Source organism: Kitasatospora sp. NPDC001527 (genome assembly GCF_040298605.1).
GTDB lineage: Bacteria > Actinomycetota > Actinomycetes > Streptomycetales > Streptomycetaceae > Kitasatospora.
The window spans coordinates 1-56,754 of record NZ_JBEPAM010000045.1; the positions used below are offsets into that span (position 1 = coordinate 1).

Consider the following 56,754-nt stretch of genomic DNA (forward strand, 5'->3'; position numbering starts at 1 on the left):
CCCGGACCGGGGTCCGGGGCGCACGACCGGGGCTCCTCGCGCGGGCGGGGGCGCCGCCCGCGCGAGGAGGAGACCTGTCCGGGTCAGGACACGGGGGAAGTCAGGACACCGGGGAAGGGGCGCCGCACCAGCGGGTGGCGAGGACGGCGTAGGTGCGGGCCGCGAGCCAGACCTCGTCGAGGTCGACGTACTCGTCGTTGCCGTGGGCGACGCGCAGGTCGCCGGGGCCGAAGACGACGGACGGCACGCCGGTCCGGGTGAACACGGTCGCGTCGCACACGCCGTAGAGCCCGGTGTAGGAAGGCTGGTCGGAGAAGGCGGTGCCCTGGGCCGCGGTCCGGTACGCGCCGGCGACGGACTGGCTGATGCTGTCGTCGGGCGAGGTGACGAACGGGTCCCAGTTGAGCTTCCACTCACAGCGCGGGCGGTGGTCGCGGAGCCACGGATCGGCGTCCGCCGCACGGTCGATGACGGCCTGGATCTCGGCCCTCACGTCCTCGGGCGAGCGCTCGGGGTGATACATGACCCCGTACTCGATGGTGGCCGTGTCGGACAGGGCGAACGGGACGGTCAGTTCACCGGGGCCGCCGCGCATGGCACCGGGCAGCAGGGAGAAGTGGCCGTTGTACCAGAGGTCGTGCCGCTGGGTGCGGGCCCATTCGTCCTCCAGCGCGCGCAGCGCGCGGTAGACGAGGAAGACCTTGTCGATGGCGTTCACACCGATCGAGTCGCCGGACTGGGTGGGGTGGACGGTGGCGCCCCGCATGGAGCCGTGCACCTTCTTGCCCTCGACCGTGACCGAGAACCACAGCAGTCCGGGGCTGGCGACCACGATCGACAGCGGTGTGGGCGGCGCGCTCGGCTCCGAGACGACCGCGGCGTCCGCGACGTACCCGCGCTCGACCACCGCGCCCGTCCCGCAGGCGTGGTCACCGGTCTCCTCTCCGACCACGCACTGCAGTTGCAGCTCTCCACCGAGCTCGATCCCGGCCTCGCGCAGGGCGATCGCGGCATAGGCCTGTGCGACGAGCCCGGACTTCTGGTCGGTGGTCCCGCGGCCGTACATCCGGGAACCGATCACCGCGCCGGCGAACGGCGGGGCCTTGGCCCACCCGGCCGGATCTCCGCCGGGGACGACGTCCACATGACCGTTGAAGATCAGCGAGCTTCCCCCGCCCTTGCCGCCGATCCGGCCGACGGCGTTGTCGCGTCCCTCCTCCACGGCGAAGACGTCCACGGACGCCCCGGCGCGGCGGTAGAGGTCGGCGAGCAGCGCGGTCGCCTCACCTTCCCGGCCGACGTGTTCCTTGTACTCGACTCCTGGATATTTCGGGCTCACGGACGGGATCCGGACGAGTTCTTGCAGGCTCGCCGTCATCTCGTCGCGCAGTCCGTCGACGACGGACATCAGGCGGTTCAGCCGGGAAGTTTCTTCGGGGGAGCTCATGACGCCTCCAGTGGCGCGCTCGGGAGATGCGGCGCCCGCGACCGTCTCGGTGCCGGGCCTCGCCGCTTGGCCAGAATGAAACAGGCGGTAGGTTTCGCGTGTCAATAGCCAATTCCGAAACGGATGTTACATTCACGGGCCGTCAAGGACCGTGCGCGCGGCGTCGTTCGGGGTCGGCCCCATGTCTCTGACCATCCGCGATGGCCAAGGGTGTCCTCTCGGTCGCGCTCGGCGCACGACACGCCCACCTGCCACCCCGGCGCGCCCCTTGAATGAAACGAATATTTCATGTTAGCTGCCGTCCATATCACGTGAATCCACAGTTTCGACCGCTCGCGTATCGGCGGTCGGGAAGGCGAGCCGGGATGAACCAGAACGACGAGGGGCGCGGGAGCATGGGCGACGCGAGGCGGACGGCCGCGCCGGCCCCGTCACGGACGGCGCGGGAACACATCGAGCAGACGGAGCGCTTCGCCGCGCACAACTACCATCCCCTGCCCGTCGTCCTCGCCTCCGGCGACGGCGCGTGGGTGACCGACGTGGACGGGCGCCGCTATCTCGACTGCCTGGCGGGCTACTCCGCCCTGAACTTCGGTCACCGCCCGGAGCGTCTGCTCCGACGCGCCCATGAGCAGCTCGACCGGCTGGCCCTGACCAGCCGCGCCTTCTACAACGACCAGCTCGGCCCGTTCGCCGAGGCGCTCGCCCGGCTCACCGGAAAGGAGCGCGTCCTGCCGATGAACAGCGGCGCCGAGGCGGTGGAGACGGCCGTCAAGGTGAGCCGCAAGTGGGGCTACGTCGTGAAGGGCGTGGAGGCGGACCGGGCCACCGTCATCACGATGAGCGGCAACTTCCACGGGCGGACGACCACGGTCGTCAGCTTCTCCGACGACCCGGTCGCCACCGACCACTACGGGCCGTTCACGCCCGGCTTCGTGCGGGTGCCGTACGGCGACGTCCGGGCGGTCGCCGACGCGATCGACGACACGGTGGTCGCGGTCCTCTTCGAGCCCGTGCAGGGGGAGGGCGGTGTGGTCGTCCCGCCGCCCGGATTCCTGAGGGAACTGCGTGAACTCTGCACGCGGCGCGGCGTGCTGATGGTGGCCGACGAGATCCAGTCCGGCCTGGCCCGCACCGGCCGCACCTTCGCCTGCGACCACGAGGACGTCGTGCCGGACGTCTACGTGCTCGGCAAGGCCCTGGGCGGCGGTCTCTACCCGGTGTCCGCCGTGGCCGCCGACGACGACGTGCTCGGCGTCATCACTCCCGGGACCCACGGCTCGACGTTCGGCGGGAACCCCCTGGCGGCCGCGATCGGCCGCGAGGTGGCCGCCATGCTGTCGACGGGCGAGTACCAGGAGCGCGCCCGGGTCCTGGGCGAGCGGCTGGAATCCCGCCTGCGGGAGCTGGTCGGCGCCGGCGTGCTGGCGGTGCGGGTCAGGGGGCTGTGGGCCGGAGTCGACATCGACCCCGGGCTGATGACCGGCCGCGAGGCGTGCGAGGGCCTCCTGCGGCGCGGCGTCCTGGCCAAGGACACCCACGGATCGACCGTGCGGTTCGCCCCTCCGCTGGTGGCGACCGAGGACGAGATCGATCTGCTCGTGGACGCCCTGGCCGGCGTCCTTGAGGAGGCGCGGAGCTGACGGCGCGTCGACGAGGAGTCCCGCGCGCGGGGCGGTCGTCTCATCGTGGGCCCGGGGGCACGGCAACGCGCCCCGCGGGCCCGCGTCCGTCCCAGGGGGCGTCGCCGTGGGGAGGCCCCGGGCGCCACCCCGGTCCTGGCGCGAGCGGATGTAACGAACGTTTCAGTGCGCCCTTCCTTGGTAGTCTTGAAAGATGGAGACGATACCGGGGGGTCACGCGTCGGTGCGGAAGCTGCTGCTCTCCGCCATGGACGGACTCAGCAACGGCGAACGCAAGGTCGCCCGCGCGGTGCTGGCCCAGTACCCGACGGCCGGCCTCACCACCGTCGCGGACCTGGCCGCCGGTGCCGGCGTGAGTTCGGCGACGGTGGTCCGTTTCGTCACCCGGCTCGGCTTCGCCGGATTCCCGGCCTTCCAGCGCGCCCTGGTCCACGAGTTGAACGGGGAACTGGGCTCCCCGCTGAAGCAGTACGCCGAGAAGGCGTCGGTCTCCGCGAAGGGGGTGCTGCCGGAGACGCACCGGGCCTTCGCGCAGTTGCTGGAGGCCACCTACGCGGAGCTTCCGGAGTCGGAGTTCGCCACCCTCGTCAGGCTTCTCGGTGACCCGGCCCGGAGCGTGCGCGTGACCGGGGGCCGGTTCAGCCGGCTGCTCGCCGAGTACCTGGTCATCCACCTGTGGCAACTGCGCGAGGACGTCGACGTGATCGGCGAGGAGGAGATGGAGCGTCGCAGGGCACTCGCCGACGCCGACGCCAACACGGTTCTCCTCGTCCTCGACTACCGCCGCTACAGCGAGTCCAGCCTCCGTTTCAGCGAGGGAATGGCCGCCCGGGGCGCCACCGTGTGCCTGATGACGGACAACTGGCTCTCCCCCATCGCCAAGCTGGCCAAGGTCGTCCTCCCGGCGCGGGTGGAGTCCGCCTCGCCGTTCGACTCCCTGGTGGCCGCGATGGCACTGAGCGAGAGCCTGGTGGCAGCGGTGACGGACGCCGTGGGCGCGGCGGGCAGGGAACGCATGGAACGGTTCGAGTCGGCGATCGAGCACGCCTGAACGGCCCGGGGCCGGGCCGCCTCCGCTGCGGGCGGCCCGGCCCCGGGCCGTAGGACGGGTGGGTCGCTATCCGGCCGCTGCTCCCGGGGCGCCGGCGTGCTCCTCCAGGGTGGCGGCCGTTCCGAGGTACGCCGCCATCAGAGCGGTGGCGAGCGCGTGGACGTCCGCGTCGTCGGGCAGGAAGCGCGAGGAGTGCAGCGGCTCGGACGTCCTGGTGCCGACGAACAGCATGGCCGAGGGCACGCGTTCGCAGAAGTACGAGAAGTCGTCCGAGCCCAGGGAGCGCAGGTTCCCGGCGACCGGGAGCCCCCGGCGGTCCAGTTGGTGCGTGATGCTCCGCACCAGAGCCGGATCGTTGTCGAGCACGGGTTCCCCGTGGGTGATGGTCACCGACGCGGTGCAGGCGTGTGCCCGCGCGACGAATTCGGCGACCTCCGTGATCCGTCGGTGGATCAGTTCCCGGGTCGAGGACGCCAGCGCCCGGACGGTGCCGGTCGCCCGCGCCGTGCCGGCGATCACGTTCGCGGCGTTGCCCGCCGAGAACGACGACACTCCCACGACGGCGGGAGCCATCGGGTCGACGGACCGGCTCACCACGCTCTGGAGCGCGACGACGATCTCGGACATCGCCAGCAGCGCGTCGTTCGTCAGATGGGGATACGCGGCGTGTCCGGGTCTGCCCCGCACGACGATCTCGAACTCGTCGGCCGAACCGTTGACGCCCCCCGCCGTGCACGCCACCTCGCCCCGGGCCAGCAGGGGCTGGACGTGGACGCCCACCATGGCGGCGCACCGCTCGGAGTCGAGCACGCCGCTGGTGGTGATGTCCCGGGCCCCGGACGGGTAGGTCTCCTCGCGCGGCTGCAACACGGCGAGCAGGGGAACCGGAGGCCCGGTCTCGGCCAGGGCGCCCGCCACGGCGACGAGTGCGGCGAGATGGGTGTCATGACCGCACGCGTGCATGACCCCCGGCCGCGCCGACGCCCAGGCGACACCGGTCTCCTCGGTGACGGGCAGCGCGTCCATCTCCCCGCGCACACCGATCGCCGGTCCCGGCCCGCCGATGCGCAGCACGGCGCCGGTCCCGGCCGTCCTCACCGCCGCACCGGCCCCCGGCAGCGCGGCCAGCACCATGTCCCGGGTCGCTGCCTCGTCACCCGACAGATCGGGCTCGCGGTGCAGCCGGCGCCTCAGGTCGAGCGCCGCGGGGAGGTGCCGCTCCAGGGCGGACCACAGGGCTTCGTACGCGTCCGGGTCAGGCATGGGGCAGTCCGTAGAGGCGCTGTGCGTTGGTGCGTCCGATCATCGTCGCCACGCGGACGGCGTCGGCCTCGGACCACTCGCCCTCCTCGACCCAGTCCCCGAGCGCCCGGGACATGCCGCGCCGCCAGAGGACGGAGCCCAGGTGGTGGAGTTCGGGCGGCCCCCAGGCGTCGGAGGAGTACAGCACCTTGGTGAAGGGGGCCAGTTCGAGGCTCTCGGCGACGACGGCGGTGGAGGCGGCGCCCGTGTAGTTCACCCCCAGACCGACATCGAAGTAGACGTGGGGAAACACCTGGGCGAGGAACCCCGCGTTGCGGTGGAACGGGTAGCAGTGCAACAGCACGACATCGGTTCCGGCGCCGTCGATCTCCTTGAGCCAGGGCATCAGCAGCAGCGGGTCGCACCGTCGCAGATCCAGGTCGGGATCGCCGTACCCGGCGTGCAGCTGCAGGGGCAGGCCGGTGTCCACGCCCGTCCACAGGGCCATGCGCAGCAGCACCGGGTCGGCCACCCGGAGGGGGGCGCCCGCCTCCAGCTCGCGCAGCCAGGCGCCGGCCGCCCGTTCCACCTCCTGGGCGGTGGGGCGGGCGGGCGCGAAGTCGAAGCCGTAGCGGTAGGCGATGATCGACTTCAGGCCGACCGCCGATGCGGTGGCCCCGGCGAGCGCCGTTCGGAAGTCGTCGGCGAGGCGCGCGGCGCCGCTCGTCGGAGCGACGCCCTCAAGGACGGTCTCCAGGCGCACGATCTCGGAGAACCGGGAGGGCAGGCGCTCGGCGAGCGTGCCGGGCGACAGCAGTTCGTCGCTCTTGAAGCCGGTGTCCAGCAACCAGTCGGAGACGCCGGCCGCGGCGAGGAAGAGGTCCGACAGCTCTTCCGGGGTCCGCTCGGACCGCGCGGCCCAGTACGCGTCCGCCGACGCGTGCGGGGGCAGACCGAGCAGCGGCGCGCAGTGGCGGCGGATCGCGAACCCGATCTGGGAGTCGAACTGGGTGACCCCGGCCGGGATGGGGCGGTCGGATTCGGTGATCAGCGTCTCGAACTGCCCCCGGGTCACCGGCGAGGCGAGCGACGCGTGGACGTGGTGGTCGACCAACGGCAGCGCGGCGATGTGGCGGCGCAGTCCAGCGGACACCGGCTCGGTGGACATCGGCTCAGTAGACATCGGCTCAGTAGACATCGGCGACCCGCCCGCACACGCCCCGCTCGTCCAGGCCCGAGACCGCGGCCAGCTCCGACCGCTTCACGGAGCGGTGGGTCTCCAGCAGTTCGGCGGAGAACCAGCCGGACACCACGTCGTCCTTGTCGAGTTCGAGGAGGGCCTCCTCCAGGCCGCCGGGCAGGCAGGGGACGTCCGCGAGATCCGCTTCCCCGGCCTCCTCGGGCCAGACCCGCGGCTGCGCGTAGTCCGCCTCCACCCCTCTCAGTCCGGCCCGCACCAGTACTCCGAGGACCAGCCACGGGTTGGCGGTCGCGTCCGCGGCCCGGTACTCCAGGTTGAACTGGTCGGCGACGACTCCGCCGCCCAGGCTGCTCGTCGGGCAGATCCGCAGCAGGGCCTCCCGGTTGCGCTCGGCCAGGAACACTCCGGCGGAGCTCCAGCGGTGGGGCGTCAGGCGCAGGTACGAACTGGGGCTGCCCGCCGTGAACGAGAGCAGCGCCCGGGCGTGCCGGAGGATCCCCGCACTGAACCGCCCGCCCAGCTCGGAGAGCCCGCCGGGACGGGAGGCGTCGTACAGGACCGGCCGTCCGGTCGCCGCGTCGCGCAGGGAGAGATGGACGTGCACGCCGTTGCCGCTGCCGTCGGGGTGCAGCAGCGGCGCGAACGTGGCCCGGTGTCCGTGCTGGGACGCCAGGTCGCGGACCACTTCCCGCAGGACGACCGCGCGGTCCGCGGCGGTCATGCCGTCGCAGGGGCGCAGGGTGATCTCGAACTGGTCGGTGCCGAATTCCGGCAGCCACGTCTCCGGTTCGAGTCCCATCCGGTCCAGCAGTGACACCAGTTCACTGCCGAACGGCTCGGCGGACCGGAACCGGGTGAAGGAGAACGGGGCGCCGCTGTCGAGTCCGGGGATCATGAACTCGTGCTCGAAGGTGGCCACCACGTCCAGCCCGGTGGCACGCCGGAAGTCGTCGAGGGCCCTGCGGGCGAAGGTGCGCGGGCAGTTCTCCCACGGGGTGCCGTCCGGCAGCACCTGGTCGGCGAGATACAGGCGGACACCCGGCAGATCGCCACGGGCGGGGATGTCCACGCCGGTGGACTCGGCCGGCAGCAGCTTCAGGTCGCCCGCCGAGCCGAACGGATTCGGCGCGAGCTCCCCGAAGGCCGTCACCGCGAGATCGGCCGGGACCCATCCCAGCCCGCGGCGCAGCACACCGTCGGCCGCGTTGCCCGGTGCGGCACGCCCGCGGGTGAATCCGGACAGGTCGTTGGTCGCCACGAACACCGTGGTTGAAGAACTCATGTCTACCTCTTCGATCGGGCCGCGTCGCCGCGCTGCGGGTCGGGCAGGGGCGCGGGCGGGCCGCGGGAACATCGAGAGTTACAAATATTTCAAGCTTGGTCAAGAGTGCCATCTACGGAATCTTCATTTCATCGGTGCCCGGCGCTCCCGTGCCCAGGACCAGCGGTGCGGCGCGCCTACGGCGCCCCGGGCAGGCCCCCGGGAGCGGATCCGGTTCTTGCCCGGTTCAGGGTGCGTGCGGCTCCGGCCCGCCACCACTCCGGGAGGATCCCGCGCACCTGATCGACCCTCTGATCAGCGCGTCGGCGATGGTCGTCGCCGCGCAGGCTGCCCGCCGCGGCCGGTTCCCGCCCACGTCCGCGCGGAACACCCAGCACGACCTGCCGCTCGACCCCCGCCCGCGCCCGGTGCCCGCAGCGCGCAAGGCCATCGAGCTCCAGGACCGTCGTACGGCGCAGCCCCGCACCGCGGGCGAGCCGGACAGCGTCCGACGGGCCGGGTGCGCCTGCGGGGCCTGCGCCCCTCGCCGACTGTCCGGCTGTTGACATGACATCAGCCGCACGGGGCAGGCGCCGGAGGCTGACGCCGTCCCGACGTCCTTGGAGGCACGCGTGATCGTGTTCATGGTGCTCTTGCTCGTTCCGCCGGCGCTCGCGATGGTTCTGGTCGCGACCGGGCCCTCGTTCGTGCGTCCACGCCGCCGGCCGACGGCCGCCGTCATCCGGCCCGACCGGGTCCGGCAGCCGCGTCACGCCCGTGTGCCGCGCTGAACCGACCGGGCACCGGCGGCGCGTGACCGACACCAGGCCGGGACCGGCCCGCAGCACGGCCGCCTTCAGCGCGAAGCGGCGGGCGCCGCCTGGGAGAGGACCCACCGGGGCCCGCCGTCCGGGCTGTTCAGCCACGCGAACTGCCGCTCGGGGGTGACCGTGATGCCGTACTCGTACGGATCCGGCCGGCCGTGCTCCTCCCACCGCTCCCAGGCGAGCATCAGCTCCTCGCCGATCCGCCGCCCGCCGCCCTGGAACAGCACGCTCCCGCCGGTGCCGGTGGCGGAGAACATCGCCCACGCCGCCACGCCGTCATGGACCCACGCGCTGACACCGTCCTCGTCACGGCCGGTGAAGACCACCGCGTCCGGCACCGCCACCCGCAGCGCGAACCTGAGGTCCCAGTCCGATTCGAGCGAGGCGAGGTCACGGCCGACCGGCCTCTGCGCATCCGCCGGCCCCTCGCCGCGCACTGCCCGGTACCCGCCCGCCCCGGCGACCGGCGGCACCGCGGCGGTGCGGTCCGCCATGAACTGCCCCAGACCCTGTACCCAGCCGCTCGCGCTGCGGCCGTCGGCGGCGACGGTGAGGGCGACGTGACCCAGCCGGCCCCACGGGTAGACGATCCGCCCGCCGGGCCCGGCCGCCTCGATCCAGGTCCACGGCACCTGCTCGACCGCGTAGGTGGCGATCACCCGGTCGAACCGCCCGCCACCGGGGGCGGCGGTGGTGGCGTCCGCGGTGAGCGTCTCCACCTCCAGGCCGGCGGCCGCCAGCCGCTCCCGGGCGAACGCCGCGAGGTCCGGGTCGATCTCGGTGGACACCACCCGGCCCGGCCCCGCCCGCCAGGCCGCGAGGGCCGCGTTCCAGCCCTGCCCGCCGCCGACGTCCCACACCCGGTGGCCGGGTTCCAGACGCAGCGAGTCCAGCATGCCCACCACCACGCCCTGCGCGGAGAGGCTGGAGGACGGCAGCCCGCCCGACACCTGGGTGACGGCGGCCGCGTCCGGGCCCGCGTACAGCTCGCCGCTCCAGCCGTCCGGATCGGCCTGCCGGTCGACGGGCACATACGCGTGTCCGTCCCACCGCCAGAGCCTCTCCGGGGCGAACCGGTCCCGGGGCAGCGCGGCCACGGCCTCACGCAGCCACGGCGAGCGCTCCGGCCAGTCCCCGCGCGCCTGCATCGCCGCGTCGAGAGCGGCCCGCCGCTTCAGCAGATCCACGACTCAGCCCTTCGGCTTGCGGTGCTTCCCGTCACTGCCCGGGTCCGGCTTCGGCACCTGCCCGTCGGCGTTCCCGGGCGGCGGATCGCCCTGGCCCGGGTCCGCCGGCGGCCGCTCGTGCGCGCCTCGCTGCGGCTGCGTCATCGCAACACGCCCTCTCGTGCGTACGGACAACAACCCGGACATCCTGGCCAACCGGTCGGAGCGGCGGTAGGGGGTGCAGGGGCGCGTACGGAGCGTGCCCGGGCCCGCGTGCGCCCGCTCCGGCGGAGCAGACGGGCAGCGGCGCGACGGGGTCCGCGCCGTTCGGCGGGCCCGTCCGCGGAGGCCGGCAGGACCGACGCTCCGACACGGGCGAAGGTCTCTCGACGTCATCCTCGTCCCGTGCTCTTCTCCCGGTTCTCGTGGGCAGGCGTTGTGCGGCGGCACGCGGGCCCACGACGAACACGGGCCGCACGGGAACGGGAGGGGGCCCTCCTGGGAAGAGCGCCGCCCCGGGGCACCGCCGCCTGAACCACCCTGCCTCCGGGGTCGGGCACGGAATGTCCGTGCCGTGGAACGATCCGGTCAGAGCCGGGCAACGCCCCACTCTTGCCGTGCCGTCCCGCTTACGGTGGTCGTAAGGCCGCAGAGGGGGGACGGGGACGGGGCCGGGGGGGCTGCGTGCGGTACCCCTGCCGGTGTTCGACGGAGAGGGGCGGAATTGCTGCGGATCCACTTCACCCACGACGACCTGACCAGGGTTCGGATCGCGCGGGCACCCGACCCGCTCGCCGAGTCGATCCTGAGCCTGTCGCTGGTGCAGACCCGCGAGGTTGGCGGCGTGGCGTTGGAGGGGTGGCGCAGTCGGACCCGCGAGAGCATCCGCCCCGAACTGCGGGTGCTGTTCGACCTGGCGACGCCCCTCGGGGCGGCGGAGGCCGCCGAAGCGTTCCTGCATGCCGGCAGCCACACCCTGCCGGAGAGTCTGGAGCAGACCTGGTCACTGCCCGGCCGACGGTGGAGCGCCGACCTGCGGGCCCTCAGCAGGACACGCCCCCGGGCGCCCCGGTGGGTCTACGAACTGCACCGGGGCGACCGTGAGTGGCGCGAACTGGTCGACCGCCGGCTGCGCGAGTACCACGCCTTCGCCGTCGCGCCGTACTGGTCGCAGCTGCTGGCCGCCGCGCACACCGACCGCGCCCGGCGGGCCACCCTCGCCGCCGACCGCGGCCTGGACGGGCTGTTCGGCAGCCTCCACCCCGACATCCGGTGGCAGTCACCGGTGCTGACGCTGCCCTTCCCCGTCGACGCCGACCTGCGGCTGCGCGGCGCCGGCGTCATGCTCGTCCCCACCTTCTTCTGGCCCGACCCGATGGCCCTGACCGACAACCGCGGCCTCGACCACCCGCTCGTCCTGCACTACCCGCTCGCCCCCGACCTCACCACCTACCGCGCCATCTGGTCCCCGGCCGCCGAGGACGGGCCGGACGGCGCGCTCGTCGCCCTGCTCGGCACCACCCGCGCCCGCACCCTGCACGCGGCGGCCGACCCGGCGGGCACCGCCGAACTCGCCCGCCGCACCGGCTGTTCACCCGCCACCGCGAGCCACCACGCCACCGTCCTGCGCGCCGCCGGCCTCCTCACCACCGAACGCACCGGCCCCGGCGTGCGCCACACCCTCACCCCCCTCGGCCAGGCCCTCCTCGACGACCGCGTGACCGACCGCCCATAACCGTCCGCGCCACCGCCGACCGCGAGCTCTGGGCCGAACTCACCGCCCGGGCACCGCACCACTACGACGCGCACTGGCAGGCCCTCCAGTACTGGTGTGCCAAGTGGCACGGCTCCGACCGCGCGATGATGCGCTTCACCCGCCGCGCGATGCGCAACGCGCCCGCGGGCAGCCCGCTGGCCGGCCTGATCCTGCAAGCGCTGTACGAACGGGGGAAGTCCAGCCCCCTGGAGGAACCGGTCAGGGCCCTGTTCGAACGCCGGCGCCTGAAGACCGCCGTGAACGCGCTCGCGCTGGTGCCCGAGCACGACCCCCACCTCCTGCCGCTGCGGCACCTGCTGGCCCATCACCTGGTCCGGGCGAGGATAGCGACAGAGCATGGTCCGGTGACACGCCACTGCGCGGAGGGAGCAGCGTCGCATGACGGACCGGGAGGCAACGTGGACGGGCATTGCCGCAGCTCCGTTCGGTCGACCGCGGGGGAGCGTCACGGGACCGCTCTCCGTTGACCTCCTGACCGCCGGACACCTTGCGGGCCCACCCGCGCCGGAGGGAGCAACGGCTCCACCAGCGCTCACTGTTCGTCCGTCAGATCCGACGGATACCCACCCCGACACCGCGCACGACGAGCTCGGATGTCGCCTCCGCAACGGGACACGGCAGATCTCGAACACGGGCTGGGCGTTCAGTCGGCCCCTCGGCGTTTTACTGGGTTCGGCTGAGCGCGACGGTTGGCCCGGGCGGTTCTCCCGTTACTCCACAGCGTGGCCGATGAGTTTGTGACTCCCGGCCGGTCCAAGCTCGTGACACCCCAGGAAAGGACAGCGCCATGTCGGAGCTTCTCGTCGACTTCATCACCTCCCTCGACGGCTACGCATCGGGGGAGGGGTGGCCCGGTTTCTGGGGCATGGAGGGCCCGGAGTACCTCGCATGGCTCGGCGAGCAGCCCAAGGTCACCTACCTGATGGGAGCGAACACCTACCGCCTGATGTCGGGCTTCGCCGCAGGCGAGGTCCCGAACGGCCAGGACGGGTTCCGGCCCGAGGAGGAGGCGTCCGTCGACGAGCTCACGCAAGCTTCCAAGGTGGTGTTCTCCTCCTCTCTCAAGGAGCCACTGACATGGGTCAACTCCACGCTCGTCCGCGACGACGCCGTCGAGGCGGTCCGCGCCATGAAGGCGAGCGGCTCGGGACTCCTCAGCACGATCGGCAGCCTCAGCCTGTGCCGGTCCCTGCTGCGAGCCGGACTCGTCGACCGCTTCCGGGTCGTGATGTTCCCGGTGATCACCGGGGCCACGGGTGAAGAACGCATCTACGACGGCTATCCGGACGTCGCCCTTGAGATGATCGGGCACCGCACCTTCGACGGCCGCATCCAGCTGGTCGAGTACAAGCCCCGCGTGCTCGAACACCCGCCGCTCGGCGCCCCTGCGTGACCGCGCCCCGTCCGCCGGTCCGGACGTGCGCCGGGCCGGCCGACGCCGGCGGGCGGCCCGGCGTCGGCATCCGGAATCCCTCGACGGGGGAGACCCACCTGCGGGTGGACAACGGCACCATCGCCACGCTCCCCTGGGCCAGCCGCAGCACAGCTGACCCGCGGGGTGGGACCGCGGTTGTCGGACGGCGGCAAGACGGTCGGCCACTCGGCAGGAGCAGGGACGTGCACCCGGAGCCGCCACGAGCACGATCACAGCCAGTGCTTCAGTGCTCCAGTGCCCCAGTGCCGCCAAGCCGACGCCGGCCCGCGCCCTGGGGCCGTAGAGGAACCTCCGGCACCAACCGCTCGACGATACCCACCATGGCCGGCAGCCCACCGAACCAGCCGAAGGGGATGACCTCGGTCGGCCGGCCCAGGACGAACGGGTCAGCTCGCGCCGTCCCGTTCGTCCTGGGCCGAGAACCGCAGACGGGTGGCAGCCGCGGCGCCGAGGGCCAGCAGTACGACGGAGATCCACAGGCCGGCCAGGTGGTTGCCGGTGCTCTCCTCGGCCCAGCCCATGACGTAGGGGCCGACGAAGCCGCCGGTGATGCCGACCGTGTTGAGCAGCGCCAGGCCGCCGGCGAGTGTCCTGCCTTCCAGGCGGGTGCCGGGGAAGTTGAACAGGAGCGGCTGGACGACGAAGAACGCCAGGCCGGTGAAGCAGAAGCCGAGCAGCGCGATCACCGGGCCGGCGACGGTGGCGACGACGAGTCCGACGAACATCATCAGCAGGCCGGTCACCACGAAGTTGCGGGAGCGGCGGGGGGTGGTGGCGCGCGGTGGCACCACGACGGCACCGATCGCGGCCGTCACCCAGGGCAGGCTGGTCAGCAGCCCGATGGTGAACGGTGACAGGTGTCCCCAGCCGCCGATGATGCCGGGCAGGAAGTAGACGACGGAGTAGAGCGCCACCTGATGCGTCCAGTTGGCGAAGATCGCGATGAGCATCTGCTTGTCGCGCAGCACCGTCAGCAGGGAACCGGAGCTTGTCCCGGCGGCCTTGGCGCCCTCCTCCTGCTCGCGGGTCACCGCCTCGCTGACCAGCGCCGCCTCCTTGGCGGCCAGCCACGGGGCCGTGGCCGGGCCGTCCGGGAGGTAGCGGAGGACGACGAAGGCCAGGAGGACGCAGGGAAGGCCCTCGATGACGAACATCCACTGCCAGCCGTGCCAGCCGCCGATCCCGTCCATCTCCAGCAGCAGACCGCCCAGCGGGTTGCCGAGCACGCTGGCGATCGAAGCCCCGAGCAGCAGCAGACCGATGGCCCGGCCCCGGGTGCCGGAGCGGAACCAGTACGTGAAGTAGAGGAGGATGCCCGGCAGCAGACCCGCCTCGGCGGCGCCGAGCAGCAGCCGCATCGCGTAGAAGGACTTCTCTCCCCGGACGAACGCCATGCAGGCCGAGATGACGCCCCAGGTGAGCATGATCCGGGTGATCCACCAGCGGGCGCCCACCCGGTGCATGATCAGGTTGCTGGGTATCTCGGACACCGCGTAGGTGAGGAAGAAGAGTCCCGCTCCGAGCCCGTAGGCGGCGGCGGATATGCCGAGGTCGGCCTCCAGCCGTTCCTTGGCCAGACCGATGTTGGTCCGGTCGAGGAACGACATGATGTAGGCCGCCAGCAGCAGCGGCATCAGCCGGCGGAGGTTGCGTCTGTCCAGCTCGCCGAGGGTGTCACGGGGCGCGAGGGTGGGGGGCGAAGACATCGGTGTCCTTAGGGGAGGGTCCAGGTGGTCGGCGGGGCGCCGTCCGCGGGGCGCTGGATCGCGGCCGGGGGCCGGGCGGCGCGGCAGCCGGAGGGAGAGGCGCGCGCGGCACCGCCCGGCGGGGGAGGGGAAGGGAGGAGAGGGGAGGGGAGGGGAAGGGCTCAGACCACGATCCGCATCGGGTCACTGAGCGCGCCGGTGAAGGCGGCTAGCCAGCGGGCGGCGACGGCGCCGTCCACCGGCCGGTGGTCCACGGAGAGGACCACGGTCATCGCCTTGGCCGCCGTGACCGTCCCGTCGCGGACCACGGCCTCGTCCCGTACCGCGCCGACGGCCAGGATGGCGGCCTGTGGCGGGTTGATGATGGCGGAGAACTCCTCGACTCCGTACATCCCGAGGTTCGAGATCGTGAGGGAGCCGCCTTCCAGGTCGGCCTGCCGCAGGGTGCCGGAGCGCGCCTGCTCAACGCGCTCCCGGGTCGCGGTGGCGACCGCCGACAGCGACATGCGTTCGACGCCCCGCAGGACCGGCGTCAGCAGTCCCCGGTCGGCGGCGACGGCGATCGAGACGTCCACGCTCTCGTAGCGGCGTACGGCGTCCGCGTGCCAGGTGGCGTTCATCTCGGGTACGGCCGTGTGCGCGAGCGCGGCGGCCTTGACCAGGATGTCGTTGAGGGAGACCTTGACCGGGCTCGCCGCGTTGATCCGCTGCCGGAAGGCGAGCAGCTCGTCCACCTCGCAGGTCGCGCGGAGGTAGAAGTGCGGGGTGTGCCGCTTGCTGTCGGTCAGCCGTGCGGCGATGGCCCGCCGCATCCGGGTGTGCGGGATGTCCTGGTGGCCGGCGCCCGCCGGAGCGGCCGGGGCCTGCCCCTGCGGGGGTGCGGGGGCCGCGGCCCGGTCCGCCGGTTCCCGGGGCGGGGCGCTCGGCTCCGGCCGGTGCCGGCGGGCGGCGACGGCGGCCTCGACGTCCCGGCGCACGATCCGGCCCCCTGGGCCGGTGCCGGTCAGCCCGGCCGGGTCCAGCCCGGCCTCGCGGGCCAGCCGGCGGGCGAGCGGGCTGCTGAACAGCCGCGCGCCGGGCGCGGGTCCGGCTTCGGCCGCCCTGGGGGGGGGGGGCCGCGCTACGGCGTGCGGCGCGGTCCCGGGGTTGGGGCCGGGAGCCGCCGTGGCCGGCGCGGGGGTCTCCGGTACGGTCCGGCGTTCGGGGCGGTGGACGTCCGCCCCGGTGGCGGGGGCAACGCCCAGTTCGGCGAGCAGCGCGTCGAGGTCCCCGACCGGTTCGTCGGGCGCGCCGAGGACCGCGACGGGGGTCCCCACCTCGATCTCGGCGCCGGGCTCGTACAGCGCCTTGAGCAGGACGCCGGGGCGCTCGGCGGGGACGTCGACCTCCGCCTTGTCGGTCTCGACGGAGATCAGCGCGTCGTCCGCCGCGAAGGCGGCGCCCTCCGCCACCTGCCAGGCGGACAGCACCCCCGCCGTGTCGTCGGCGGCCACCGCCGGCATGCGGAACAGTTCAGCCATGGGGAACCCTCCTGGGTCACGTGGGGTCGGGGTCAGTTCTCGGTGACCCGGCGGAGCGCGGCGACGGCCTCCGGGGTCCGCGCGATGGCCGCGCGCTCCAGCACCTTGCTGATGCTGGGTGAGGACTCGCCCGCGGTGAGGCGCTGGACCGGCTGGTCGAGCCAGTCGAAGTAGCGGCGCTGGATCTCGTCGGCCAGCCAGCCGCCGTAGGACGTGCCGAGGGGACCCTGTTCGGCGAGCAGCACGTTGTTGGTCTTGCGGATGCTCGCGCCGAGGGTGTCCCAGTCCAGGCTGGCCCGGTCCAGCCAGCGCAGGTCGATCACCTCGGCGTCCAGCCCGAGCTGTTCGACGGCCTCCAGGACGTGGCCGGTCATCGCGAGGTACGAGACGACGGTGAGGGCCGAGCCGGTGCGGCGCACCGCGGCCTTGCCCACCGGCAGGCAGTAGTCGAGGTCGTCCACCGGGCCGGTGCCGGTGGAGTTGTACAGGTCCACGTGCTCCAGCACCACCACCGGGTCCTTGCAGGCCAGCGCGGAGTTCATCAGGCCGACGTAGTCGAAGGGGGTGGAGGGGGCGACGATCCGCCAGCCGGGTGCCGTGGCGAAGACGCCGGCCGGGTCCATGGAGTGCTGGGAGCCGTAGCCGGTGCCCATGGCGACCTTGCTGCGCAGTACGAGCGGTACGTCGCCGTCGCCGCCGAACATGTGCCGCGCCTTGCCGATCTGGTTGAAGATCTGGTCGGCCGCGACCCACATGAAGTCCGCGTACATGAACTCGACCACCGGTGTGTAGCGGCCGTCCAGCGCGATGCCGCAGCCGAGTCCGGCGAAGGCGTTCTCGCTGATGGGCGTGCCCAGGCAGCGGTCGGGGTGCGCCTCGGCGAGGCCCTTGGTGGCGCCGTTGGTGCCGCCCTTGAGGCGGTGGACGTCCTCGCCCATGACGACGATCGAGTCGTCCTGGGCCATCCGGCGGCGCATCACTTCGGAGACGACGTCGATGAACTTGCGTTCGGCGGTGGCGCCGGTGAAGGTGTCCAGGTCGGCCTGGCGTACGCCGTCGAACTCCGAGAGGTCACCGCGTACGCCCACGTCGCGGAAGGACGGGTCGGGCCACTCGGCGGGCTTGATCCGGCGCTTTCCGGGCTTGCCGTCCGGGTCGGGTTCCAGCAGTTCGTCGCCGATGCCGGCCAGCAGTTCCCTGGCCCGCGCCGTGCACTGCTCGACGGCCGCGGCGTCCAGGATGCCGCGCTCGGTGAGCTGCTCGGCGAGGAGGGCCAGCGGGTCGCGGGCCCGCCACTCCTTCTCCTCGTCCTTGGTGCGGTAGCCGAACGCGCTGCCGGGGAACGGGCCGTTCTGGTGGTAGTAGCGGTAGACGTCGGCCTCCACGATGGCGGGGCCGTTGCCGGCACGCATGTGTGCGACGGCTTCGCGCATGGCGAGGTGGGTGGCGAGGGGGTCCATGCCGTCCACCTGCCAGGCCGGGATGTTGAAGCCCAGGCCGCGTGCGGAGAGCCGGGGTTCGGCGGTGACCTCCTCCACGTGGGTGGAGACGGCGTACCGGTTGTTCTCGATGAAGAAGCAGAGCGGCAGCTTCCAGGCGGCGGCGAGGTTCATCGTCTCCAGTACGGAGCCGATGTTCACCGCGCCGTCGCCGAAGTAGGCGACCGACACCGCGTCGGTGCCGGCCTGCCGTGCCGACCAGGCGAACCCGGCGGACTGCGGGACGCCGCCGCCGACGATGGCGTTGGTGCCGATCGCCCCGGCCTCGCGCCACTGCAGGTGCATGGATCCACCCCGGCCCCGGCAGAAGCCGCGGGCCAGCCCGCAGATCTCGGCGAGGCTGCGGGTGAGGACGGTACGCACGTCGTCGCTCACCGGGACGCGCGGGTCGATGCCGTGCGGGGCGACGTGGCCCAGGGCCTTGGCGAGGAACTGGTGGTGTCCCCGGTGCGAGCCGCCGACGAAGTCCGCGCTGGTCAACGCGTGCACGGAGCCGACCGCGCCTCCCTCCTGGCCGATGCTGGAGTGCGCCGGGCCGTGGACCAGCCCCTGGGACGCGAGGTCGAGGACGTACTCCTCGAAGGTCCTGATCAGCAGGGTCTGGGCGAACATCGAGGTCAGCAGCGCGGGGTCGGCGTTCTGCCAGTCCTTCCGGGTCGCTGTCAGCTGGGTCCAGGGCGATGCCGCGGCCAGTTTCCGGTGTGTAGGCATGTGAACTCCCGTATGTGTTTCGACCAGCACTGTCGCAGCGAATGGATCCATAGCCAACCCTCGTTACCGGAGTGTGATGTTCAGGTTGCGACAGAGACCCTTGACTACGGCACCTTCTGCGGACCAGGGTGATATCCATGCCAGGACAATGGATCCATTCACCGGAGCAGGGCGAGGAAGCCCCGCGGCAGGGGCTGCCGGGACTGACCGGGGTCGAGCACATCGGCTTCACCGTCCCCGACCTCGACGAGGCGACGCGGTTCTTCGTCGAGGTGATCGGCTGCCGCCACGTCTACTCGCTCGGGCCGTTCCGCTCCGACGGCACGTGGATGGCGGAGCACCTGAACGTGCACCCGCGTGCCGTCATGCGCGAGCTGCGCTTCTTCCGCTGCGCCGGCGGCCCCAGCTTCGAGATCTTCGAGTACGAGGCCCCCGGCCGGCGCACGGACCAGCCCCGCAACAGCGACATCGGCGGCCACCATCTGGCGTTCTACGTCACCGATCTCGACGCCGCCGTCGCCCATCTGCGCCGCCACGGAGTACGGATCCTCGGCGAGCCGACCGCGAGCAGCGGCCCCAGCGAGGGCCAGCGCTGGGTCTACTTCCTCACCCCCTGGGGGATGCAGCTGGAGCTGGTCTCCTATCCGCACGGCAAGAGGTGCGAGGACGGTGCGCCCGCGTCGTTGTGGCAGCCTTCCGACTGAACACCGCCGCCGCACCGGAAAGTGAGCCGTACCCGCCGTGCCCCAGAAACCAGCAACCGGACCCAGTTCCTCCGCCGTCGCCAGCGAGCGGGTCGCCGACCACCTGCGTGCCGCCATCCTGAACGGCGAACTGCCGCCCGGGGCACGGATCATGCAGGAACAGGTCGCCGAACGGCTCGGCGCCAGCCGCCTGCCGGTCCGCGAGGCCCTGAGGATTCTCGCCGCCGAGGGACTGACCGTCGTCAAGTCCAACAGCGGCGCCTGGGTCTCCAAGATGGACATGCGCGAGTGCGAGGGGGTCTACAAGATCCGGGAACGCCTCGAACCGCTCGCGCTGAGCGAGAGCATCCCGCACCTGACCGCGCTCCAGATCGCCGAACTCGCCGACCTCGCCGGGCAGATCGAGGCCACCACCGACGTGGACCGCTTCCTCGTACTGGACCGTCGGCTGCACCTGCTCACCTACGCCGGCTGCCCCGCCGGCCAGCTCACCGAGATGGTGGACCGCTTCTGGAACACCACGCAGCACTACCGCCGCGCGTTCGCCCGGATCACCGACGCCACCGGCTGGGAGCTGATCCACGCCGAACACCGCCTGATCATCGAAGCGATCCGGCGCGGCGACCCCGAGGACGCCGAACGCTTCCTGACCGGACACATCCGCCGCACGCGGCTCCAGCTGGTACAACACCCCGAACTCTTTCTTGAGGACGAGAATGACACCGTCGAGTGACCCCACCCCCTTCCACGGCAAGATCCTGCTGCTCTCCGGCGCGGGCGGCGGCATCGCCCGCGAGGTCGCCCGCCAGTTCCACGCGGCCGGCGCCCACCTGGTGCTGGGCGACCTGGACCCGGCGGCCCTGGAGGAGTTCGCCGCCTCACTCGGGACCGGCGGGGGCCGGGTGCTGATCCGACACCTGGACGCGGCCTCGGCGCGGAGCAACACCGCGTTCGTCGACGCCGCCGTCGAGGAGTTCGGTTCGGTCGACTTCCTGGTGCCCGCCGCCGGGATCTACCCCGAACAGACCGTCGCCGACATGACCGACGAGCAGTGGAGGACCGTCGTCTCCGTCAACCTCGACGGGGTCTTCTACCTCACCCGCGCCGTCCTGCCGCACCTCAACAAGCACGGCGCCATCGTCAACCTCGCCTCCATGGCGGGCCACCGGGGCAGCATCCGGCACGCCCACTACGCCGCGACCAAGGGCGCCCTGCTCGCCTTCTCCCGCAGCCTCGCCTGGGAATTGGGCGGGCACGCCCGGGTCAACACGGTCTCGCCGGGCATCATCGAGACCCCCATGACCCGCGACTACGTCGCCACCCGGGGCGAGGACGCGCTCTCCAGCACGCCCATGGGCCGACTGGGCAGACCCGAGGAAGTCGCCTCCGTCATCACCTTCCTGTGCTCCCCCGCAGCGAGCTTCGTCCACGGCGAGACCATCCAGGTCAATGGCGGCATGCACATGATCTGAGTCCCGGCCCCAACCGCGCAGCCGAACCCTCCGCCACCACCCCGGCGACTGGAGGCTGCGGGCGTGTTCCTCGGGGGTCGGCGTGGGCATGGGGCCCTGCTGGGAGAGGATCGAGACGGTGCCGTCCGCCGGGTCCGCGCCCTGCACCGGCTGCCGGCCGGGCCGCGCGCTGGTGCTGACGTACGCGTCGGCGGTGCCCATCAGGCGGGTACTGCGCTCGTTCGGGGTGGGCTGGGTACTGCGGGCCACGATGTCCGCACCGGTGACGCCCGTGACGGGCGGCGCGATCATCGCGATGATCAGGACGCTGCGGCCCTGGGCCCGCAGCGCGTCACGGGGCCCCGCCGCCCCGCTTCCCGGGAGGACGAGCCGATCCGCCTCGTCCTCAAGCCCTGGTAACCCGACAGTGCTGGTAGGCCAGGTACCGGGTGGAGGCCCCCACGACGGGGCGGCTCGGTCGGCTCCGCCGGTGCCCGGACCGGTCCGCCGGAACTACCCGGGGTCCGCCGCCGTCGGCAGATGCCGGCTCAGGTGCGTGGCGGTCGCCGTCGCGCCCAGCCGGGCGACGTCCGCAGGGCGGCCTTCGGCGACGATGCGGCCCCCGTCCGCACCGGCGCCGGGGCCGAGGTCCACGAGCCAGTCCGCGGCGGCGACGGTGCGCAGGTCGTGCTCCGCCATGACGACCGTGTTGCCCGCGTCCACCAGCCGCTGCAACTGCCCGACGAGGAGGTCGATGTCGGCGGGATGCAGCCCGCCGGTGGGTTCGTCCAGGAGGTAGAGGCTGTGGCCGCGCGGCGCGCGGTGCAGTTCGCTCACCAGCTTGATGCGCTGGGCCTCCCCGCCGGACAGCGTCGTGGCGCTCTGGCCGAGCCCGAGGTAGCCCAGGCCGATGTCGGCGAGCAGGCTCAGGATGCGGGCGGCGGGTTGCACGTCGTGGAGGAAGTCCAGGGCCTCCTCCACGCTCATCGCCAGCACGTCGGCGATGGTCCGGTCGCGGTAGCGCACCATGAGCGTGCCGGGGTTGTAGCGGGCGCCCGCGCAGACCGGGCAGGGGGAGGTCTCCGTCGGCAGGAAGAGGAGCTCGATGCTGACGACTCCGTCACCCAGGCAGTGCGGGCAGCGCCCCTGAGGCAGGTTGAAGGAGAACCGGCTGACGGTGTAGCCGAGTTCCCGGGCCCCCGGCTGGGCGGCGAACAGCTTGCGGACGCTGTCGAAGAGGCCCGTGTAGGTGGCGAGGTTGGAGCGCGGGGTGCGCCCGATGGGCTTCTGATCCACGACCACCAGCCGGTCGACGTGCTGCAGTCCCTCGCTGGACCGCACCGTCACACGGTCCTCCGCAAGATCGCCGGCCGGCGCCCCCGGCTCCTCGTCGTCCGCCCGCTCCGGTGCGGGTTCCCGGGCCCGGTCCTCGTCCGTCTCCTCGCCGTGCAGGTGGCCGCGGACGGTGTCGGCGAGGGCACGCCGAAGGAGCGTCGACTTTCCGGACCCGGAGACGCCGGTGACCGCCGTCAAGGCGCCGAGGGGGAAACTCGCGTCCAGGTCACGGAGGTTGTGGCCGGTGACGCCGAACAGGCGCAGCCATCCCGCGGGACGCCGTGGCTCCTGCGGTCCGGGGACGGCGGGCGCGGTCCGAGCGAGATAGCGGGCCGTCACCGACTCCCGCGCTTCGTCCAGTCGTTGTGCGGGGCCGTTGTAGAGGACGTGTCCGCCGTGCCGGCCCGCTCCCGGCCCCATGTCGACGATCCAGTCGGCCGACGCGAGGACCTGCGCGTTGTGCTCCACCACGAAGACGCTGTTCCCGGCTCCCCTGAGCCGGTCGAGGGCGGTCAGCAGCAGTTCCGTGTCGGCGGCGTGCAGTCCCGCCGAGGGTTCGTCCAGGACGTACAGCACGCCGAACAGGCCGCTGCGGAGCTGGGTGGCCAGGTGCAGGCGCTGCAGTTCGCCGCTGGAGAGGGTGGAGGTCGCGCGGGACGTCGCGAGGTAGCCGAGGCCCAGGTCGACAAGGGTGCCCAGCTGGGCCCGCAGGCCGGAGATCAAGGCGTGCGCCGCCTGCCGCCGCTCGGTGGGCAGGGCGCGGGTGTCGGGGTGGTCGCGCGCCGTCTCCAGGAAGGCCGAGAGCCGCGTCAGGGGCATCGAGGTGGCGACCGAGATGTCCTGCCCGGCGAAGGTCACCTCCAGGGCCTGCGGGTTGAGCCGCTTTCCCCGGCAGGTCGGGCAGACCTCCTCGGTCATGAACGAGGCGGCCTTCGCTCGCAGGTGCGCCGCCTTGGTCGTGGCGAAGGTGTGCAGCACCCACCTGCGCGGGCTCATATAGGTGCCCTGGTAGGAACGCGCGATGCGGTGCGGTTCGCGGACCGGGTGCACGGTGACCGTCGGCTGCTCGTCCGTGGTCAGCAGCCACGCGCGGCGGGCGGCCGGAAGCGTACGGAACGGGACGTCGATGTCCACTCCGAGTTCGGCGAGGATGTCGCGGTAGTTCTTGCCCTGCCAGGCGCCCGGCCACGCGGCGACGGCACCCTCCCGGATGCTCAGCGAATCGTCGCCGACGAGCCTGCTCTCGTCGACCGTGTGCAGGCGGCCCAAGCCCGAGCACGTCGGGCACGCCCCGGCCGGGGTGTTCGGCGAGAAGCTGTCCGAGTCCAGGGGCGCGGCGTCCCGGGGGAACGTCCCGGCCAGGTCGTCCGGGGTACGGCCCACCGGGTAGGTGCCGGCGCGGGAGTACAGCATCCGCAGGACGTTGGAGACCCGGCTCACCGTACCCACCGTCGAACGCGTGCTGCCCCCGCTGTGCTGCTGGCGCAGCGCGACGGCCGGCGGCAGCCCGGTGATCTCGCCCACCCTGGGCGCCGCGCCCTGGTCGATCAGCCTGCGGGCGTACGGCGCGATGGATTCGAGGTAGCGCTGCTGCGCCTCGGCGTAGATGGTGGCGAACGCGAGCGAGGACTTGCCGGACCCGGACACCCCGGTGAAAGCCACTACCTGGTTGCGGGGTACGTCCACGTCAACGCGCCGCAGATTGTGCTCCTCGGCACCCCGTACCTTGATCAGCCCGTCGTCGCCGACGGCATCGTACGGCCCGCTGCGCAGAGGAGCAGAGACCGACCGTGAGCGTTGGGGCATGTACGCAATATAGCCCTGCGATCCGGGTCCGGCTTTCGCGCCGGCGACGAGGCGACCCTCTACCAGGGCGGCGACGAGGGCTGTCCGACCTGTTCGAGCCACCGCCACACGGCCTGAGGCGCCGTCGGCGGAGCGCCGCGTTGGGCGTGCGGGGCGCCCCGGCCATGCTCAGCGCGGCTGGGGCCGGGCCCGGAGCACCGCTTCCTCCGGTTCGTCGGCCTGTTCGTCGAAGGCGAGGCGGGCGCGCTCGATGGCGGGCAGGTGCGCGTCGGCCCAGGCCAGCAGGACGTCCACCGGGTGCCGCAGGGTCTTGCCGAGCGGGGTGATCCGGTAGGTGACCGCCACCGGGCGGGTGGCGGTCACCTCGCGTTCGACCACGCCGTTGCGCTCCAGCCGGCGCAGGGTCGCCGTCAGGGACTTCTGGGTCACGGCGGGAATCGCCCGACGCAACTCATTGAAACGGCACGGGTGTTCGCAAAGCCGCTCCAGGACGGCGAGCGACCACTTGTCCAGCACCTGGTCGAGCAGTTCGCGGTGCGGGGCATCGACGCGGAGTTCTGCGGGGCCGGCGGTATCCACGGCGAAACCTGGTCTCGTTGAAGTGTCTTATGGCGACTACGTATCTTCCGGATACCGGGATGGGGCGTCAAGGGGACGCCCCGGCGGCCCCCGCCGCCGGGAATCCACCCGTGAACAGGAGAGCACCGTGACCGTCCGCCACTTCACCCCGCAGGGCATGCTGCAGCCCGCCCCGTACCACCACGTAGCCGTCGGCACCGGCACACGACACGTCCACGTCAGCGGCCAGGTCGCCCGCCGGGCCGACGGCACGCCGGTGGCGCCCGGCGACCTGGCCGGGCAGGTCGCGCAGGCGCTGCGCAACACCGCCGTCGGGCTGGCCGGCGCCGGGGCATCGTTCGCGGACGTGCTGCGGCTGACCTTCTACGTGACCCGGTGGAGCCCCGAACTGCTCGGCGCGTTCATGGCCGGGGTGGAGGCCGTCGCCGAGGAGGTCGGGCTGCCGCTGCCGATGCCCCCGGCCTCCCTCATCGGCGTCGAGTACCTCTTCGAGCCGGACGTCCTGGTCGAGGTCGAGGCGACCGCCGTCCTCGACTGAGAGCAGCCGGGCCGGCCCGGCCCGGCCCGGCGGGCGGAAGCGCGGCAGGGCGCCGCAGTCTCCCGTCGCTGTCGCTGTCCCGGCCGGGGGAGTAGACGACGAGGATGACGTCCTCGATGGGGAGCTTGTCGCGGTGCAGGCGCAGTCCGCCGACGGCCGGGTGGTGGAGCGTGGTGGTGGTGCCGCCGAGGTCGCGGACGTCGTGGCGGTCCCACGGGGTGCGGAGCCGCTGGCTGGACGGGGCGAGCTCGCCGACGAGTTCGACGAACCGGGGTTGTCGGTGTCGTCCCCGATGGAGGTGCGGAGGGCCGCGACGACGTCGGTGGTGGCTGTCGCCCGGTCCTGGTGGAAGGCTTGTTCCTCGGGGTCCGGGAGGAGGGAGCGCGGCCGGTTCTCGCCGGGCCGCAAGCGGGGAGCGAGGGCCTAGAAGTTGGCGGCCAGGACATCGAACGCGCGCCCTTCGACGAACGCGGGGATGTCCAGGTGGGCGAGCGGCTCGTGCACGCGTGCCGGCACGTTCTCGGGCCGCTTGCGGCGCGGCCTCCCGGCCCTTCGACCGGGAAGGCGACGGCCCCAGGCCGACCCGGAGGGCGGCCTGGGCGGTGGTGTGACAGGGCGGGCAGCGCCCACCGTCGGGCTAATCGTGGGAGCAACGGCACACATGCTGGTGGCATGGAGGGGCTCCCCGGTTCCGCCTCTCCTCGGAGGTCCATCGTGACGCTCTCCCGTCCCTGGGGCCGTGCGCCCCACCACGTCCTCGCCGCGGCCGTCGCCGCCACGTCGGTGGCCGGCGTGTTCGCCGCCGCGCCGGCGGACTCCCGCACAGTCGACACCGGCCGGCATCCGCACAACCGCGCCGAGACCATCACCGAGAACCGGCTGCCGTTCACCACCCGCTTCCAGGACGAATTCCACGGCTCCATCACGCACATCGGCAACGCCCTGATGACCTGCGACGAGACCAAGCCTCCCGTCGACCCCGCCCAGCCCCCCTGCGAGCAGGCCCGCACCGGCGCCGGCAGCCGCCCCATCAACAACAACTACCCGATGCGGTACATCAACATCGACCCCGGCAGCATCGGCCCGCTCGGCGACGCCATCTACTCCGCCAGCTCCGCTGACCTCGCCCTGCCCCCCGGCGCCACCGTCAAGCACGCCCGCCTCTACTGGGGCGGTACCCGCGGCATCGACGACGTCGTCCTGCCCGAGAGCCAGATCGACGAGATCTACCTGAAGTTCCCCGGCGACACCCAGTACCGCAACATCCCGAACCAGCAGCCCTCCATCGGCTACATCACCACCGACGAGGAGAGCAGCTACCAGGCGTCCGCCGACATCACCGATCTCGTCCGGCAGCACGGCACCGGCACCTACACCGCCGCCAACATGGACTCCGTCGTCAAGCCCCACAGCTGGGGCGGCTGGACCATCGTCATCGCCTACGAGGACCCCTGCGCCCCGCTGCGCCACGTCCACCTGTGGGACGGCTTCCAGCCGGAACTTCCCAACAGCCCCGCCCTGTCGGGGACCCTGACCGGCATCCGTACCCCGGCCGCCGGTCCGGTCACCGGCCACCTCGGCTGGGTCGTCTACGACGGCGACCACAAGTGGACCGGCGACACCATGGACATCAAGTCCACCCACGGCCCCCTGACCCGCTTCACCGACGCGAACCACCCGGCCGACGACGCGTTCAACTCCACCGTCGGCGCGCCCGGATCGCTCGGCACCTTCCCCCGCAACCCGGCCCCGCGCAACAACTTCGGCCACGACACCAACCGCTGGAACGTCTCCGAGTTCCTGCGCAACGACGACACCGACGTGACCGTCACCGTCAACACCCAGGGCGACGGCTACAACCTCGGCGTCTTCTACGCCGACATCGACCTCGACACGGACCAGAAGGGCGCGACCCCCTCCAGCCGCTGGTCGAACGGCCGATAGCCCCACCGCACCCACCTGCCCGCACGCCGATCCGGTTCCCGGTATCGCTGATCGTGCGGTGCCGCCCGAAGGAGCAGCCGGCGGGCAGCATCAGGCCGTGGCCCCGCACGATCGGTGCGGGGCCACGCCGCCCGTCGGGTCGCCGGAGCCCGCAGCGGCCCCTACTGCGGGCACGCCCCCGTCGGAGGCGCGATGGCCGGGGTTCGGAGCGGGCGGCTGCTCCGTGGGAGCAGCCGATCGGCGGGTGCCCGTGGGCCGGGCGCAGTCAGCCCCGGATCATGTCCTCGGCCCGGTGCTCGGCGGCCGGCTGGGCCTGGACGGCAGTGACCGCCTGGATGGTGGCGTCCGGCTGGACGGTGGCGGCCAGGGCCGCGGCGGCCCTGGCGATGACGGTACGGAACATGACGGTGTCCTCTTCGGATACGACGGAGGTGCGGCGATCCGCCCTCGTCGGCCGGTCCCCCGACGAGGGGAGAGGCGGCCCTGGCCGGCGCTGCCGTCCCCGCGCTCGCGGCGAGAACTCCCGGCCCTGGACTGCGCAGCCTCCGGCCCCGGGCTGACCCCGTGCTCGCGGGGGAGGATGCTTCCGTCCTTGCGTTCCGTGCCACTGGTACGTGGCTGATACACGATCGCGTGCTCGCGGAAGCGGCGTGACGACCCGCTCGAAGCAGCCGTCCCGGAGTCTTTGGACACACCCCGCGTGGCCTCCGTGCCGGCGGGGCTCCGTGTTCCTCTGCTTCGGGAGGCAGTCGCCGTGTCCACCGTGACAAAACGTGAAGACCACGATCCCCACGCCGTTCCGGTCCGTCGCCGCGCGCCCCGCCGCAGGGTGCTGTGGCTGCTGGCCGCGGCGCTGGTCGCGGGCGCCGGCGGCGGCATGGCTGGGGCCCTGCCGGACGGGCCCGCGGCCGGGGGCGCCGGGAAAGGAGGGATCCGGGCCGAGGGGCCACCGACGCTGCCGGCTCCTGCGCCCGTCGTCGACCTCGATCTGCCGTGGCCGCCGGAGGGACAGTCGGCGGTCGCCGTGACGAAGGTCGGCGTCCTGGGGGTGAACGGGCCGCAGCAGCCGGTGCCGATCGCGAGTGTCACCAAGGTGATGACGGCGTACGTCGTTCTGCGGGACCACCCCCTGCGCGACGGCCAGGACGGCCCGACGATCACGGTGGACGCACAGGCGGCGGACGAGTCGGCGTCGACGAGCGAGTCGACGGCTCCCGTGGTCGCGGGCCAGCGGCTCACCCAGCGCAAGCTGCTGGAGGTGATGCTGCTCCCGTCCGCGAACAACGTGGCCCGGCTGCTCGCCCGCTGGGACGCGGGCAGCGAGGAGGCGTTCGTGAAGCGGATGAACGCGGAGGCGGCCCGGCTGGGGATGACCGCGACGACCTACACCGGGGCCAGCGGGATCGAACCCACGACCGTGTCCACGGCCGCCGACCAGCTGGTCCTGGCCCGCGAGGCGATGAAGGACCCGGCGCTGCGCGCCACCGTGGCCCTGCGCAGCACCACACTGCCGGGCCGCGCGGTGCCGTTGCGCAACACCAACACGCTGCTCGACCATCCCGGGGTGGTGGGGCTGAAGACCGGTTCGAGTACGCCGGCGGGAGGCAACCTGATGTGGGCCCTGGAGGTGCCGGAGGGCGGCGACGGAACAGGACGCAGGCTCGTCCTCGGCGTGGTGCTGGGCCAGCGCGCCGGTACGACCCCCACCGAGGGCATGCGGGCGGCGTTGGAGAACAGCGGGCGGCTCGTCGACGCGCTGGGGCAGAAGCTGCCCCAGGTCCTGCCGGCCCTCGACGGCGGCCGCCGGGAGTGGGCGTGAACACGGACACCGACACGGGCACGGCCCCGCCGGCCCCCTCGCCCGGGGACGGGCCGGCGCCGGCCGACGGGACGGGACGCGACGGCGCGGGCACGTCCGCGTCCGGCGCGTCTTCCCGCCACCGTCCCCGCCGTCCCCGCCGCTCCCCGAGCCCTTCCCCGGGCCCCGCCCCGAGCCCTTCCCCGGGCCCCGCCCCGCGCCGTGCGGCCCGCCGCGGCACGGGGCGGCGGGGGCGGTACGGGCCGCGCGGGTGGCTGCTCGCCGTGGCCGCGCTGCTCTGCGCCGCTCCCATGGCACTGAGCTCCCACCTGCCGAACGCGGTCGGCAACCTCGGCAGTCTCTGCCAGACGATGCTGCCGTGGTCGGGGCTGGGCGTCGTCCTGCTGCTGTGCTGCGCGGCGGTCCGCCGGTCGGTCCTGGCAGCGGTCGCCGTGCTGGTCCCCGCCCTGCTGTGGACCGCCCTGTTCGGGCCCGCTCTCCTCGACAAGAGGTCCGGCGGCGGGGACTTCACGGTGGTGAGCCACAACGTGAACGAGGACAACCCCGACCCTGGCCGCACGGCCCGCGCGCTGGCGGCCTCGGGCGCCGACGTCCTGGCGGTGGAGGAGCTGGCGAGCCGGGCCCAGGAGACCTTCCGGCGCGAACTGGCGGCCACCCACCCCTACTCCCAGGTACGGGGAGGGGTCGGGGTGTGGAGCAGGTACCCGGTCGAGGAGGTGGAACCGGTGGAGATCATGCCCTGGACCAGGGCGTTGCGCGCCACCGTGCGGACGCCGAAGGGGCCGGTGGCGCTCTACGTGGCGCACCTCGCCTCCGTCCGGGTGAACCCGGCCACCGGCTTCGCCACGACCCGCCGCAACGAGGCGGCGGCCAGGCTGGCCGAGGCCGTCCGGGCGGAGAAGCTCGCACGGATCGTGGTCCTGGGGGACTTCAACGGTTCGGTCGACGACTCCGCGCTGCGCGGGCTCACGGGGTCGCTGCGGTCGGCGCAGCGGGAGGCCGGCGACGGCTTCGGCTTCACCTGGCCCGCGTCGTTCCCGGTGGTCCGGATCGACCAGATCCTGATGGTCGGCCTCACGCCGCGTGCGGCGTGGACACTGCCCGCCACCGGCAGCGACCACCTGCCGGTCGCGGCGTCCCTGCGGCTCTGACCGGGCCGTGTGGCCGTCCCGGGTCCCGTCCGGGGCCCGGCCCCCCGACCCCGACGAAGCCGCAGGGCCCCGGCACGGCCCCCGCCGCCCGGACGGTTACGATCGATCACTCGCGGGCCCGGACGAGTGCCGCTCTCCGGGCGAACACATCGGAGAACCCTTGTCCGTCATTCGTGTGCCCGACCCGGTCGGCGTGCTGCTCGTCGAGGACGACGCGGTCATCCGCCGCTCGGTGCAGCTGGCCCTGGAACGCTACGGCTACGAGGTCGACGTCACCGGGGACGGGCTCGACGGCCTGGAGGCGTTCCGGGCCGGGGCGCACGACGTGCTGATCCTGGACGTGATGCTCCCGGGCCTCGACGGCATCAGCCTGTGCCGACGGGTCCGCGAGGAGAGCCTGACCCCGATCCTGATGATGTCCGCCCGGGGCGACGCCCTCGACGTCGTGGCCGGACTGGAGGCCGGCGCCGACGACTACGTGGTCAAGCCGGTGGACATCCCCGTCCTCGTCGCCCGCATCCGCTCCCTGCTGCGCCGTGCCACCTTCCACCGGGGTCCCGTCCCGGAACCGGCACCGGACGAACGGGCTACGGGCGTGCCGGCCGCGTCTGCCGGAACGGCGCGGCCCCCGGAACCCCCGACGGCCCCCTCCTCGCCCGACCTCCTCGTCTTCGGCGGCCTGACCGTGGACCTGCGCGGCCTGGAGGTGTGCCTGGACGGGCGGCCCGTCCTGCTGACGCCCACCGAACTGCGCCTGCTGCTGGCCTTCGCGGAGAACCCCGGTGCGGTCCTGGACCGCCGTCGTCTGCTGCGCGACGTCTGGGACTACGGTTGGGAGGGCGACACCCGGGTCGTCGACCTGTGCGTGGTGCGGCTGCGCAAGAAGATCGGGGCGGACCGGATCGAGACCGTCCGGGGCTTCGGCTACAAGCTCGTGCGGGGCTGAGCGGATGGCCACGCGGCTGTTCGACCCGCGGTCCCTGCGATGGAAGGCCGCGGCCCTGGTCGCGCTGGCCTGCTGCGCGGTCGCCGCCGTGATCGGGGTGCTCGTCCACCGGGCGACGGCCCAGAGCGGTGAGCGGGCCGGGCGCGAACTGGCGGCCGCGCAGTTGGCCGCGGCGGAGAAGGAGTTCTCGCTCACCGGCAACCGGCCGGCCTTCGCGGACCTGCGGACCGTGGCCGGTCTGCCGGCACCGTTGGCGAAGTCGGTCGCCGAACTGCGGACGCCCGAGGCGTACGCGCTCTGGTATGACGTCAAGGCGCCGAACTGGCACTGGCTCTGGGCGGCCGCCCCGGTCGGCGACGACCAGGTGATCGTCGTGCGGACCGACATGAGGGCCCAGGTCCGCGGTCTCCAACTGCTGGACCGCAGCATGGTCAAGGCGGCGCTCGCCGCGCTCCTGGTCGTCGTGCCCGCAGCAGCTCTCGTGGCGGAGCGGATGAACCGGCGGCTGCGTCACGGTTCCCGTACCGCCCGGCGGATCGCGGACGGGGATCTCGACGCCCGGATCGGCAGACGGGGCCGCACCCGCGACGAGATCACCGAGATGTCGGCGGCGGTGGACGCGATGGCGGCCGCGCTCCAGGCGCGGCTCGCCGCGGAGAAACGCTTCACCGCCGACGTCGCCCACGAGCTGCGCACTCCGTTGATGGGCCTGGTCACCGCGGCGGGTCTGCTCCCGGAGGAGGACGAGGCGGCGGGCCTGGTCCGCACGCAGGTGCTCGCGCTGCGGGTCCTGGTCGAGGACCTGCTGGAGGTCTCGCGCCTGGACGCCGGTGCCGAGCGGGCACGGATCGACGAGGTTCCCCTCGGCGAGCTCGTCGCCCACGCGGCCGGGCAGGCCGGCGGTGACACCCGGGTGCGGCTGGAGGCTCCCGCCGTCGTCGCGACCGACCCGCGCCGGGTGGAGCGCATCATCACCAACCTCGTGGTCAACGCCCACCGGCACGGCGCGCCGCCCGTCGAGGTCACCGTCACCGGCGCCCGGATCACGGTGCGCGACCACGGGCCGGGCTTCCCCGACGACCTCCTCGCCGACGGGCCCCAGCGCTTTCGCACCGGTGCCGCCGAACGCGGCCGGGGCCACGGCCTGGGACTGACGATCGCCGTCGGCCACGCCGCGGTGCTCGGCGCCGCTCTGACGTTCACGAACGCCCCGGACGGCGGCGCCGTCGCCGTCCTCGACCTCCCGCGTCCACCCGGTCCGACCCGCCCGCAGGGCACCTGAACCCGCCGTCCGACGCCCGGGCGTGGCGTGCTCCGTCGAAGGGCACCCCGGAAGAACCCCCGCCGGAGGTACGAACTTCAGGGCCCACGGACCGTTTCTGCGCGGTCGGCGACCGTTTCCCGGGCGCGGGCGGTATCGGGCCCGGATCGGGATCGGCAGGATGGTGTCGCATCGGCTGGTCCACAGCCTCGCGTACCCGGTCACCCGGCAGCTGTCCCGTTCTCCGTGTCGGCGGCGGCGGGCCCGTTCGTTGGCGGTTGTTCAGCGGGTGCTGAGGTCGCGTCACCCGGAAGGGTGAGGTCGCCGTCGCTGTACCGCGCGGTGGGGTGCGAACCGCCTCCCCGGGGCGTTGTCGCCCTTGGCGGGCCACGACCGGGCTGTCGTGGCCCGCCAAGGGGGCCGGGGCGCGCGGAGGGGTCAGATGGCTCCGCCGTAGTAGCTGCCGATCGTGCGGTGGTAATCGGGATCCGCGCTGTGCCGGTCCTTGTCGTACTCCGGCGAGTTCTTCACCTCGTCCTTCGTCCGGTTCACCCACACCGTCCGTTCGCCCGTGTCCACGCGCCGGATCGTGCCCGCGGGGAGCAGCACCTCTCGGCCGAAGATCCACGGGCCGGTGTCGACCACGATGTGTGCGGAGTCGACCTCCTCGGTGTGCCGGTCGATCTTTCCGATGTGGCCGTCCGTGGCCTCGACGCGGTAGCCCGTCAGGTCCGTGCCCGGGGCGTATCCCTCGGCGTTGCCGTAGTCCCACATTCCGCTGGTCATAGGAGCCTCCTCGGTTGGTGGTCCGTCGTCGTGGTGCGGCTGCCGACTTCCCCGGGCCGAGCGGAGCATGCACCCCGCCCGCTGGCCTTTTGTCCGGAACGGTGCCTCGGGCTCTTTCCACCGGGCGCCGGACCCTCGCGGGTTTGGAAATGGCGGCACGGTGAAGACGAGCGCTGACACCGGCCGTATTCATCGAGGTAGGAGAAGCGCATGGGCGTCATCGCCTGGATTCTGATCGGACTGTTCGCGGGCCTCATCGCGAAGGCCCTGATGCCGGGCAAGGACCCGGGAGGCCTCATCGTCACGATCCTTCTCGGGATCGCGGGCGGTCTGCTGGGAGGCTGGCTCGGCAAGGTGATCTTCGGTGTCGATTCCATCGACGGCTTCTTCGATCTCTCCACCTGGATCGCCGCCGTCGTCGGCTCGGTCATCATCCTCGCCGCCTACCGGCTGCTCACCGGAAACAAGCCCCACCGCCACGCCTGAGGGTGGGTGCCCGGCAGGTCCACGGCGGCTCCGCCTTGTACCGAGGGCGGAGCCGTTTCGACTGTCCGCCCCCACGGGCTGACCGCGGGGGCGGACAGTCGATCACGGGCCGGGTGGCCGTCGGCTTCCAGGTCCGGCCCGGCAGCCGACGGCCGACCGGCCCTCGCCCGCCCGTCCGCGCCGTCCGGCCCCACGGGGTCCGCCGGCCGCGTCATGCCCGTGCGCCGTGCCGATTCGGCCGGGCACCGGCGGCGTGTGACCGCGTGTGACCGATAGGGGGCCAGGGCCGCGCCGGCCCCCTAGGCCCGGGTGCCCCGCCGTGCCGGGCACGAGCGACGCTCCTGCCCGCACCCGCCGTTCGCCGCGGCCGGCTTCACCATGGCCGGGCTGTGCCGAGCGCCCCGCCGCGCCGGTCGGAGCTGTGGCACGACAGTCGTCCCGGAGCACCGGGGGACCGGTCGTGGACCACCCGCCGCGCCGTCGCCGCGGGCTGGCCATCGGCATCGCTGCCCGCTGTCCCCTCACGGGCCGCCGCCTCTGCCGGGCCGTGGCCCCGTCCAGCGTGCTGCTCGCCCGCCGCGCGCCGCGGTGCCGGACAGGACGACCAACCCGTTCGGGAGCACTTTCCACCGAGGGTCGGTGTGGGATTCGGGCAAGGAGCAGGAGGAGGGCGGTCGGGCCGGTGGCCGTGACGGGGTCGGGTTATGTGCTCGGCACCGACGCGCGGGCCATCACCGCGAGGTACCGCTCACCCGCTGATCCGGCCTGTCGAGGCCTGCCAGGGCCGGACCGCGTAGGCCGTTTCCGGCGGGCAGGAGCGCGGGCCGCTCCAGGGGCTGGACCAGGGCGCGGGTACCACGGTGGTGCTCCGGCGGGATCAGGCCGGCCGCCGTGGCGGGGGAACCGAGGTGCCGGCGTCTGGCGGACGGCGGCTCAGGTGGCCGGTTCCTGTGCGGTGTCCGGCCGGGCGGGGCGGGGGCGGGGGTGCCGACGGGCGGGGGGCTGCGAGAATCCGGATCGTGACGGTCGACTGGAACAGGGACGGTGTGGTCTTCCGGCGTGCTGCCGGTGAGCACACGCACGAGGTGCTGGGCGTGCTGGACGAGGCCGCGGCCTGGCTCGGTGCGAAGGGTGTCCGGCAGTGGCCGGCGCGGTTCGGCGCGCACTGGGTCGAGGGTGCGATCGCCCGCGGTGAGACCTGGCTGGTGGACGTCGACGGCGAGCCCGCGGGCACGTTCACCCTGGACTGGGCGGACCCGATGTGGGCGGACATCGGCGGCACCGCCGGGTACGTCCACCGGCTCGCGGTGCGGCGCCGGGTGCCGGGGCTCGGCGCGGTGATCCTGGACCGGGCCCGCGAGGCGGCCCGGGAGAGGGGCGTCGACGCGCTGCGCCTGGACTGCGTGCGGCACAACGGCCGGCTGCGGGCGTACTACGAGGGGCGGGGGTTCGTGCACCGGGGGGACGTGCCGGTGGACGGCCCGCCCGGGTCGCGGGCACAGGACGCCCGTCCGGCGGTCTGGCTCAGCCGTTACGAACTGCAGCTGCCGCCGGGGGCGTGATGGCGCGCCCGCGCGTCAGCGGGGGTCGCTACTGCGCGGGTCTCCTCGGCCTGATGGGGGTGTCGGCTTGTGCCACCGGCCGGACTGTGGCGGTGCCACGGGCGCGGGCACGCCGGCTTCCCCGCACCCTCACCAGGCCCGCGGCACGGTGCGCGCCGGTGCCGGCGGTGGTGGGCGACTGCCTCCGGCGCGGGTGCGGTGGCCGTTCGGTGGACGCGGAACTCGTTGCCGGCCGGGTCCTGAAGGACGGCCCGGGTCGGACCCGGGACGCTGTGCTCGCGGGCGGCGCTCGCCCCCGGACCGGCCAGCCGTTGCACCTGCTGCGCCAGGGTGATGCCGGGTGCGGTGGCGAAGTCGAGGTGCGCACGGTTCCTGCCCTGCCCTGCCGTTGCTCGGCCGCACGCCGGAACCCGGGCGCCGGTGACTGCCGCGCCGTGACGATGACGAAGTCTCCGTCGTCCTGGGTGATTTCGCCTCCCGGCGCGGTGGCCCACCACCGGGCCGGCTCTTGCGGCCGCGAACAGCCCACCGTGATCATCACTGTGGACGGACTCATGGTCGCCACCCTGGCCACGGCCACCGACAACGGCCCTCATCACCTGTTCGCGGCCGTCCCACCCCACCGCCGGCACGCGCCGCCGTGAGCTCCGCGGACGAGCTCTTGCCCGTGCCTCGTCCCGCCGGGCCGTTACGCGTCGTCCAGCGGGCGGCTGGGCAGTTCGCGGCGGAGTACCGGGGCGATCTCGGTGAAGAACAGTTCCAGTGTGCCGAGGTAGTCCGCGCGGTCCAGGACCTCGCCGTCCACGTGCAGGTGGAGCAGTTCGTGGCCGAAGTGCGCGTGCTGGCCCAGCACTTTCTCGATGATCTGCTGCGGGCTGCCGACCAGTACCGAGCCGTGTTCGATCCAGTCCTCGACGGTGTCGAAGCGGATCGAGCCGCCGTCGAGGGCCCGGTTGACCTTCAGGCGGGCCTCGAAGACCGGGCGGTAGCGCGCCACCGCCTCCTGCGAGGTGCGGGCGCCGAAGTAGCCCGCCGTGCCCGCGCCGACCAGGGCGCGGGCCGGGTCGTGGCCGTAGGCCGCCCAGCGTTCCCGGTAGTGGCGCACGATCGCGGCGTAGGGGCCGATGGCGCCGGCGCCGTTGGGGGTGAACAGCGGGTCGCCGTGGCGGGCGGCGAAGTCGGCGGAGTCCGGGTTGCTCCCGGCGCCGTGCCAGATCCGGATCTCGGGCCGGAAGGGGCGCGGCAGCGCTTCGGCGTCCTCCAGCGAGCGGCCGAGCCGGCCCTGCCAGGTGACCTTCTCCTGCCGCCACAGCCGGCGGAACAGCAGGTAGTTCTCCTGGAGCAGCTCCCACTGGTTCTCCCGGGTGACGCCGAACAGGCGGGAGGAGCGCGGGTAGGCGCCCTTGGCGACGATCAGGTCCAGCCGGCCCCCGGCGAGGTGGTCCAGGGTGGCGTAGTCCTCGTAGGCGCGCAGCGGGTCGAGCATGCCGAGGGTGGTGACGGCGGTGAACAGCCGTATCCGCGTGGTGACGGCGGCGATGTGGGCGAGCAGGACGGGCGGGGAGCTGGAGACGGCGGGGCGGTCGTGCCGCTCGCCGATGCCGTAGGCGTCGAAGCCCAGCTCCTCGGCGAACACGGCGTAGTCGACGAGTTCGCGGAGCTGGTCGTGGTCCGGCTTGGACTGGTCGGGCAGGTGGGGCAGGAGCAGGAAGCGCATGGCGGTCCCCCCGGTGCGGCATAGAGCATCGAGTTGATGTGTCAACTCCAGCATGGGCGTGCCGGGTTGACACGTCAACCGGCTTCGGGGGTTTCAGGGCGCGGGCCGCTCGTCCTTCAATCGTTCCGTCAGGGTGGCGGAAATGCCGACGAGTGCCCGCCGCTGATCCTCCGTCAGGGGATCGGTGAGCCAGCGGCGGATGTGCGCCGCGCGCCGGGGCAGCGCGGCGGCGACGGCGGCCCGGCCCTCCTCCGTGAGGGCCACCACGGCGCCGCGCCCGGTGTCCGGGCAGGGCTCGCGGGTGACCAGGCCGCGCCCGGCCATCCGGGTCAGGTGGTGGTGCAGCCGGCTCTTCTCGAACTGGGTGACGCCGCTCAGCCGGTAGGGCCGCAGCTTCCCGCCGGGGGCGGCCAGCAGGGCCTGGAGGATGGCGAGGTCCGGCTCGGACAGGCCGGTCTCCTGCTGCAACTGCTGGGCGAGGCGGCGCCAGAACAGCACCTGGGTCTCGAAGAAGCCGCTCCAGACCTCGTCCTCCTGCTCGTCCAGCCACCCCGCCCGGTCGGCCTGCCCCGCCTGCCCCGTCCGCTCCGCCCGCTCAGCCATGCGGCCGATGCTATCGACCGCACGGCGTTGCCCGCGTTGCCGGCGCTGTCCCTGCGGGCAGCGCCCCCCGGAGGGGCGGCGCGCCGTCCGCCACCGTTTTGATCCGGCGCCGCCCCCGGGGACGATGCTCGCCTGACCCGGACGACTCCCGGACCCCGCCGTAGGCGGAACGGGTGATGACCGACCAGGACGGCCCGGCCCGGAGCGTCTCTGCGAAGCCGTCCCCGACATCGGGCGGGCCGGCAACTGAGCCAGCGCCGCGAACGGCCGGTTCGTGGCCGGAAGAGCCCCCGGCCGCCACCGGTCCGCAGGTCTCGTGTCTGCGCCACGGCGGCCCCACCGCAGCACCACCGGGCCGCTGATTTTGCCGGGTCATTTGGGTTCGGGCACGGATTTCGTGAAGCCGATCAGTAGGTTGTCACGGTCTGTGTCGGCGGCTGGCCGCGACGAGGAGGAGTCGTTTCCGGAGCAAGGGCGGCTTCGCTCGACCGAACATGCCGCGCTTGAGGGCCTTGAGGTCGTTGGCGCGGCCCTCGACCGGGCCGGATGACCGGTTGGTGCTCATGCCGCAGACGACGGCGTCGAGGTCGGGGATCAGTCCGGCGGCGAAGCCGGCCAGGCCGCTCCGGCTGTAATCCCCAGTGCATGACGGAGGGCCCAGAGCGCGATACCCGAGGCCCTCCTGCTTCGCTCAGGCCGCACCTTCGAGGTGTGCTGCCCGCCACCCGGCGCACGCCGAGTGGCGAACCCGCTCCAGGGCCAGGAACAGTCGATACATGACACAGACCACATGGACCGAAGCCAGAATCGAGCTCCCCGCCACCGAGGGCGGCCACGCCGCAGACACAGGCTTGGCCCTCATCGGCCCGGACGGCTGGGTGCACGTCAAGCCGGACATTAGCGGCGGCGGGGGCTTCAGGTCCTACCCGCCCCAGACGGTCTCCAAGATCACCTGGAAGACCGATCCGTGGTCCGCGGACCAGTAGCGCACGCGAAAGGGCCCCGGCACCGAAGCGCCGGGGCCCTGCCTGCTGCTACGCCGCGCCGTCCGGATCCTTGGGCTATAGCCGCAGGCACAGGTCCTTCAGGCCCGACCGACATCCCCAAGCGCGGCTGGATCGCGATCCTCAGACGCACCGGCCGCGAGTCCTCGCCGACGAACTGCCGGACCGGGCCGCAGCGCTCACCTGATACGCGGTGCTGGCGATCTTCCCCGCGCTGCTGGTCCTCGTCTCCAAGGCCATGCGCCTGGAGCCGGGCCACGGGGAGGAGACTCCTACCGCGGAAAGGGGCGCCTTGTCGGCAGGGGCGCGCTACGGAGCTGCCGGCTCAACCAGACTTTCCTTCATGCGTGTTGACGGTCGTGGGCGCCCCGCGCCCCGCGGCTCCGGGAAGAGGCCCCGCAGAACCGGGGGTGGAATATCCCCCCGAGGCGGGCCTGGGCCTGCTAGGGTCTCCCTAGTTGCAGTAGTGGTTCCCATGAACTTTGTGTGCGCCTGCTGATGTTTCGCAGGCGCCTTTTTGTTTCCCGGCTCTTCCCCGGGTGGGTGCTCATCGCGGCGACTCGGAGTCCGCACTGTGCGGGCTTCGGACAGCCCCTTGAAGGAGATTTCTTTATGGCTAATGGCACTGTGAAGTGGTTCAACGCGGAAAAGGGCTTCGGCTTCATCGAGCAGGAGGGTGGCGGTCCTGACGTGTTCGCCCACTACTCGAACATCAACGCCAACGGCTTCCGTGAGCTGCTCGAGGGCCAGAAGGTCGAGTTCGACGTCACGCAGGGCCAGAAGGGCCCGCAGGCCGAGAACATTCGTCCGCTGTAGTTTCTGCCACGGCACCCGCCTGGTAGCGAGGGGCCCGCACCGCGTACACGATGCCCGGTGCGGGCCCCTCGGCATTGCGCCGCCATGCGCATTCCCCGGCCGTCCCCGGCCCCTGGCTCCGCCACCGGCGGCCATCCCCACGCGAGACGCGCAGCGCCGCGTCCGGATCGGCGCCCTCCCGTGACACCCACGGTTCGAGGTTCTTCGCTCCCGCCCCGCGGTGAGTGCTGACCTGAGGTGACGTGCCGCACGGTTTCACCGTCCACGCCCCGCACTCCATACTTTCGGCCCGTTCCCTGCGGCCTCCTGCCGGCGCCCCGCGCTGCGGAGCCGCCTCGCGACGTGCCGCCCCAGGAAGGTTTCCCATGAACCGCTCCAGCCGCTCCCCGCACAAGAGCGCCAACTCCCGCTCCTCGGCCTCCTCCCGCTCCGGCGGCAGCTCCTTCTACGGCGACCGGCCCTCCAGCAGCGGGGGGCACTCGCCCGGACGAACTGGTCGTCAGGGTGTTTCCGTGCAGCGTGAGTTCGCGATGCCGGTGAGCACCACTCCGGCACTGCCGGCCGTCGAGACCTTCGAGGAACTGGACATGCCGAAGGCGTTGCTGTCGGTGCTGACCCGCCAGGGCGTCACCGCGCCGTTCCCGATCCAGGCCGCCACGCTGCCGAACTCGCTCGCCGGCCGCGACGTTCTCGGACGGGGCCGCACCGGCTCCGGCAAGACCATCGCGTTCGGTCTGGCCGTGCTGGCCCGCACCGCGGGCCGGCGCGCCGAACCCCGCCGACCGCTGGCCCTGGTCCTGGTCCCCACCCGCGAACTCGCCCAGCAGGTCACCGACGCCCTCACCCCCTACGCCCATGCGGTGCGCCTGCGCATGGCGACCGTGGTCGGCGGGGTGTCGATCGGCCGCCAGGCCCACGCCCTGGACCGCGGGGCGGAGGTCGTGGTGGCCACGCCCGGCCGGCTCAAGGACCTGATCCGGCGGGGCGACTGCCGGCTGGACGGGGTCGGCATCACGGTGCTCGACGAGGCCGACCAGATGGCGGACATGGGCTTCCTGCCGCAGGTCACCGAGCTGCTCGACCAGGTGGCCGAGGGCTGCCAGACGATGCTGTTCTCCGCGACCCTGGACCGCAACGTCGACCGCCTGGTCCGCCGATTCCTCAAGGACCCGGTCACCCACTCGGTGGACCCGTCCGCGGGAGCGGTCAGCACCATGGAGCACCACGTCCTCCATGTGCAGAACCACGACAAGAACGCCACGATCGCGCACATCGCGTCCCGCGACGGCGGGGTGATCATGTTCATCGACACCAAGCACGGCGCCGACCGCCTGGTGGAGGACCTGCTCGCCAACGGCGTCAAGGCCGCGGCCCTGCACGGCGGCAAGTCCCAGCCGCAGCGCACCCGCACCCTGGAACAGTTCCGCACCGGCCAGGTCACGGCGCTGATCGCGACCAACGTCGCCGCCCGCGGGATCCATGTCGACGGCCTCGACCTGGTCGTCAACCTCGACCCGCCGAACGACCACAAGGACTACCTGCACCGCGGTGGGCGCACCGCCCGGGCGGGCGAGTCCGGCACCGTCGTCACCCTCGTCCTGCCCAACCAGCGCCGCGAGATGGCCCGGATGATGACCACCGCCGCCATCACCCCCGTCACCACCAGGGTCAGCGCCGGCGACGAGGACCTGGCCCGCATCACCGGCGCCCGCGTGCCCACCGGCATCCCCACCGTGATCGCGGCCCCCGTCGTCGAGCGCCCGCGCCGCAGCCCGTCCACGAGCCGCAACCGCCGCAGCCGCCCCGCCCGCACCGTGGGCGCCACCGGCACGGCCGCTGTGGGCCGGGTCGGCCAGGGTTCCTCCGGCCGCCGCCGGGCACCCCGCCGCGTCGACCTCGCCGCCTAGCAAGCAGACCGGGCCCGGACCGCCGCCGTGGTCCGGGCCCACCGGACACACCGGCGCCCGCCGCCGGCCGTCCCACCGTCGTCAGCGCCCCGACCACCGCCGGCCCCGGCGGAAGCGACCCAAAGGAGTCCGCCCATGACCCTCACCCTCGAACCCCCCGCCGCCACCGCGGTCCGCGACCTCATGACCCACCCCGAGCTCCAGATCAGCGACGACGTCATGCTTGACGTGGCGATCCACATCCTCCACGGCTCCGGCGCCGACCACCTCCTGGTCCGCGACGACGACGGCCGCTGCGCGGGCCTCCTGACCCGGCGGCACCTCGCCCCGTTCCAGGCCCGCTCCCGGACCACCGCGCGTACCCCGGTACGCGACATCGTCCTCGACCGGGCCCCGTTCGCCACCCCCGACATGCCCGTCGCCACCGCGGCAGCCGCCATGCGCGCCCGGGACCTGGTCGTGTGGCCGGTCGTCGACCACGACGGCCACGCCGTCGGCCTGCTCACCATCTGAGGGCACCCCTGAACTCGACGAGTTGCAGCGCGCGGGCGTCATCCATCTCCTGCGCGAGGCGTTCGACGCGATCGAGGCCGTCGACGGGGAGGACGGCGAGGTCGTCGAGATCACCGATACCTTCATCGGTGTCCATCCCGAGGGCGCGCTGCTGAAGGCGTTCGTCGACGCGCCCTCGCTGGAGGATGCCGAAGCCGCTGTCGAGGCCGTGGCCGGCGAGATCGTGGAGGGCTGTGAGCCGCTCGCCGGGTGGTCGATCGGCAAGTGCGAGCCCGCCACCGCCGCCCGCAGGCTGGCCAGGAAGGCGGAGTACCGGATCCGCTCGTCCCCGCTCGGGCCGTTCTCCGACAGGTCGAACCACACGTGGGACATCTGTCGCCACTCGGTGCGGGCCTGGGCGGTCCCGGCTCCGCCGAGCACGCCCGTGAGGGTCATGCTCAGGCCCCACGCCGGCGAGGAGGACGGAACGGAGCCGTGCGCGGACGGTGGTGCGCTTCTTCAGCTTCTTCTCTCGTGTACTGCCGGAGCCGGGTCCTGACGCCCTATCCGGTTCGCGGAAGCGCTGACAAGGGCGCCGCGGTGTTCTTCCGGGCAGCATCGTGGCGCGACGGCGAATGGCCTGTGCATGCCGGGAACGGGGCGCCGCGAACCCCGAGCAGGGGACAGCCGGACCTCCATGGAGGCGGACGGAGGAGGGGCCGAACGCCTCCCGAGGCTTAGACCGTGTCCTATGTGGTGGTGGCTCGTTGATCGGGCATGGGGCGGGGTACGTGGAGTTGGATTGTTCCGGACGGGTTGTGGGAGATCGCGAGGCCTTTGATCCCACCGGAGCGGGTGCGGCCACAGGGCGGCGGAACAGCTAACACGCCTGATGAGACCCTGTTCGCGGCGATCGTGTACGTGCTGGTCAGCGGATGCGCGTGGCGCGCGAAGCGTACGACGTGCCTCATCTGCGGAAATGGCTTCGTGGCAAGCGGATCGGCGTCCGCATCGCCCGCAAGGGCATCGACTCCAGCGAGCGTCTCGGACGCCGCAGGTGGGTCATAGAACGGACGATGTCCTGGCTGAGCGGCTACCGCAGACTCAACCACCGCTACGAACGAGATCCCCGCAACTACCTGGCCTTCCTCGGCCTCGCCGCCACCCTCTGCTGCTACAAGCGCCTGACCCGCCTCACCACATAGGACACGGTCTTAGCCGTTCCCGATCGCCGCCCAGCGCACCGGCCCTGACTGCTGAGTGGGTGCCAGATGGGGGCGGCCGGGCCGCGCTCCGCCGCGGGAAGGGCCCAGGAAGCCGCACGCGGGATCGCTCCGGTACGGCCGCATCTGGTGAAGTTGCCTTCCGGCTTCGGTTGAGGGGGCCCGGTGGAGCAAGAGGCGCGCCAGGCAAAGCAGTTCGGGTACAGCGTCTCTCCCGTGGCGGCCCGGGAGACCCGGCAGGGCAGCGCCTGCGCGGCCGCCCTGGACGTCGTCGCCGCTGCTGGTTTTCTCGCCCGCGGGGGGTTCGGCGATCTGGAGGCGGGGGCGGTACGCGCGCCCTGCGGCTGTGGTCCACCGTTTTCGGAGGGCCGGGACAGTCTTTCTGGGCGGTCAAGTCCGGAAGTGATGGCCGTTGAGCAGGGCGCTGCCGAGGGGGGTGAGTGTGTGCAGGACGGCGCTGCCGTGTCTGGTGGTGGTGATGAGGCCGGCTTTGCGGAGGATGGAGGCCTGTTCGCTCGCGGTGGGCAGTGACGCGCGGAGGCGCTCGGCGAGCTGCCCGGTGGTGCAGGGTCCGTCGCTGATGGCATGGAGGGTGCGGGCCCGGGTGCGGCCCAGGAGCGCGGACAAGGCGCCGTCGATCTCGTGGTGGGACGTCGTCAGCAGTGCGGCGGCGTCGGACACGCCGCGCATCACGGGCAGGAAGAGCAGGACCGGTGCCTGGTCGTCCGCCGGGTTGGTGTAGGAGATCGGCCGGGTCTGGCAGAAGGCGGACGGCACCAAGAGCAGGCCCCGGCCCTCCAGGTTGACGGTGCCGGTGAGAGTGCCCCTGCCGATCTCCAGTGTCGGTGGCTTCCAGCGGAACTCGGGTGGCAGTGCGGCGAGCATCGCCTCGGGTCCGTCCTGGGCGAGCCTGAGCGCGTGCGTGGTCTGTTCGGCCCGCAGCCGGGGCAGGATCCGCTGCCAGTGGGGGGCCACGGCAACACGGTGGACGTCCTGGAGGAACGCGAGCAGTTCCTCACGGTCCTTCCGGTCGTACGCGATGTCGCCCCACGCCACACCGGCCCAGGGGCCCGTGCAGCGTGAGTAGTGGTCCCGAGCCTCGGCGGCCGCCTCGAGTTCGGTGTGCAGGTTCTCCGCCGGCGCGGCACGCAGTGCCTCGATCCCCTCCTCGACGGACGACGCGGCGCCGGTGACGGTGAACAGGTCCAGGACGGTCTCCCGGAAGAGGGACGAGGCCGGATGGACGGGGGCCGGAGACTGGGCGTGGACCTTGTGCCGCCAAGCGCCGAACATCGCCCGGCCGTGCGGCTGCTGCAGGGTTGTCAGCGCGTGCAGCGTCTCGCCGAGCGGGCCCCAGGTCGCCGCTATCCGAGTCCTGGCGAGGTCCTGCGGGGTGAACGTGATGCGTAACACGTGAGGCTACTCCCGGGCTCTGTTCGGACGTCCACCTTCTTTCCGCCGCCCATCGTCTCCGGCCGTGCACAGCTGCTTCAAGTGGGCCTCACCACAGGTGTTTCGGCGACGGCCGAAAGGACTGGGACCGCGCCTACGAGCACCGTCAGGATGGAGCCCGAAGGCGACGGGCCGGGGGAACCGCGAGACACAAGTGGTTCCCCGGGCCGGAAGGTCGCCCGAAATCGAGAACCCATCCAAGGAGGCGTTCATGCGTATCCGCCATGTTCTCGCGGCCACCGCAATCGGTGCCGCGCTCACCGTGGGGGCTGCGGCCGTACCGGCTGTGGCGGCCACGCCGCCGGTTGCGACCCCCAGTTCGGCCGCGCTCTACTGGGTGAACTCGGGCGAAACGTTCAACCGATTCGACCCCTGCAACCAGCGCGGCGCGTGGTACTGGGACAACTACTCGAACGTCTACAGCTGGGACTGCCGCTGGAGCGGCAGCACCTACAAGCTGTGGCTCCAGAAGGGCTGAGCAACCCCTCTGACGGACCTGCCCCTCGTTTCTAGCGGCTTGTCACCCGCCCATGCCCCGGGGGCCTGGGCGGGACGGTGCCGCGAGACGGGAGTCGATGTCCTGCCACTGCCCCAGGGATCGGGACGCTCCCTGGGGCAGTGGGTCTGTGGGTTGGTCGTGGCGACACCACGGTCTGAGCGGGCCGGAAGCAACGGCCTCTGGTCTCTCCGATAGCTGCCCGACACTGGTGGCCGCCCGCCGCGTGAGCCCTTGCGCGCTGGCGGGCGGCCTCAGAGGCGTTCAGGGCGGGGAAACTGGTCAGCTTGAGAGTCGGTCGACCAGGGAGCAGATGGCGTGTATGTCCCCGGAACGCCCGGCTTGCTTTGTTCACGGGTTGCGGAGTCAGTTCGTCACGATTTCGGGAGGCGCCTGCTGAACGGTGGAGCCGATGTTTACGAGAACGGGAGCCACCCGCCGACGTCCGGCAACGGCGCGGTGCTCGCTTCCGCCTGCCCCCGTAGCCAGCGCTTTTGGCCTGAGCCCCAGACGACCGCTACCCGGCGGCCTTCGGTCGCCACCGAGGTGCTGACCGCTGTCGTGAACATCCAGCTTGGGCGCTGACTCCCAAACTGCTGTCGAAACGCTGCTCTGCGATGTGAACAGAGCCACGCGTTCGGTGTGCACGCCTGCACCCGCCCCCGCGTGCACGCGAGAAAGAACGCCGACGCGGCGCGCGACGTCCCGCCGATCGGCGGCGTGGCCCAGGAGCTCGCGCTCGGCCAGGCGCGGTTGCGGGGCGACCGCAGGCCGGCCCGGCGCCTCGACACACACTCTCGGTCACACTCACCCCACACTCACTCAGCCCGGGAAAGTCCGTCCGCGCGGCCGTGGACAGGCATGATGGGCTGTTTCTCGGGTGAGTGAGTACGGAGTAAGTGTGACTGTTAGTCACTGGCAACCCGGGCACGCGCCGGTCGGACCGTCCGGCGGACGCGGCGCACGCAGTCACCTGGGTGACCGCGGGCCGGGCCGGCTCGTTGTCGGGAACGGACCGATTCGCCGCCACCGTGCCGGAGGACCCTGATGCCCGATCGGCTGCCGCCCGCCGCCGGCGCCGACGACGTCCGGGCCGCCCGCCTGCTCGCCGAGCAGGCGCTGAACGCCCTGGAGAGCGGGCAGCGCGACCTCGCCCGCGCGCTCGGCGCCCTCGCCCTGCTGCACGCCCGCCCAGCGGCCGACCCCGACGAGGCGGTACCGGCATGGGTGCCGGCGCAGGCCGCGCCCCGATCGAGGGAGCCCACCGCGCAGGACAGGATCCTGCTCGCCCTGGCCGCCGCAGACGGCGAGGGCTTCCGCCACCTCGATGAGATCACCGAGGCGTGCGGCATCCCGCGCAGAACGGTGGAGAACACGCTCACCCGCCTGGTCAAGGCGGGCCGGGTCGTTCGCAACCCGGCCACGCCCGGGGAGTACAGCGTCCGGCCGGCCGAGCCGACGGGAGCGCCGGCCCCGGCCGCAACCCCCTGAAAGGCCACAGGCCCCCGACCCCGGCCCGCGGCGCCGGGCGTACCCACGGGGCGGTGACGCCGGGTGACCTCCCCCTCCCTCCCCCCTGGCGCCGGAAGCCTCCCCGGCACAGGTCACGGGCCCGGGAAGCGTTCTCGCGGCGCCGGGGGAGGGAGGGGGGAGGTTGCGGAAAGTGGCGGTGGTGACCTGCCGTCCGGAGTCCGGCGTCCGGCCCCGGCTGCCGCACGCGGGTCCTGGTGTGGGTCCTGACGTGGGATTCCCCCCCCGCTGGCACCGCCTGCCCCGTTTCCGCTCGGGTGCCGAAGGTGGCTGCCGGGGCGGGGGCGTCGGTGGTGGCGGCGAGGAAATGTGTGACGGCCGGGCCGGTTGGCCGGCCGGGTATCGGCCGGCCAACCGGTGCGCGCGGGTGCCGGTCAGGCTAGGCGGCCCTCGCGGGCGAGGGCGCCGAGCCAGTGGGCGGAGGGCTTCGGGGTGCGCGCGAAGGTCTCCGGGTCCACCGCCACCAGGCCGAAGGTCGGCCGGTAGGAGCCCCATTCGTAGTTGTCGAGCAGGCTCCAGTGCAGGTAGCCGCGGATGTCCACGCCGTCGCGCAGGGCGTCGGCGAGACCGGCCAGCGCCTGCGTGGTGTAGGCGATCCGCTCGGTGTCGTCGGCGGTGGCGATGCCGTTCTCGGTGACCAGCAGGGGCACCTCCGGGCCGACCGTCCCGGCGGTGCGGCGGACCGCCTCACCGAGCGCCTGCGGGTAGTACTCCCAGCCCTTGATCGTGGTGCGGACGCCGTCGGCGACCGGGACCGGGCCGTCGACGCCGACCGGGGCGCGGGTGTAGGTCTGCACGCCGATCCAGTCGTCGCCGCGGGCGGCCTCGGTGAAGACGTCCTCCCGTCGGCGGGCCACGGCCGCGACGGTGGCCTCGGCGCCGGGTTCCACGGGGTAGAGGTTGAGGCCGGCGACCGTCCAGCCGATCAGCAGGCGGGGGTCGGCCTCGCGCAGCGCGGTGCTCGCGGCGCGGTGGGCCCGCACCAGCGCCTCGGTGATGTCCTCGCCGGGCTCGATCCGGTCGATGTCGCCCTCGACGGCGCCGCCCTCGGTGAACCGCTGCCTGATGGAGTGCATCCGGGCGAGGATGTTCGGCTCGTTGATGGTGGCCACGTACCGGACGCCGTCGAGCACCTCGGTGGCGGCGGTGGCGGCGTACCGGGCGAACAGCTCGGCGGCGTCGGGGGCGAGCCAGCCGCCGGCCTCGGCGAACCACTGCGGCAGGGTGATGTGCTGGAGCGTCACCACCGGGGTGAGGCCGCGGGCCAGGGCGCCCTCCACCATGGCCCGGTAGTGGGCCAGCGCGGCCCGCGAGTACCGGCCGCGCACCGGCTCGATGCGGGCCCACTCGATGCTGAACCGGTAGGCGTTGAAGCCGAGTCCGGCGAGCAGGTCCATGTCCTCGGGCCAGCGGTGGAAGCTGTCGGCGGCGTCGCCGCTGGGCTCGGGGATGAACGAGCCGGTGCGCTGTTCGAAGGCCCACCAGTCGCTGGTGGTGTTGTTGCCCTCGATCTGGTGGGCGGCGGTCGAGGCTCCGAACAGGAACCCTTCCGGTAGGGGGGCGCCGCTGACGCGGTCGCCCGCGTGAGCGTAGGCCCGGTGGCCGCAGCAGGAGGGCGGGTCCTCGGTGTCGACGGGGACGTCCTCGCGGGCGGCCTCGGTGCCGGACTCGCCGGCCGGCCGGGGTGCGTGCGGCTCCGACGGGGCGAGGTGTGCGGGGGTTTCGGAAGGGGCGGTGGCGGTGGCGTTGGTGCGGAAGGCGCGGAGGTCGGCCGGGTCGACGCCGCAGTGCAGGAGGAACTGCTGCGAGCTGCCGTGGCGTGCCCGGATGCCTTCCAGGAACGCCAGGATCGCCTCGGGCGGGGCCTGCAGCAGGAACGGGGGGAGCGTCGGCTGCCGGTCGGCCGCATCCGGTGCGCGGTTGAGCGGGATGGCGCGGGGGCGCTGGGCCAGTGCGGCGAAGACGTGCGGTACGGCGTCGGCCGAGCGGGCGTAGTCGGCCGCGATGCGTTCGGCGGGTACGTCGAGCAGGTCGAGCAGGAGTGCCACGAGGAGGCCGGTGCGGTCCTTGCCCGCCGCGCAGTGCACGAGAGCCGGGCCGTGCCGCACGATGGTGTGCACGGCGGTGGTGATCGCGGCCGGCGAGGACTCGGCCAACGCGAGGTAGAAGGCGCCGAGGTCGGCATCGGAGCGCATGGTTGTCATCAGGCGGTCCACGGAATCCGCCGCGGGGGCCAGGGACGCGTCGACGACGGTGATCCCGGCGGCTTCGACGGCCGTCCAGTCGGCCGGCTCGCGTTCGCCGGCGGAGCGCAGGTCCACGACGGCGCGGATTCCCGCGTCGCGCAGCTGGGCGACGGTGTCGGGCCCGGCGCTGGGGAACGCCTGGGCGGAGCGGAAGAGGACGCCGGGCCGGATCCAGGTGTGGTCGGGGTCCGACTGCCAGGCGGGGTCGCGGAAGTTGAGCAGGGACATGAGGACCTTTCGGTGGTGCGGGGGCGCTGTGTAGTGGAGGGCCGGCGGCGTCCGCGTGTCGTCTCGGCGGGCGAGGCGCTGGGGACGGTCTCGGCGCCGGGGTGTCAGGGACGCCGTGGGGCACGGGGGCCGAGGAGAGCGGTGTCCGGCCGGCTCGGGCCGGGGCGGGTCAGGGAGTAGGGGTGCTTGTTCGTGGCCGGGTTCCCCCGGCGGTGTGCGGGCTGCCGGCGGTGGGTGGCGGCGCCCGGGCCGCCCGGCCCGGTGAGGGCGGGGCGGGCGGTGTCACGGCTTCAGCCAGAGGGTGGCCGGGGAGACGTTGACGACGGTCCGCTTGGAGAGGTCGGGCAGGCCGCCGACTTTGGTGGTGGCCATGAAGCCGGCCGGGTTCTCGGTGAGGAAGAGCATCGGGGCCTGCTCGACGACGGCCTTGGCGGCCTCGTTGTAGGCGGCGGCCCGCTGGGCCTGGTCCAGTCCGGCGCGTCCGGCGGCGATGGCCTGTTCGGCCTTCGGGTCGCTCCAGCCGGTGAAGTTGTAGGGGGCGTCGGCGCTGAACAGGGTGCTCAGCGCGGTGTCGGTGTCGCCGAACATGCTGGTGACGAAGCCCTGCACCTGGAACTTGCGCTGAGCCAGCGAGGTGCCCAGGGCTGCCGGGTCCATCGGCTTGATGGTCATCTTCACGCCGACCTCGCCGAGCATCTGCTGGATGACGGTGGCGCGCTGCTGGCCTTCGGGGCGGTTGTCGACCTGGTACTCGAAGGAGAGGTCGGGGTGGCCGGACTCGGCGAGCAGGGCGCGGGCCTTCGCTGGGTCGTGGGCCGGGTAGTCGGCGGCACCGGCGGCGCGGTAGGGGGAAGCGGAGCCGATCGGGCCGTCCGAGACCTTGCCCTGGCCGAGGTGGACGACCTTCTCGACGGCTTCGCGGTCGATGGCGTACTGCAGGGCCTGGCGGACCCGGGGGTCGTCGAAGGGCGCGGCCTTGGTGTTGAACAGGATGGTGGAGGTGGCGCTGGGGCCGGTGGTGACCCGCAGTCCGTCTCGGGGGGCCTGCTTGAGTTGGGAGGGTGTTTCGGACCAGCTCAGGTCGAGGTCGCCGGAGCGCAGCGACTGGTAGCGGCTGTCGACGTCCGTCAGCACCTTGTAGACGATCTTGTCGGCGTGGGCCTTGTCGCCCCAGTAGGAGGGGTTGCGGGCGACGGTGACCGAGACGCCCGGCTGGACGCTCTCCACGGTGTAGGGGCCGGAGCCGACGGCGGGTGCGTCGCCGGCCGGGGTCCGGGAGACGTAGCCGAGGGAGCGGGTGAACAGGTTGGGGAAGGTCGCGTTCGGCGTTTTGAGGGTGAAGACGAGGGTGGTGGGGCTGTTCACCGTGGTTCCGCTGATGGTGGCGGCGTCGGCGGCGCAGGAGCACCTGCTCTCGGGCTTGGACAGGCGGGCGACGTGGTCGGCGACGGCCTGGGCGTCCAGCGGGCTGCCGTCGCTGAACGTCACGCCCTCGCGCAGCGCCAGTGTCCAGGCGGTGGCGTCGGTGTTCGGGGTGAACGCCTTGGCCAGGTACGGCTTCACGGTGCCGTTGTCGCCGTTGACCATCAGGGGGTCGTACAGCGCGTTGGCCAGGACCAGCACGGGCTGCGTGGTCAGTGTGCCGTCGGCCGGGTCGAGCTTGGTGAACGGGCGGTCCAGGCCGATTCTGAGTGTGCCGCCGTCGGTCGCCGGGCCGTCGGAGCCCGGGGCCGCCTGGGCGGAGCCGCCGGACAGCGCGTCATCGGCGGCCGAGCAGGCGCCGGCGGTGAGTGCGAGGGCGACGGTGCAGATGGCCGCTGCCAGAACGTGCTTGTGCCGCTTCATGGTTCCTCGGTCTCCTCGGAGGCGTGCCCGTTCGGCTGCCGTCGCGACCCACCATAGAGAAGTGGCACTAGTGCCAAGTGGCACTAGTGCAAACTTTTCGTGGCGAAATGCCGACGTCCCGGCGCCCGCCTTGAGCACCACCGGCCACCCGTGATTACGTGACCCCGGCCGGGCGGCACAGCCCCGCCGGACGGTACGGGGCCGGGAACGGGGCAAAACATGGACGAACCGGGAGCAGCACCGGTCGCGGTCGGGATGCGCGACCGCAAGAAGGCGCGCACCCGCGAGGTGATCCGGGCGGCAGCACTGGACCTGTTCGAGGAGGAGGGCTTCGAGCGGACCACCATCGAGCACATCTGCGAGCGCGCCGACGTGGCCCGCCGCACCCTCTTCCGCTACTATGCCGCCAAGGAAGCACTCCTCTTCGGCTGGGGCTTCGGCGAACCCATCCTCGACGCCTTCGCCGCCGCCCCCGCGAACCTCGGCCCGTGGGAGGCCCTCGTGCACGCCCTCGACGCCACCCAGGGCCGGCTCGAGGAACCCGCCGAGGACACCGAAAGACGCCGCAGGCTGCGCCGACGATTCCTCGGCATCCGCACCGTGCACGACTACGCGATCCTTCAGATCGACAACTTCGCGCAGCGCGCGGCCGACATCACCGCCACCCGGCTCGGCGTCGACCCCCTGCGCGACCTGCGCCCGTTCGCACTCGGCGGGGCGCTGGCCGCAATGACACGCCGTCAAGTTCTCCTCGGCGACGACCACGCCCTTGAGGGAAGCTGGGCGGACGCGTTCCGCGACATCCTGTCCACCACGGCCCGGAGCGGCCGGACGAGCGGCGACGGCACGGACGCAGCCTCGCCCGTGCTTCGCCGCGTCCGGCCGTAGCCCGGACCTGGCACGCGTCGGTCAGGAGTGGGCCAGGGCGCCGGCCCGCAGGAAGTCGAACAGCGTCCTCACCTCGGTCTCGTCGTCGCCGTCGCCGGTGAAGGAGAGCATGGCCTGGAGGACGGCACGGGCGAGGTCACCGACCGCCTGGGCATCGGACCGGCGCCGCGCGCCCAGCTGTGCGGCACTGGCCGCGCTGGCCCAGGACGTGCCCGGCGGCGCGAAGGATCTGGTCCGGCGTCGATAAGGAGAAGGCCAGGACGGCACCGTAGCCGCCCAGGACCCAGCCCCGGGCGGACTCCAACCGCCAAGCCCCCACACGAACGACCGGCAACGCATGCCCCGCCTTCGCGGGCGGCGCGACCGGCCCGCACGAAAGGCGCGCGGACCGGCAACACGCTCCGTGCGCACCTCCCCACCCCAAGCGGACAACGCCAGCCCTGGAATGTGGAACCGTCACGACTCATACTTCCCTCAGCCCCGCCTCATGCCGGGGCGGACCACGGTTCGCACAGCATGCGAATCATTCACGGTTCCGGAGGGAAACGTGTCCAGAAAACGGCAACTGCTCGTCGTCGCACTCCTGCTCGCCCTGATCGGCCTCGCCGCGCCCACGACGGCACAGGCCCACGTCCTCCAGGTGTCCTGCGAAGGCACGGTGCACAACGCCTACAACCCGCCCCTGACCGCCACGCCGCGGGACACCGAGGTCACCGTCGACTCCTCCTACAACATCGGCTGTGTGGCACCCGGCCACGAGGACATCCTGCCCGGCAGCGCCCACGTGCACGTCACCGTGCCCGACTACTCCTGCATCGACCTCCTGTCGACCGCCCCCGGCACGCAGACCATCACCTGGGCGGACGGCTCCACCACCACGTACGCCTACACCAGGGCGGTGTCCAACATCGCCGGCACCCTGGTGGTCACCAACTCCGGAACCGTCACCGCAGGCCGCTTCACGGGTTCCACGGTCCTCCAGGTCGCCACCGCCCCCGCGCCCAACCCCCTGATCTGCCTGACGACCGGCTACACCTCCCTGACCGCCGCCGTCAGCCTGCAGATCCTGCTGTGAGCCCCCACCGTCCGACCCGAGTCAAGACCCCGGGTCACGCGGCCGCAGCCGTCCCGACCGGCCCCCGGCCCACCCCGACACCTCGGCGAAACCCGGGAGAGCAGGACGTCGGACACACTTCGCAGAGATCCACGACATCGCGGAGTGGCTCGGCCGCCTTGTAGAGAACAGCGGCCAGGAGCCCGTCACCCCACAGGGCGGCGGGCTCCTGGCCTTCGCGGGCCCAGCTACTTACCGCCACCGGCCGCTCAGCCGCTACGCCCACTCCACACCGTGCTCGGCGAGCCGCGCGAGCTGGCCCGGCGTGAGCTTCGTCCGGGGGCTGTAAAAGAACGGTGTGACTCCCGATCAAGGAAGTAGCACCTGATGACAGACGTGACCGTCTCGGCCGAGGCCGTGGAGGCCCTGGAGGCCGTGCGGCCGGTGGAGTTGCGGCCGGATGCCCTGGACGACCAGTTGATCGGGCAGCTGGTCGACCGGGCCCGTGCGAGCGGGCTGCAGCTCACCGGCACCGGGGGCCTGCTCCAGCAGCTCACGAAGAAGATCCTGGAGTCCGCCTTCGAAGGCGAGATGACCGACCACCTCGGCTACGAGAAACACGATCCGGCCGGAGCCGGCAGCGGGAACTCCCGCAACGGCGTGCGCTCGAAGACCGTGCTGACCGAGGTCGGCCCGGTGCACAGCGAGGTGCCCCGGGACCGGGAGGGCTCGTTCGAGCCGCAGCTGGTCCGCAAGCGCCAGCGGCGCCTGTCCGGGGTGGACGAGATGGTGCTCTCGCTGTCCGCTCGCGGTCTGACACATGGTGAGATCTCCGCAGACCTGGCCGAGGCCTACGTCCCCGTCTTCACTACCGCTGAACGCCCGCCAGGCCCTTGATGCTGGTCTGGGTCGCCGCGGGTCTGGTCGGCGGCTGTGGTGTCCGGGTGTCCTGGCGTTGGGTGTGTGTTGCGTCCGCTTCTGTCGGTTGTGTGGGGACGCTGTCGCCTGCCGTTTGCCGGTGCTGTACTGGGTCGTCTGCGTGGCCAAGTATCGGGGTGTCAGAGTCGTTTTGTGGTGAACAGGGTGGTGCCGTGTGCCGGGTTCACTTCTTTCCGCTCGGTTTCGGTGAATCCGGCCTTGGCCAGAACGCGGCGAGAGGCGGTGTTCCAGTCCCAGACTGTGGCCCACAGGCGTTCGTATCCGGAGGATTTCGCCCATTCCAGAACCGCCAGCGAGGCCTCGGTCGCGTATCCCTGGCGCCAGACTCGGCGTAGCAGCTCGAATGCCAGTTCCGGTTCGCCTGCCGGTCCTCGCCCGTTGTCTACCAGTCCGCAGTAGCCGATGACGTCGTGAGAGGCTTTCCGCTCGATCGCCAGCAGCCCGGTCGACCACACTTGGTTGGTGCGAATCGATTCCTCGAGCTGCGCGACCGTGGGGTGTCCGTCTGCGTTGATTCGGCGGTGCGGTGGTACTCGTGGATCACGTTCGGTCCACAGCTCATGCTGGACGGCAGCCTCGGTGACCCGCCAGGGCCTGAGCAGGAGGCGACTGGTCTCAAGTACAACCGCGCTGTCGGGAGTTGCGCCATCTGTCATGGCACTAACCATCTCACGGGTGGACGCGCTGTCGTGTCATGGGGTGCGGGTTCGGTCCTGGCGATCGTGGACGCTCGGTACTCGATGCCGGGCGGTCCTGGGCATGGAGGATGGGTCCCTTTTCCTGACGGTACTGGACGGTGCTGCATCGGGTCTCTGAGTTGCGGCTGCAACGGGCAGTCCAGCGCGATCTGTGCGCGGAGCTGTCACGCTTCCGGGTGGACTTCTACGTTTGCTTGACCGGGCAGGAGCGGAGCGCTGATCGGCCGGCCGGCCGAACAGCGCGGCGTTGTGCGCCGGTGGGCCGGCGGGGCCTTTGGTGGGCCTGTCGTCGGCGCCCGGGCGGCAACGGCGGGTGGTGCGGGGCGGGCGACCGCGTGGCCCGTTGTCGGGCACGGGGGTTCCCGGGTCGAAAGCTAGCTCACCGTGCTGGTCGCCACGGTCAGCGTCTCCTCCCGGGCGGCTCGACGGCCGGTCGCCGTCCGGGGTCGGCACCCGGGCGCGGCCGGGCGAGTACCTGCTGGAGGCTCTGGTGCCGGAACTGGTAGACGGCTCCGGTCCGGCGCAGCACGCCGCGGCGGTGGGCGTCGTCCAGGAAGTTCATGGCGTCCCAGGGCAGTCGGCGTGTCAGCGGCAGCCAGATGCGGGCCGTCGTGAGCCACCGGCCCCAGGCGGTGAAGGCGAGGACGTAGGACGCCGAGCCGCCCAGTCCGCCGATGGCTGCCAGCGGCAGGGCCACGGTCAGGGGCCAGGTGAACGACCAGGGCAGTGCCAGGTCGAGCAGGGCCACGATGGCCGAGCCGCCGAGGGCGCAGCCCAGGGTGATCGCCGGGGCGAGCAGCAGGAACTGGCCGAGCGCGGCGGCCCGGTCAGCCGCGAGCAGGCCGGACGGTGTGGCCGCGGCGGTGGTGTCCACGGGGACTTCGAGTGCTGCGATCAGGGCGAAGACCAGCCCGGCCGTCAGGCCGAAGGTCAGCCCGAAGGCCAGCATCTTGTCGGTCGCGGTGCGGGCCAGTCCCGTGTCCGGCAGCCAGTCCCACATCGCCCGGACGAGGATGTCGGCCCAGGCGTAGCCGACTCCCAGGACGGAGCCGCCCAGCAGTCCGGCCCTGAAGCGGGCACGGACCTCGCCGGGTCTGCGGGCGGCCGGGCGCCATGCCGTCGGCAGCGCGAGCCGTACCCGGGAGGGGAGGGCCGCAGCGCGGCCCGACACGGCCAGGGCGCAGTGCGCGAGGCCGAAGGTGGTCCCGGAGAGGAGTCCGGCCAGGGCCCCCTGGAGCAGGAGCCGTGCCGGGTCGAACCCGCTGGTGTACAGGAAAGCCTGGCCGAGGGACTCCACGAGGCAGAGGGCTGCGGTCATGCACAGGGCGGAGACCAGCACGGTGTGCAGGACGCGCGTCGGTGTCCGGACGGACTCACCGAGCCGCCACCAGGCGAGGTCCTGCCGGTCGCCCGGGTTCCGGGCGTCGAGCGCGGACGCGAGGTGGCCCAGCCAGCGGTGGGCCCGGGCCGGGTCGTGGCCGCGCTGTCCGTGCTCCGTCTCCCCCCGTTCGGCGGCGCGGTGGCGGTAGAGCGCGGGGACGAAGCCCGTCAGGAGGTGTTCCTCCAGGTGGCGCGGGGTGGGGAAGGCGGTGGCGTCGAGGAGTTCGGCGGGGTCCTGTCGGTGGGGCCTGGCGTACATCGTCCGTGCGAGCGTGACCATCAGCGGGGTGCCCAGGACCTCTCCGAGCCGGACGCCCGCCGGGGTGTCCCGAGCCTGCAAGCGCTCCAGGACGGCGTCCCACAGCTCCGGCCCGCCGTCCTCACCCGGGGCGGGCGCGCGGCGGTCGGTCCGGGGAAGGTAGGCGGCGAGGTCCTCGGCGCCCAGGTCGGCGAGCTCGACGCAGGCCGCCCACACCAGCGGGGCGCCGACCGCGCGGACCGCCCGGGCGTACTCGTCCCGGCGGCTGGTCAGCACCAGCGGCAGGGATGTCGAGTTGAGCGCTTCCAGCGCCGGTTCGCGCAGGTCCTCGGCCAGTTCGTCGAAGCCGTCCAGGACCGGCAGGACCAGGTCGGCGTCGACCAGCGCGGCGGCCAGCGTCGACCCGTCGGGCATCCGGCTGGCCAGGTGGGGGTGGTCGCGCTGGAGGTGGTCGACCAGGAGGTCCCGCGGCGCGGTGCGGTCCGGGTCCCAGGCGCCGATGCCCAGGACCACCGGCACCCGGGAGAGGGGGGCGGAGGAGAGCAGGTCGAGGGCGAACCTGGCGGCCAGCACCGACTTCCCCGAACCGGGCCGGCCGAGCACGACCAGCCGCCGCGACGTGACGCCCCGGTAGGTGGCGACCACGTTGCCCAGTTCGCCGTTCAGGTCCAGGTCCTCGGGCGCGTCTCCCGGCCGCAGGCGCTGGACGTTCTCCGGGCGGTCCATCAGGTCGGCGGGGGCCGGACCGTACCGCACGGGCAGGGGGAACGGGTCGTGCACCCGTCGGTGCTGCTCCTCCCGCAGTAGGCGGCGCCGGACCTCGCGGGCCAGGGACGCGGCGGCGTCGGCGATCGCGTCGTTCGAGGGCCCGTGCGGGGCGGCGGGGTCCGGGACCGGCGGCCGCGGCCCGGTTGGCGGATCGGTGGGATCCGGACTGGCCGGCGGATCGGTGGGATCCGGCCGAGCTGGTGGTCGGCCGGCGGACTCGAGCGGGCCGACGGGCTCTGGCCGGGCGCTGTCAAGGATCGCGGTGAGCCGTTCGCGTTCCTCCGTCGAGACGCCGAGCCCATTCGCCAGGTGGTGCAGCGTGCTCAGCCGGGTGTCGGAGGACGTGCCCGTCTCC

At 72.7% G+C, this 56,754-nt stretch carries 47 protein-coding genes and 4 pseudogenes (1 of these 51 only partly in view); 29 read left to right on the top strand and 22 right to left on the bottom strand.

The annotated features are described in order from the left end of the window. Positions 1-100: 100 nt before the first annotated feature. Positions 101-1,447, bottom strand: coding sequence for a M20 family metallopeptidase (locus ABT238_RS30365; protein ID WP_350559939.1), 1,347 nt, complete (start codon positions 1,445-1,447; stop codon positions 101-103). A 365-nt stretch (positions 1,448-1,812) separates the two neighbouring features. Here ABT238_RS30365 and rocD point away from each other — a divergent pair, with 365 nt between their 5' ends. Beyond that, the gene (rocD, locus tag ABT238_RS30370) at positions 1,813-3,090 is read left to right on the top strand and encodes an ornithine--oxo-acid transaminase (protein WP_350559942.1); all 1,278 of its coding nucleotides are present in this window, start codon (positions 1,813-1,815) and stop codon (positions 3,088-3,090) included. Between the two features lie 193 nt (positions 3,091-3,283). Then, a complete protein-coding gene (locus ABT238_RS30375) occupies positions 3,284-4,141 on the top strand; it encodes a MurR/RpiR family transcriptional regulator (protein ID WP_350801639.1) in 858 nt (285 codons plus the stop codon). Between the two features lie 66 nt (positions 4,142-4,207). On the opposite strand, the gene ABT238_RS30380 is transcribed toward ABT238_RS30375, so the two are convergent. The 3 genes from ABT238_RS30380 to ABT238_RS30390 are packed head-to-tail and all read right to left on the bottom strand — an operon-like array spanning position 4,208 to position 7,866. After that, entirely contained in the window at positions 4,208-5,404 is a 1,197-nt protein-coding gene (locus ABT238_RS30380) for a M20 metallopeptidase family protein (protein WP_350559948.1), read from the bottom strand. Continuing rightward, complete coding sequence (locus ABT238_RS30385; protein WP_350801644.1) at positions 5,397-6,566, bottom strand: amidohydrolase family protein; 1,170 nt, start codon at positions 6,564-6,566, stop codon at positions 5,397-5,399. The genes ABT238_RS30380 and ABT238_RS30385 overlap by 8 nt, the downstream gene beginning before the upstream one ends. A gap of 4 nt (positions 6,567-6,570) precedes the next feature. After that, positions 6,571-7,866, bottom strand: coding sequence for a type I glutamate--ammonia ligase (locus ABT238_RS30390; RefSeq protein ID WP_350559954.1), 1,296 nt, complete (start codon positions 7,864-7,866; stop codon positions 6,571-6,573). 611 nt (positions 7,867-8,477) lie between these two features. Here ABT238_RS30390 and ABT238_RS30395 point away from each other — a divergent pair. Beyond that, complete coding sequence (locus tag ABT238_RS30395) at positions 8,478-8,636, top strand: hypothetical protein (RefSeq protein WP_350559957.1); 159 nt, start codon at positions 8,478-8,480, stop codon at positions 8,634-8,636. A 65-nt stretch (positions 8,637-8,701) separates the two neighbouring features. On the opposite strand, the gene ABT238_RS30400 is transcribed toward ABT238_RS30395, so the two are convergent. Continuing rightward, complete coding sequence (locus ABT238_RS30400) at positions 8,702-9,859, bottom strand: methyltransferase domain-containing protein (RefSeq protein ID WP_350801651.1); 1,158 nt, start codon at positions 9,857-9,859, stop codon at positions 8,702-8,704. 703 nt (positions 9,860-10,562) lie between these two features. Here ABT238_RS30400 and ABT238_RS30405 point away from each other — a divergent pair. The 3 genes from ABT238_RS30405 (at position 10,563) to ABT238_RS30415 (ending at position 13,008) form a co-directional block, all read left to right on the top strand. Continuing rightward, positions 10,563-11,573 (top strand): ArsR/SmtB family transcription factor, encoded by a 1,011-nt coding sequence (locus ABT238_RS30405; protein ID WP_350801655.1) that lies wholly within the window; start codon positions 10,563-10,565, stop codon positions 11,571-11,573. Positions 11,574-11,698: 125 nt separating this feature from the next. Beyond that, entirely contained in the window at positions 11,699-12,082 is a 384-nt protein-coding gene (locus ABT238_RS30410) for a hypothetical protein (protein ID WP_350801657.1), read from the top strand. A 320-nt stretch (positions 12,083-12,402) separates the two neighbouring features. Then, positions 12,403-13,008 carry a dihydrofolate reductase family protein gene (locus tag ABT238_RS30415; protein WP_350559969.1) on the top strand — a complete coding sequence of 202 codons (606 nt, stop codon included), beginning with the start codon at positions 12,403-12,405 and terminating at the stop codon, positions 13,006-13,008. Between the two features lie 428 nt (positions 13,009-13,436). On the opposite strand, the gene ABT238_RS30420 is transcribed toward ABT238_RS30415, so the two are convergent. The 3 genes from ABT238_RS30420 to ABT238_RS30430 form a co-directional block, all read right to left on the bottom strand. Then, positions 13,437-14,756, bottom strand: a complete 1,320-nt coding sequence (locus tag ABT238_RS30420) for an MFS transporter (RefSeq protein WP_350801660.1) — start codon at positions 14,754-14,756, stop codon at positions 13,437-13,439. A 161-nt stretch (positions 14,757-14,917) separates the two neighbouring features. After that, positions 14,918-16,276, bottom strand: a complete 1,359-nt coding sequence (locus ABT238_RS30425) for a dihydrolipoamide acetyltransferase family protein (protein ID WP_350801664.1) — start codon at positions 16,274-16,276, stop codon at positions 14,918-14,920. A 32-nt stretch (positions 16,277-16,308) separates the two neighbouring features. Beyond that, the gene (locus ABT238_RS30430; protein WP_350559981.1) at positions 16,309-18,486 is read right to left on the bottom strand and encodes an alpha-ketoacid dehydrogenase subunit alpha/beta; all 2,178 of its coding nucleotides are present in this window, start codon (positions 18,484-18,486) and stop codon (positions 16,309-16,311) included. A 137-nt stretch (positions 18,487-18,623) separates the two neighbouring features. On the opposite strand from ABT238_RS30430, the gene ABT238_RS30435 reads away from it, so the two are divergent. From ABT238_RS30435 to ABT238_RS30445, 3 genes are read left to right on the top strand one after another with little or no spacing between them, the layout of a single operon-like run. Continuing rightward, positions 18,624-19,190: a VOC family protein gene (locus ABT238_RS30435; protein ID WP_350801671.1), complete on the top strand. Its 567-nt coding sequence runs from the start codon at positions 18,624-18,626 to the stop codon at positions 19,188-19,190. A gap of 37 nt (positions 19,191-19,227) precedes the next feature. Further along, positions 19,228-19,923: a GntR family transcriptional regulator gene (locus ABT238_RS30440; RefSeq protein WP_350801673.1), complete on the top strand. Its 696-nt coding sequence runs from the start codon at positions 19,228-19,230 to the stop codon at positions 19,921-19,923. Beyond that, positions 19,907-20,662, top strand: a complete 756-nt coding sequence (locus ABT238_RS30445; protein WP_350801675.1) for an SDR family NAD(P)-dependent oxidoreductase — start codon at positions 19,907-19,909, stop codon at positions 20,660-20,662. Before ABT238_RS30440 ends, ABT238_RS30445 begins: the two co-directional genes overlap by 17 nt. A gap of 492 nt (positions 20,663-21,154) precedes the next feature. Here the strand turns inward: ABT238_RS30445 and ABT238_RS30450 are convergent, their stop codons facing one another. Continuing rightward, positions 21,155-23,782: an excinuclease ABC subunit UvrA gene (locus tag ABT238_RS30450; protein WP_350801679.1), complete on the bottom strand. Its 2,628-nt coding sequence runs from the start codon at positions 23,780-23,782 to the stop codon at positions 21,155-21,157. Between the two features lie 168 nt (positions 23,783-23,950). Continuing rightward, positions 23,951-24,310 (bottom strand): winged helix-turn-helix transcriptional regulator, encoded by a 360-nt coding sequence (locus ABT238_RS30455; protein WP_350560066.1) that lies wholly within the window; start codon positions 24,308-24,310, stop codon positions 23,951-23,953. Here ABT238_RS30455 and ABT238_RS30460 point away from each other — a divergent pair. Continuing rightward, positions 24,251-24,382, top strand: coding sequence for a hypothetical protein (locus ABT238_RS30460; protein ID WP_350560072.1), 132 nt, complete (start codon positions 24,251-24,253; stop codon positions 24,380-24,382). The two genes, ABT238_RS30455 and ABT238_RS30460, sit on opposite strands and share 60 nt — an antisense overlap. 106 nt (positions 24,383-24,488) lie before the next feature. Continuing rightward, on the top strand, positions 24,489-24,899 hold the full coding sequence (locus ABT238_RS30465; protein WP_350559996.1) for a RidA family protein: 411 nt from the start codon (positions 24,489-24,491) through the stop codon (positions 24,897-24,899). Here the strand turns inward: ABT238_RS30465 and ABT238_RS30470 are convergent. Then, positions 24,829-25,445 (bottom strand): annotated as a pseudogene (locus ABT238_RS30470) (MmyB family transcriptional regulator); the annotation flags it as partial. The gene ABT238_RS30465 and the pseudogene ABT238_RS30470 sit on opposite strands and share 71 nt — an antisense overlap. Before the next feature lie 168 nt (positions 25,446-25,613). Here ABT238_RS30470 and ABT238_RS30475 point away from each other — a divergent pair. Further along, complete coding sequence (locus tag ABT238_RS30475) at positions 25,614-26,843, top strand: hypothetical protein (RefSeq protein WP_350559999.1); 1,230 nt, start codon at positions 25,614-25,616, stop codon at positions 26,841-26,843. 265 nt (positions 26,844-27,108) lie between these two features. On the opposite strand, the gene ABT238_RS30480 is transcribed toward ABT238_RS30475, so the two are convergent. Further along, complete coding sequence (locus ABT238_RS30480) at positions 27,109-27,246, bottom strand: hypothetical protein (RefSeq protein WP_350801687.1); 138 nt, start codon at positions 27,244-27,246, stop codon at positions 27,109-27,111. Positions 27,247-27,597: 351 nt separating this feature from the next. Between ABT238_RS30480 and ABT238_RS30485 the strand changes: the two genes are divergently transcribed. The 4 genes from ABT238_RS30485 to ABT238_RS30500 all read left to right on the top strand — a co-directional run bounded on the left by ABT238_RS30485 (position 27,598) and on the right by ABT238_RS30500 (position 32,041). Next, positions 27,598-28,662, top strand: coding sequence for a D-alanyl-D-alanine carboxypeptidase family protein (locus ABT238_RS30485; protein ID WP_350801693.1), 1,065 nt, complete (start codon positions 27,598-27,600; stop codon positions 28,660-28,662). A 290-nt stretch (positions 28,663-28,952) separates the two neighbouring features. Then, on the top strand, positions 28,953-29,813 hold the full coding sequence (locus tag ABT238_RS30490; RefSeq protein WP_350560008.1) for an endonuclease/exonuclease/phosphatase family protein: 861 nt from the start codon (positions 28,953-28,955) through the stop codon (positions 29,811-29,813). Between the two features lie 160 nt (positions 29,814-29,973). Continuing rightward, positions 29,974-30,759, top strand: a complete 786-nt coding sequence (cseB, locus tag ABT238_RS30495; RefSeq protein ID WP_350560011.1) for a two-component system response regulator CseB — start codon at positions 29,974-29,976, stop codon at positions 30,757-30,759. A 4-nt stretch (positions 30,760-30,763) separates the two neighbouring features. Continuing rightward, positions 30,764-32,041 (top strand): sensor histidine kinase, encoded by a 1,278-nt coding sequence (locus ABT238_RS30500; RefSeq protein ID WP_350801701.1) that lies wholly within the window; start codon positions 30,764-30,766, stop codon positions 32,039-32,041. A gap of 417 nt (positions 32,042-32,458) precedes the next feature. Here ABT238_RS30500 and ABT238_RS30505 read toward each other — a convergent pair whose 3' ends face one another. Continuing rightward, positions 32,459-32,806 (bottom strand): PRC-barrel domain containing protein, encoded by a 348-nt coding sequence (locus ABT238_RS30505; protein WP_350560017.1) that lies wholly within the window; start codon positions 32,804-32,806, stop codon positions 32,459-32,461. A gap of 210 nt (positions 32,807-33,016) precedes the next feature. Between ABT238_RS30505 and ABT238_RS30510 the strand changes: the two genes are divergently transcribed. Together ABT238_RS30510 and ABT238_RS30515 are read left to right on the top strand one after the other, a co-directional pair. Beyond that, on the top strand, positions 33,017-33,292 hold the full coding sequence (locus ABT238_RS30510) for a GlsB/YeaQ/YmgE family stress response membrane protein (RefSeq protein WP_350560020.1): 276 nt from the start codon (positions 33,017-33,019) through the stop codon (positions 33,290-33,292). 1,019 nt (positions 33,293-34,311) lie between these two features. Further along, on the top strand, positions 34,312-34,854 hold the full coding sequence (locus ABT238_RS30515) for a GNAT family N-acetyltransferase (protein ID WP_350801710.1): 543 nt from the start codon (positions 34,312-34,314) through the stop codon (positions 34,852-34,854). Here ABT238_RS30515 and ABT238_RS30520 read toward each other — a convergent pair. The 3 genes from ABT238_RS30520 to ABT238_RS30530 all read right to left on the bottom strand — a co-directional run bounded on the left by ABT238_RS30520 (position 34,824) and on the right by ABT238_RS30530 (position 37,174). Further along, a complete protein-coding gene (locus tag ABT238_RS30520) occupies positions 34,824-35,450 on the bottom strand; it encodes a VOC family protein (RefSeq protein WP_350801797.1) in 627 nt (208 codons plus the stop codon). The genes ABT238_RS30515 and ABT238_RS30520 overlap by 31 nt on opposite strands. Positions 35,451-35,542: 92 nt before the next feature. Next, entirely contained in the window at positions 35,543-36,571 is a 1,029-nt protein-coding gene (locus ABT238_RS30525; RefSeq protein ID WP_350560026.1) for an LLM class flavin-dependent oxidoreductase, read from the bottom strand. A 93-nt stretch (positions 36,572-36,664) separates the two neighbouring features. Continuing rightward, on the bottom strand, positions 36,665-37,174 hold the full coding sequence (locus ABT238_RS30530) for a MarR family winged helix-turn-helix transcriptional regulator (protein ID WP_350560029.1): 510 nt from the start codon (positions 37,172-37,174) through the stop codon (positions 36,665-36,667). 776 nt (positions 37,175-37,950) lie between these two features. Between ABT238_RS30530 and ABT238_RS30535 the strand changes: the two genes are divergently transcribed. From ABT238_RS30535 to ABT238_RS30560, 6 genes and pseudogenes are all read left to right on the top strand, one after another. After that, positions 37,951-38,160 (top strand): hypothetical protein, encoded by a 210-nt coding sequence (locus ABT238_RS30535; RefSeq protein ID WP_350560032.1) that lies wholly within the window; start codon positions 37,951-37,953, stop codon positions 38,158-38,160. Between the two features lie 630 nt (positions 38,161-38,790). Beyond that, a complete protein-coding gene (locus ABT238_RS30540) occupies positions 38,791-38,994 on the top strand; it encodes a cold-shock protein (RefSeq protein WP_030918248.1) in 204 nt (67 codons plus the stop codon). Between the two features lie 365 nt (positions 38,995-39,359). Then, a complete protein-coding gene (locus ABT238_RS30545; RefSeq protein ID WP_350801722.1) occupies positions 39,360-40,901 on the top strand; it encodes a DEAD/DEAH box helicase in 1,542 nt (513 codons plus the stop codon). Positions 40,902-41,036: 135 nt separating this feature from the next. Beyond that, positions 41,037-41,414 (top strand): CBS domain-containing protein, encoded by a 378-nt coding sequence (locus tag ABT238_RS30550; RefSeq protein ID WP_350801725.1) that lies wholly within the window; start codon positions 41,037-41,039, stop codon positions 41,412-41,414. Between the two features lie 22 nt (positions 41,415-41,436). Continuing rightward, positions 41,437-41,952 (top strand): hypothetical protein, encoded by a 516-nt coding sequence (locus ABT238_RS30555; RefSeq protein WP_350801728.1) that lies wholly within the window; start codon positions 41,437-41,439, stop codon positions 41,950-41,952. Between the two features lie 218 nt (positions 41,953-42,170). Continuing rightward, positions 42,171-42,598 (top strand): annotated as a pseudogene (locus ABT238_RS30560) (transposase). Between the two features lie 408 nt (positions 42,599-43,006). On the opposite strand, the gene ABT238_RS30570 reads toward ABT238_RS30560, so the two are convergent. Further along, entirely contained in the window at positions 43,007-44,029 is a 1,023-nt protein-coding gene (locus ABT238_RS30570; RefSeq protein WP_350801739.1) for an ArsR/SmtB family transcription factor, read from the bottom strand. 250 nt (positions 44,030-44,279) lie between these two features. Here ABT238_RS30570 and ABT238_RS30575 point away from each other — a divergent pair, with 250 nt between their 5' ends. Beyond that, on the top strand, positions 44,280-44,546 hold the full coding sequence (locus tag ABT238_RS30575; protein ID WP_350801740.1) for a hypothetical protein: 267 nt from the start codon (positions 44,280-44,282) through the stop codon (positions 44,544-44,546). 1,065 nt (positions 44,547-45,611) lie between these two features. Beyond that, a complete protein-coding gene (locus ABT238_RS30580; protein ID WP_350801743.1) occupies positions 45,612-46,055 on the top strand; it encodes a hypothetical protein in 444 nt (147 codons plus the stop codon). 413 nt (positions 46,056-46,468) lie between these two features. On the opposite strand, the gene ABT238_RS30585 is transcribed toward ABT238_RS30580, so the two are convergent. The 3 genes and pseudogenes from ABT238_RS30585 to ABT238_RS30595 form a co-directional block, all read right to left on the bottom strand. After that, positions 46,469-47,635 carry a glycoside hydrolase family 1 protein gene (locus ABT238_RS30585; RefSeq protein ID WP_350801801.1) on the bottom strand — a complete coding sequence of 389 codons (1,167 nt, stop codon included), beginning with the start codon at positions 47,633-47,635 and terminating at the stop codon, positions 46,469-46,471. A 216-nt stretch (positions 47,636-47,851) separates the two neighbouring features. Continuing rightward, positions 47,852-48,568: pseudogene (locus ABT238_RS30590) on the bottom strand (tyrosine-protein phosphatase); the annotation flags it as partial. Positions 48,569-48,850: 282 nt separating this feature from the next. After that, positions 48,851-50,413, bottom strand: coding sequence for an ABC transporter substrate-binding protein (locus tag ABT238_RS30595; RefSeq protein WP_350801745.1), 1,563 nt, complete (start codon positions 50,411-50,413; stop codon positions 48,851-48,853). Between the two features lie 219 nt (positions 50,414-50,632). On the opposite strand from ABT238_RS30595, the gene ABT238_RS30600 reads away from it, so the two are divergent. The 3 genes and pseudogenes from ABT238_RS30600 to ABT238_RS30610 form a co-directional block, all read left to right on the top strand. After that, complete coding sequence (locus ABT238_RS30600; RefSeq protein WP_350572085.1) at positions 50,633-51,301, top strand: TetR family transcriptional regulator; 669 nt, start codon at positions 50,633-50,635, stop codon at positions 51,299-51,301. A gap of 547 nt (positions 51,302-51,848) precedes the next feature. After that, entirely contained in the window at positions 51,849-52,376 is a 528-nt protein-coding gene (locus ABT238_RS30605) for a hypothetical protein (RefSeq protein WP_350801749.1), read from the top strand. Between the two features lie 366 nt (positions 52,377-52,742). Continuing rightward, positions 52,743-53,210, top strand: a pseudogene (locus ABT238_RS30610) (transposase); the annotation flags it as partial. A 203-nt stretch (positions 53,211-53,413) separates the two neighbouring features. On the opposite strand, the gene ABT238_RS30615 reads toward ABT238_RS30610, so the two are convergent. Both ABT238_RS30615 and ABT238_RS30620 read right to left on the bottom strand, forming a co-directional pair. Next, entirely contained in the window at positions 53,414-53,950 is a 537-nt protein-coding gene (locus tag ABT238_RS30615) for a GNAT family N-acetyltransferase (RefSeq protein ID WP_350572088.1), read from the bottom strand. 442 nt (positions 53,951-54,392) lie between these two features. Next, positions 54,393-56,754, bottom strand: partial view of a helix-turn-helix domain-containing protein gene (locus tag ABT238_RS30620; RefSeq protein ID WP_350801755.1) — the 3' portion only. Its footprint extends 122 nt past the window's final position; only the last 2,362 of its 2,484 coding nucleotides appear in the window; the start codon falls outside the window, past its right edge; its stop codon occupies positions 54,393-54,395.

What these genes read in the sequence shown, in the direction of transcription:
- ABT238_RS30445 (WP_350801675.1), top strand. Translation starts at nt 19,907, where the DNA reads ATGACACCGTCGAGTGACCCCACCCCCTTCCACGGCAAGATCCTGCTG.
- ABT238_RS30390 (WP_350559954.1), bottom strand. Translation starts at nt 7,866, where the DNA reads ATGAGTTCTTCAACCACGGTGTTCGTGGCGACCAACGACCTGTCCGGA.
- ABT238_RS30450 (WP_350801679.1), bottom strand. Translation starts at nt 23,782, where the DNA reads ATGCCCCAACGCTCACGGTCGGTCTCTGCTCCTCTGCGCAGCGGGCCG.
- ABT238_RS30530 (WP_350560029.1), bottom strand. Translation starts at nt 37,174, where the DNA reads ATGGCTGAGCGGGCGGAGCGGACGGGGCAGGCGGGGCAGGCCGACCGG.
- ABT238_RS30480 (WP_350801687.1), bottom strand. Translation starts at nt 27,246, where the DNA reads ATGTTCCGTACCGTCATCGCCAGGGCCGCCGCGGCCCTGGCCGCCACC.
- ABT238_RS30375 (WP_350801639.1), top strand. Translation starts at nt 3,284, where the DNA reads ATGGAGACGATACCGGGGGGTCACGCGTCGGTGCGGAAGCTGCTGCTC.
- ABT238_RS30615 (WP_350572088.1), bottom strand. Translation starts at nt 53,950, where the DNA reads ATGACAGATGGCGCAACTCCCGACAGCGCGGTTGTACTTGAGACCAGT.
- ABT238_RS30510 (WP_350560020.1), top strand. Translation starts at nt 33,017, where the DNA reads ATGGGCGTCATCGCCTGGATTCTGATCGGACTGTTCGCGGGCCTCATC.
- ABT238_RS30525 (WP_350560026.1), bottom strand. Translation starts at nt 36,571, where the DNA reads ATGCGCTTCCTGCTCCTGCCCCACCTGCCCGACCAGTCCAAGCCGGAC.
- ABT238_RS30550 (WP_350801725.1), top strand. Translation starts at nt 41,037, where the DNA reads ATGACCCTCACCCTCGAACCCCCCGCCGCCACCGCGGTCCGCGACCTC.
- ABT238_RS30420 (WP_350801660.1), bottom strand. Translation starts at nt 14,756, where the DNA reads ATGTCTTCGCCCCCCACCCTCGCGCCCCGTGACACCCTCGGCGAGCTG.
- ABT238_RS30575 (WP_350801740.1), top strand. Translation starts at nt 44,280, where the DNA reads ATGCGTATCCGCCATGTTCTCGCGGCCACCGCAATCGGTGCCGCGCTC.
- ABT238_RS30505 (WP_350560017.1), bottom strand. Translation starts at nt 32,806, where the DNA reads ATGACCAGCGGAATGTGGGACTACGGCAACGCCGAGGGATACGCCCCG.
- ABT238_RS30410 (WP_350801657.1), top strand. Translation starts at nt 11,699, where the DNA reads ATGATGCGCTTCACCCGCCGCGCGATGCGCAACGCGCCCGCGGGCAGC.
- ABT238_RS30415 (WP_350559969.1), top strand. Translation starts at nt 12,403, where the DNA reads ATGTCGGAGCTTCTCGTCGACTTCATCACCTCCCTCGACGGCTACGCA.
- ABT238_RS30490 (WP_350560008.1), top strand. Translation starts at nt 28,953, where the DNA reads ATGGCACTGAGCTCCCACCTGCCGAACGCGGTCGGCAACCTCGGCAGT.
- ABT238_RS30425 (WP_350801664.1), bottom strand. Translation starts at nt 16,276, where the DNA reads ATGGCTGAACTGTTCCGCATGCCGGCGGTGGCCGCCGACGACACGGCG.
- ABT238_RS30600 (WP_350572085.1), top strand. Translation starts at nt 50,633, where the DNA reads ATGGACGAACCGGGAGCAGCACCGGTCGCGGTCGGGATGCGCGACCGC.
- ABT238_RS30500 (WP_350801701.1), top strand. Translation starts at nt 30,764, where the DNA reads ATGGCCACGCGGCTGTTCGACCCGCGGTCCCTGCGATGGAAGGCCGCG.
- ABT238_RS30430 (WP_350559981.1), bottom strand. Translation starts at nt 18,486, where the DNA reads ATGCCTACACACCGGAAACTGGCCGCGGCATCGCCCTGGACCCAGCTG.
- rocD (WP_350559942.1), top strand. Translation starts at nt 1,813, where the DNA reads ATGAACCAGAACGACGAGGGGCGCGGGAGCATGGGCGACGCGAGGCGG.
- ABT238_RS30435 (WP_350801671.1), top strand. Translation starts at nt 18,624, where the DNA reads ATGCCAGGACAATGGATCCATTCACCGGAGCAGGGCGAGGAAGCCCCG.
- ABT238_RS30535 (WP_350560032.1), top strand. Translation starts at nt 37,951, where the DNA reads ATGACACAGACCACATGGACCGAAGCCAGAATCGAGCTCCCCGCCACC.
- ABT238_RS30595 (WP_350801745.1), bottom strand. Translation starts at nt 50,413, where the DNA reads ATGAAGCGGCACAAGCACGTTCTGGCAGCGGCCATCTGCACCGTCGCC.
- ABT238_RS30520 (WP_350801797.1), bottom strand. Translation starts at nt 35,450, where the DNA reads ATGAGGGCCGTTGTCGGTGGCCGTGGCCAGGGTGGCGACCATGAGTCC.
- ABT238_RS30545 (WP_350801722.1), top strand. Translation starts at nt 39,360, where the DNA reads ATGAACCGCTCCAGCCGCTCCCCGCACAAGAGCGCCAACTCCCGCTCC.
- ABT238_RS30540 (WP_030918248.1), top strand. Translation starts at nt 38,791, where the DNA reads ATGGCTAATGGCACTGTGAAGTGGTTCAACGCGGAAAAGGGCTTCGGC.
- ABT238_RS30580 (WP_350801743.1), top strand. Translation starts at nt 45,612, where the DNA reads ATGCCCGATCGGCTGCCGCCCGCCGCCGGCGCCGACGACGTCCGGGCC.
- ABT238_RS30385 (WP_350801644.1), bottom strand. Translation starts at nt 6,566, where the DNA reads ATGTCTACTGAGCCGATGTCCACCGAGCCGGTGTCCGCTGGACTGCGC.
- ABT238_RS30380 (WP_350559948.1), bottom strand. Translation starts at nt 5,404, where the DNA reads ATGCCTGACCCGGACGCGTACGAAGCCCTGTGGTCCGCCCTGGAGCGG.
- ABT238_RS30365 (WP_350559939.1), bottom strand. Translation starts at nt 1,447, where the DNA reads ATGAGCTCCCCCGAAGAAACTTCCCGGCTGAACCGCCTGATGTCCGTC.